At 63.2% G+C, this 56331-nt stretch carries 54 protein-coding genes (2 of these 54 running past the window's edge); 27 read left to right on the top strand and 27 right to left on the bottom strand.

Annotation, left to right across the window (positions count from 1 at the left end; translation table 11 throughout):
• Both IB272_RS16390 and IB272_RS16385 read right to left on the bottom strand, forming a co-directional pair.
• A protein-coding gene (locus IB272_RS16390) for an LLM class flavin-dependent oxidoreductase (protein ID WP_060581697.1) crosses the window boundary here: on the bottom strand, positions 1 to 364 show its start. 695 nt of this gene lie to the left of the window's left edge; the window shows 364 of its 1059 coding nt (coding positions 1–364); it begins with the start codon at positions 362 to 364; its stop codon lies beyond the left edge, outside the window.
• A gap of 106 nt (positions 365 to 470) precedes the next feature.
• The gene (locus IB272_RS16385; RefSeq protein WP_060581695.1) at positions 471 to 1169 is read right to left on the bottom strand and encodes a TetR/AcrR family transcriptional regulator C-terminal domain-containing protein; all 699 of its coding nucleotides are present in this window, start codon (positions 1167 to 1169) and stop codon (positions 471 to 473) included.
• A gap of 196 nt (positions 1170 to 1365) precedes the next feature.
• Between IB272_RS16385 and IB272_RS16380 the strand changes: the two genes are divergently transcribed.
• Positions 1366 to 1854: a RidA family protein gene (locus tag IB272_RS16380; RefSeq protein WP_060581693.1), complete on the top strand. Its 489-nt coding sequence runs from the start codon at positions 1366 to 1368 to the stop codon at positions 1852 to 1854.
• Between the two features lie 70 nt (positions 1855 to 1924).
• On the opposite strand, the gene glpK is transcribed toward IB272_RS16380, so the two are convergent.
• Positions 1925 to 3412, bottom strand: a complete 1488-nt coding sequence (glpK, locus tag IB272_RS16375; protein ID WP_060581691.1) for a glycerol kinase GlpK — start codon at positions 3410 to 3412, stop codon at positions 1925 to 1927.
• A gap of 254 nt (positions 3413 to 3666) precedes the next feature.
• On the opposite strand from glpK, the gene IB272_RS16370 reads away from it, so the two are divergent.
• From IB272_RS16370 to xdhB, 3 genes are all read left to right on the top strand, one after another.
• A complete protein-coding gene (locus tag IB272_RS16370; protein WP_034788972.1) occupies positions 3667 to 4443 on the top strand; it encodes a 3-hydroxybutyrate dehydrogenase in 777 nt (258 codons plus the stop codon).
• 155 nt (positions 4444 to 4598) lie between these two features.
• Positions 4599 to 6074: a xanthine dehydrogenase small subunit gene (gene xdhA / locus IB272_RS16365; protein WP_192444566.1), complete on the top strand. Its 1476-nt coding sequence runs from the start codon at positions 4599 to 4601 to the stop codon at positions 6072 to 6074.
• Between the two features lie 2 nt (positions 6075 to 6076).
• The gene (xdhB, locus tag IB272_RS16360; protein WP_060581689.1) at positions 6077 to 8413 is read left to right on the top strand and encodes a xanthine dehydrogenase molybdopterin binding subunit; all 2337 of its coding nucleotides are present in this window, start codon (positions 6077 to 6079) and stop codon (positions 8411 to 8413) included.
• Between the two features lie 18 nt (positions 8414 to 8431).
• Here xdhB and IB272_RS16355 read toward each other — a convergent pair whose 3' ends face one another.
• Entirely contained in the window at positions 8432 to 8680 is a 249-nt protein-coding gene (locus tag IB272_RS16355; RefSeq protein ID WP_060518807.1) for a hypothetical protein, read from the bottom strand.
• A 102-nt stretch (positions 8681 to 8782) separates the two neighbouring features.
• Here IB272_RS16355 and IB272_RS16350 point away from each other — a divergent pair, with 102 nt between their 5' ends.
• The 4 genes from IB272_RS16350 to IB272_RS16335 all read left to right on the top strand — a co-directional run bounded on the left by IB272_RS16350 (position 8783) and on the right by IB272_RS16335 (position 13573).
• A complete protein-coding gene (locus IB272_RS16350; protein WP_034788978.1) occupies positions 8783 to 9697 on the top strand; it encodes a LysR substrate-binding domain-containing protein in 915 nt (304 codons plus the stop codon).
• 72 nt (positions 9698 to 9769) lie between these two features.
• On the top strand, positions 9770 to 11008 hold the full coding sequence (gene puuD / locus IB272_RS16345) for a urate hydroxylase PuuD (protein ID WP_034788980.1): 1239 nt from the start codon (positions 9770 to 9772) through the stop codon (positions 11006 to 11008).
• Positions 11005 to 12321 carry a guanine deaminase gene (guaD, locus tag IB272_RS16340; RefSeq protein ID WP_060581687.1) on the top strand — a complete coding sequence of 439 codons (1317 nt, stop codon included), beginning with the start codon at positions 11005 to 11007 and terminating at the stop codon, positions 12319 to 12321. Before puuD ends, guaD begins: the two co-directional genes overlap by 4 nt.
• Positions 12322 to 12436: 115 nt before the next feature.
• A complete protein-coding gene (locus IB272_RS16335) occupies positions 12437 to 13573 on the top strand; it encodes an alpha-hydroxy acid oxidase (RefSeq protein ID WP_060581686.1) in 1137 nt (378 codons plus the stop codon).
• A gap of 217 nt (positions 13574 to 13790) precedes the next feature.
• Here the strand turns inward: IB272_RS16335 and uraH are convergent, their stop codons facing one another.
• The 4 genes from uraH to puuE form a co-directional block, all read right to left on the bottom strand.
• Entirely contained in the window at positions 13791 to 14153 is a 363-nt protein-coding gene (uraH, locus tag IB272_RS16330) for a hydroxyisourate hydrolase (RefSeq protein WP_043623670.1), read from the bottom strand.
• Positions 14154 to 14212: 59 nt separating this feature from the next.
• The gene (locus IB272_RS16325; protein ID WP_060581684.1) at positions 14213 to 14710 is read right to left on the bottom strand and encodes an ureidoglycolate lyase; all 498 of its coding nucleotides are present in this window, start codon (positions 14708 to 14710) and stop codon (positions 14213 to 14215) included.
• Between the two features lie 96 nt (positions 14711 to 14806).
• Positions 14807 to 15310 carry a 2-oxo-4-hydroxy-4-carboxy-5-ureidoimidazoline decarboxylase gene (uraD, locus tag IB272_RS16320; RefSeq protein WP_060518819.1) on the bottom strand — a complete coding sequence of 168 codons (504 nt, stop codon included), beginning with the start codon at positions 15308 to 15310 and terminating at the stop codon, positions 14807 to 14809.
• The gene (puuE, locus tag IB272_RS16315) at positions 15310 to 16239 is read right to left on the bottom strand and encodes an allantoinase PuuE (protein ID WP_034789000.1); all 930 of its coding nucleotides are present in this window, start codon (positions 16237 to 16239) and stop codon (positions 15310 to 15312) included. Before puuE ends, uraD begins: the two co-directional genes overlap by 1 nt.
• Before the next feature lie 193 nt (positions 16240 to 16432).
• Here puuE and IB272_RS16310 point away from each other — a divergent pair, with 193 nt between their 5' ends.
• Positions 16433 to 16894: an NUDIX domain-containing protein gene (locus IB272_RS16310; protein WP_060581792.1), complete on the top strand. Its 462-nt coding sequence runs from the start codon at positions 16433 to 16435 to the stop codon at positions 16892 to 16894.
• Here IB272_RS16310 and IB272_RS16305 read toward each other — a convergent pair.
• Positions 16891 to 17694: a DUF1045 domain-containing protein gene (locus IB272_RS16305; RefSeq protein WP_060581683.1), complete on the bottom strand. Its 804-nt coding sequence runs from the start codon at positions 17692 to 17694 to the stop codon at positions 16891 to 16893. The two genes, IB272_RS16310 and IB272_RS16305, sit on opposite strands and share 4 nt — an antisense overlap.
• Positions 17695 to 17919: 225 nt before the next feature.
• Here IB272_RS16305 and IB272_RS16300 point away from each other — a divergent pair, with 225 nt between their 5' ends.
• Positions 17920 to 18309, top strand: coding sequence for a PRC-barrel domain-containing protein (locus tag IB272_RS16300; protein ID WP_192444564.1), 390 nt, complete (start codon positions 17920 to 17922; stop codon positions 18307 to 18309).
• A gap of 58 nt (positions 18310 to 18367) precedes the next feature.
• Here the strand turns inward: IB272_RS16300 and IB272_RS16295 are convergent, their stop codons facing one another.
• Positions 18368 to 19510 carry an FAD-binding oxidoreductase gene (locus IB272_RS16295; RefSeq protein ID WP_060581681.1) on the bottom strand — a complete coding sequence of 381 codons (1143 nt, stop codon included), beginning with the start codon at positions 19508 to 19510 and terminating at the stop codon, positions 18368 to 18370.
• 39 nt (positions 19511 to 19549) lie between these two features.
• Here IB272_RS16295 and mnmD point away from each other — a divergent pair, with 39 nt between their 5' ends.
• Positions 19550 to 20266, top strand: a complete 717-nt coding sequence (gene mnmD, locus IB272_RS16290; protein WP_060581790.1) for a tRNA (5-methylaminomethyl-2-thiouridine)(34)-methyltransferase MnmD — start codon at positions 19550 to 19552, stop codon at positions 20264 to 20266.
• A gap of 166 nt (positions 20267 to 20432) precedes the next feature.
• Positions 20433 to 22019 carry a trimethylamine methyltransferase family protein gene (locus IB272_RS16285; protein WP_060581679.1) on the top strand — a complete coding sequence of 529 codons (1587 nt, stop codon included), beginning with the start codon at positions 20433 to 20435 and terminating at the stop codon, positions 22017 to 22019.
• Between the two features lie 54 nt (positions 22020 to 22073).
• On the opposite strand, the gene IB272_RS16280 is transcribed toward IB272_RS16285, so the two are convergent.
• Both IB272_RS16280 and IB272_RS16275 read right to left on the bottom strand, forming a co-directional pair.
• Positions 22074 to 22523: a host attachment protein gene (locus IB272_RS16280; RefSeq protein ID WP_060581674.1), complete on the bottom strand. Its 450-nt coding sequence runs from the start codon at positions 22521 to 22523 to the stop codon at positions 22074 to 22076.
• Positions 22524 to 22650: 127 nt separating this feature from the next.
• A complete protein-coding gene (locus tag IB272_RS16275) occupies positions 22651 to 23325 on the bottom strand; it encodes a YafY family protein (protein ID WP_034789019.1) in 675 nt (224 codons plus the stop codon).
• A gap of 143 nt (positions 23326 to 23468) precedes the next feature.
• Between IB272_RS16275 and IB272_RS16270 the strand changes: the two genes are divergently transcribed.
• From IB272_RS16270 to IB272_RS16260, 3 genes are all read left to right on the top strand, one after another.
• The gene (locus IB272_RS16270) at positions 23469 to 23768 is read left to right on the top strand and encodes a hypothetical protein (protein WP_034789021.1); all 300 of its coding nucleotides are present in this window, start codon (positions 23469 to 23471) and stop codon (positions 23766 to 23768) included.
• A 38-nt stretch (positions 23769 to 23806) separates the two neighbouring features.
• Positions 23807 to 24907, top strand: coding sequence for a DNA alkylation repair protein (locus tag IB272_RS16265; protein WP_060581673.1), 1101 nt, complete (start codon positions 23807 to 23809; stop codon positions 24905 to 24907).
• Positions 24908 to 25201: 294 nt separating this feature from the next.
• A complete protein-coding gene (locus tag IB272_RS16260; protein ID WP_060581788.1) occupies positions 25202 to 26752 on the top strand; it encodes a DEAD/DEAH box helicase in 1551 nt (516 codons plus the stop codon).
• Between the two features lie 147 nt (positions 26753 to 26899).
• On the opposite strand, the gene IB272_RS16255 is transcribed toward IB272_RS16260, so the two are convergent.
• From IB272_RS16255 to IB272_RS16245, 3 genes are all read right to left on the bottom strand, one after another.
• Positions 26900 to 27775: a DMT family transporter gene (locus IB272_RS16255; protein WP_034803471.1), complete on the bottom strand. Its 876-nt coding sequence runs from the start codon at positions 27773 to 27775 to the stop codon at positions 26900 to 26902.
• Between the two features lie 182 nt (positions 27776 to 27957).
• Positions 27958 to 28413: a GyrI-like domain-containing protein gene (locus tag IB272_RS16250; RefSeq protein ID WP_060581671.1), complete on the bottom strand. Its 456-nt coding sequence runs from the start codon at positions 28411 to 28413 to the stop codon at positions 27958 to 27960.
• 82 nt (positions 28414 to 28495) lie between these two features.
• The gene (locus IB272_RS16245) at positions 28496 to 29365 is read right to left on the bottom strand and encodes a LysR family transcriptional regulator (protein WP_034803462.1); all 870 of its coding nucleotides are present in this window, start codon (positions 29363 to 29365) and stop codon (positions 28496 to 28498) included.
• Between the two features lie 80 nt (positions 29366 to 29445).
• On the opposite strand from IB272_RS16245, the gene IB272_RS16240 reads away from it, so the two are divergent.
• The 4 genes from IB272_RS16240 (at position 29446) to IB272_RS16225 (ending at position 34072) form a co-directional block, all read left to right on the top strand.
• Positions 29446 to 30525: a YeiH family protein gene (locus IB272_RS16240; RefSeq protein ID WP_089045049.1), complete on the top strand. Its 1080-nt coding sequence runs from the start codon at positions 29446 to 29448 to the stop codon at positions 30523 to 30525.
• Positions 30526 to 30759: 234 nt separating this feature from the next.
• On the top strand, positions 30760 to 32154 hold the full coding sequence (locus IB272_RS16235; RefSeq protein ID WP_034803477.1) for a circularly permuted type 2 ATP-grasp protein: 1395 nt from the start codon (positions 30760 to 30762) through the stop codon (positions 32152 to 32154).
• 3 nt (positions 32155 to 32157) lie between these two features.
• Positions 32158 to 33096, top strand: coding sequence for an alpha-E domain-containing protein (locus tag IB272_RS16230; protein ID WP_034803460.1), 939 nt, complete (start codon positions 32158 to 32160; stop codon positions 33094 to 33096).
• A 112-nt stretch (positions 33097 to 33208) separates the two neighbouring features.
• On the top strand, positions 33209 to 34072 hold the full coding sequence (locus tag IB272_RS16225) for a transglutaminase family protein (protein ID WP_060581669.1): 864 nt from the start codon (positions 33209 to 33211) through the stop codon (positions 34070 to 34072).
• A gap of 52 nt (positions 34073 to 34124) precedes the next feature.
• Here the strand turns inward: IB272_RS16225 and IB272_RS16220 are convergent, their stop codons facing one another.
• From IB272_RS16220 to chvE, 8 genes are all read right to left on the bottom strand, one after another.
• Complete coding sequence (locus IB272_RS16220; protein WP_034803457.1) at positions 34125 to 34793, bottom strand: hypothetical protein; 669 nt, start codon at positions 34791 to 34793, stop codon at positions 34125 to 34127.
• A gap of 231 nt (positions 34794 to 35024) precedes the next feature.
• Positions 35025 to 35348, bottom strand: coding sequence for a nuclear transport factor 2 family protein (locus IB272_RS16215; protein WP_127889350.1), 324 nt, complete (start codon positions 35346 to 35348; stop codon positions 35025 to 35027).
• Between the two features lie 589 nt (positions 35349 to 35937).
• Positions 35938 to 37683 carry an L-arabinonate dehydratase gene (gene araD, locus IB272_RS16210; protein ID WP_034803454.1) on the bottom strand — a complete coding sequence of 582 codons (1746 nt, stop codon included), beginning with the start codon at positions 37681 to 37683 and terminating at the stop codon, positions 35938 to 35940.
• 55 nt (positions 37684 to 37738) lie between these two features.
• Positions 37739 to 39172: an aldehyde dehydrogenase family protein gene (locus IB272_RS16205; RefSeq protein ID WP_192444563.1), complete on the bottom strand. Its 1434-nt coding sequence runs from the start codon at positions 39170 to 39172 to the stop codon at positions 37739 to 37741.
• A gap of 66 nt (positions 39173 to 39238) precedes the next feature.
• Positions 39239 to 40234, bottom strand: a complete 996-nt coding sequence (gene araD1, locus IB272_RS16200) for an AraD1 family protein (protein ID WP_060582452.1) — start codon at positions 40232 to 40234, stop codon at positions 39239 to 39241.
• Between the two features lie 168 nt (positions 40235 to 40402).
• A complete protein-coding gene (mmsB, locus tag IB272_RS16195; protein WP_060582451.1) occupies positions 40403 to 41611 on the bottom strand; it encodes a multiple monosaccharide ABC transporter permease in 1209 nt (402 codons plus the stop codon).
• A complete protein-coding gene (gene mmsA / locus IB272_RS16190; protein ID WP_034793889.1) occupies positions 41611 to 43146 on the bottom strand; it encodes a multiple monosaccharide ABC transporter ATP-binding protein in 1536 nt (511 codons plus the stop codon). Before mmsA ends, mmsB begins: the two co-directional genes overlap by 1 nt.
• Before the next feature lie 97 nt (positions 43147 to 43243).
• Positions 43244 to 44311 carry a multiple monosaccharide ABC transporter substrate-binding protein gene (gene chvE, locus IB272_RS16185; RefSeq protein WP_034793892.1) on the bottom strand — a complete coding sequence of 356 codons (1068 nt, stop codon included), beginning with the start codon at positions 44309 to 44311 and terminating at the stop codon, positions 43244 to 43246.
• A 288-nt stretch (positions 44312 to 44599) separates the two neighbouring features.
• On the opposite strand from chvE, the gene IB272_RS16180 reads away from it, so the two are divergent.
• Together IB272_RS16180 and IB272_RS16175 are read left to right on the top strand one after the other, a co-directional pair.
• Positions 44600 to 45571 (top strand): LysR family transcriptional regulator, encoded by a 972-nt coding sequence (locus IB272_RS16180; RefSeq protein WP_034793895.1) that lies wholly within the window; start codon positions 44600 to 44602, stop codon positions 45569 to 45571.
• Between the two features lie 75 nt (positions 45572 to 45646).
• The gene (locus tag IB272_RS16175; RefSeq protein WP_060582450.1) at positions 45647 to 46096 is read left to right on the top strand and encodes a hypothetical protein; all 450 of its coding nucleotides are present in this window, start codon (positions 45647 to 45649) and stop codon (positions 46094 to 46096) included.
• A 3-nt stretch (positions 46097 to 46099) separates the two neighbouring features.
• Here the strand turns inward: IB272_RS16175 and IB272_RS16170 are convergent, their stop codons facing one another.
• On the bottom strand, positions 46100 to 46354 hold the full coding sequence (locus IB272_RS16170) for a hypothetical protein (protein WP_043611667.1): 255 nt from the start codon (positions 46352 to 46354) through the stop codon (positions 46100 to 46102).
• A gap of 336 nt (positions 46355 to 46690) precedes the next feature.
• Here IB272_RS16170 and iolG point away from each other — a divergent pair, with 336 nt between their 5' ends.
• Positions 46691 to 47683: an inositol 2-dehydrogenase gene (gene iolG / locus IB272_RS16165; RefSeq protein ID WP_060582449.1), complete on the top strand. Its 993-nt coding sequence runs from the start codon at positions 46691 to 46693 to the stop codon at positions 47681 to 47683.
• Between the two features lie 87 nt (positions 47684 to 47770).
• Here iolG and IB272_RS16160 read toward each other — a convergent pair whose 3' ends face one another.
• Positions 47771 to 50131, bottom strand: a complete 2361-nt coding sequence (locus tag IB272_RS16160; protein ID WP_113135528.1) for an EAL domain-containing protein — start codon at positions 50129 to 50131, stop codon at positions 47771 to 47773.
• 116 nt (positions 50132 to 50247) lie between these two features.
• A complete protein-coding gene (locus IB272_RS16155) occupies positions 50248 to 51474 on the bottom strand; it encodes an ROK family transcriptional regulator (protein WP_113135527.1) in 1227 nt (408 codons plus the stop codon).
• Positions 51475 to 51821: 347 nt separating this feature from the next.
• Between IB272_RS16155 and xylF the strand changes: the two genes are divergently transcribed.
• The 3 genes from xylF (at position 51822) to IB272_RS16140 (ending at position 55209) form a co-directional block, all read left to right on the top strand.
• Positions 51822 to 52859, top strand: coding sequence for a D-xylose ABC transporter substrate-binding protein (gene xylF, locus IB272_RS16150; RefSeq protein WP_034793921.1), 1038 nt, complete (start codon positions 51822 to 51824; stop codon positions 52857 to 52859).
• Positions 52860 to 53085: 226 nt separating this feature from the next.
• Complete coding sequence (locus IB272_RS16145) at positions 53086 to 54411, top strand: sugar ABC transporter permease (RefSeq protein WP_060518850.1); 1326 nt, start codon at positions 53086 to 53088, stop codon at positions 54409 to 54411.
• A 12-nt stretch (positions 54412 to 54423) separates the two neighbouring features.
• The gene (locus IB272_RS16140) at positions 54424 to 55209 is read left to right on the top strand and encodes an ATP-binding cassette domain-containing protein (protein WP_034793927.1); all 786 of its coding nucleotides are present in this window, start codon (positions 54424 to 54426) and stop codon (positions 55207 to 55209) included.
• Positions 55210 to 55268: 59 nt separating this feature from the next.
• Here the strand turns inward: IB272_RS16140 and IB272_RS16135 are convergent, their stop codons facing one another.
• Complete coding sequence (locus IB272_RS16135) at positions 55269 to 55712, bottom strand: GtrA family protein (RefSeq protein WP_060518852.1); 444 nt, start codon at positions 55710 to 55712, stop codon at positions 55269 to 55271.
• 192 nt (positions 55713 to 55904) lie between these two features.
• Between IB272_RS16135 and IB272_RS16130 the strand changes: the two genes are divergently transcribed.
• The gene (locus IB272_RS16130) at positions 55905 to 56300 is read left to right on the top strand and encodes a hypothetical protein (RefSeq protein ID WP_143556401.1); all 396 of its coding nucleotides are present in this window, start codon (positions 55905 to 55907) and stop codon (positions 56298 to 56300) included.
• Positions 56266 to 56331 carry the 5' end (the start) of a GMC family oxidoreductase gene (locus IB272_RS16125; protein WP_060582446.1) on the top strand. 1404 nt of this gene lie beyond the right edge of the window, so the window shows 66 of its 1470 coding nt (coding positions 1–66); it begins with the start codon at positions 56266 to 56268; the stop codon falls past the right edge of the window. The genes IB272_RS16130 and IB272_RS16125 overlap by 35 nt, the downstream gene beginning before the upstream one ends.

The raw sequence follows: 56331 nt of genomic DNA, 5'->3' as shown, positions 1-56331 counted from the left end.
CGAAGAGCGGGAAGGATTCGATGAACGACCCGCGACCGGCCATGATCTCGGCGCGGCCGCCCGAGATCAGATCAAGGGTCGAGAATTGCTGGAAGACGCGTACGGGATCGTCCGAGCTCAACACCGTGACGGCACTGGTCAGCCGGATATTCTTCGTTTTTGCCGCTGCGGCCGCGAGTATAACCGCCGGCGCGGAGGCCGCGTAGTCAGGCCGATGGTGTTCGCCGAGCCCGAAAACATCGAGGCCAACCTGATCTGCAAGCTCGATTTCCTCGAGAAGGTTCTTGAGGCGACGCTGGCCCTCCCTGCCCTTGTGATCCGCGTTCGGATCGACATCCGCAAATGTGTAAAGCCCGAGTTCCATGAGGTCTGTCCTTTTTCTGTTTGCACAACAGATAGTTGGCGCACACATGAGCAGCAAATGCGCATCCGGGAAACGCTGTGTTTCCCGGATGCATACGAACGAGACCTTACCCTCTCGGTAGACCGTCAAGCAGGACGTCGAGGCCCTTCCGGAACGTGCCATCCCAATCGCTGTCCAGGAGCAGGCGCGTGCGCTCGATCGTCGGATAGCGTTCGCTGAGCGCCGAGAGGCGCTTCTGTCCGGCTGCCTGGTCGGCGTGCGAAAGCGCGAAGCTCGCCCGGGTGACGGTGGCGCCGAGCACGTAGTTCCAGAGCGACCAGATCGCGACATTCATGTCCGCGTCGGCAACGCCGGCTCTCGACAGCACCTCGCTCATGGTTTCCAGGCGGCCGAGTACATTCGCGCCGAGCGCCCGGCGCGGCAGCAGCGACGCCGACCAGGGATGGCGCAGCATGATTGCGCGCCAGTCTTCGAGCATGTGAACCACATCCCTGCGCCAGTCCGCAGGCTCGATCCTTTGCGGGGGTGCGCGATAGGCAAACACCGCATCGAGCGCCAGGTCGAAGACCTCCTCCTTGTTGGCGACATGCCAATAGAGACTCATGACGCCCGCGCCGAGACGGTCGGCGAGACGGCGCATCTTCAAGCCGTCGATACCCTCGGCGTCCAGCAATTCGACCGCGGTCGCCACGATGCGCTCCAGAGACAGGGACGGCTCGCCGCCCGGCTTCCGCCCGACCGGGGCTGCCGCCTCCTCCACCCGTGGGGAGCGTTTGCCCTGCCCGCCGTTCCGTTTGACTGCCATGCGTCTACCCTACTGATTTGAGCGTCGATTTACGCCGACAACGCGCCGGATGTCGATCCTGAACGATTGACTCGTACGGCGTACGATGTAAATGAATCGTACGCCGTACGAGTCAATAGCGAGAGCGACGGCGAAAGGTCAAACCTGCAGGCCTGCAAGCGGCATCGCGCGCAGACCTCGGAGACGAGAGAACACCATGTCACGCACAATCAGACATCTCATGATCGGAGGACTCATCATCATGACCACGGGCGTTTCTACGGCGGCGACCGCGAGCGAGCAGGCGGCCAAGCTGACGATCGTCAACCCCAAGAACCTCTACGACCCGACGCCGCATGGCTATAGCACCGCGGTGATCGTGCCTGCCGGGGCACGGGTGGCCTACATTTCAGGACAGGGCGGCCAGGATAGCACCGGCGGCCTGTCTCCAGACTTCGCGGTTCAGGTCAAGCAGGCTTATGCCAATCTGGGCGCAGCGCTCGAGGGGCTCGGCGCAAGGCCGGACCAGGTCGCCAAGCTCACCATCTTCGTGGTCGACCACGACATGTCCAAGCTCGAGGTCCTGACTGGCAGCGTCAAGGAAATGTTCGGCGCGACGCTGCCGGCGCAGACACTGGTACCCGTGCCCAAGCTGGCGGTCGACGGCATGCTGTTCGAGGTGGAAGCGGTCGCTGTCATCGACTGACGGCGGCCCGGAAGGCAGAGTATGGTCGGGAGAAGCGGACGCGCGGCGAAAATCGCCGCTCGCCCGGCTCTTAGCTCAGCGTCCTTTTGACCGCGTTGCGCCAACCCTTGAACTTGGCCTTACGCGTCTTTTCGTCCATGGCGGGCTCGAAGCGGCGGTCGCGTGCCCAGGATTTGGCAAAGTCTTCCTGCTTCGGCCAGACGCCGGCGCGGCTGCCAGCAAGCCAGGCGACGCCGAGCGCAGTCGTTTCTAGGATGACGGGCCGATCGACCGGCGCGTCGAGCAGGTCGGAAAGCCGCTGCATCGTCCAGTCGGAGGCAACCATGCCGCCGTCGACGCGCAGAACCGTCTCCTTGCCGTTGTTGCGCCAGTCCTTGTGCATCGCCTCAAGCAAGTCGCGCGTCTGGTAACAGACGGCTTCGAGTGCCGCGCGGGCAAACTCCGCCGGACCGGTGTTGCGGGTCATGCCGAAGATCGCGCCGCGCGCGTCCGGATCCCAATGCGGCGCGCCGAGCCCGGTGAAGGCCGGCACGAGATAGACGTCCTGCGTCGGATCGGCGCTTGCGGCAAGCGTCCCGGTATCGGGCGCAGCCTTGATCACCTTCAGCCCGTCGCGCAGCCATTGCACCGCAGCACCCGCGACGAAGATCGAGCCTTCGAGCGCATAGGTGGTTTCGCCATCAAGCTTGTAGGCAATGGTGGTGAGCAACCGGTTCTTCGAACGCACCATGTCCTTGCCGGTGTTGAGCAGTGCGAAGCAGCCGGTGCCATAGGTGGATTTCAACATGCCCGGCTTGAAGCAGGCCTGGCCGATGGTCGCCGCCTGCTGGTCGCCGGCAACGCCGAGGATCGGGATCGCCGCGCCGAAAAGTGCGGTATCGGTAACGCCGAAATCGGCGGCGCAATCCTTGACCTCGGGCAGCATGGCGCGCGGCACCTTGAGGATCTTCAGAAGCTCGTCGTCCCAGGCATTTTCGGCGATGTTATAGAGCAGCGTGCGCGAGGCGTTGGTCGCGTCGGTCACGAAGGATTTGCCGCCGGTCAGCCGCCAGATGAGGAAGGTATCGATGGTGCCGAAGCAGAGTTCGCCCTTGGCGGCGCGGGCCTGCGCCCTGTCGATGTTGGTCAGCAGCCAGTTGAGCTTGGTACCGGAGAAATAGGGATCGAGCAGCAGGCCCGTCTTCCGGGTGAAAGTCTTTTCCAGCCCCTGCTTCTTCAGCCGATCACAATAGGAGGCGGTGCGACGGTCCTGCCAGACGATGGCGTTGTGAATGGGATTGCCGGTCTTGCGATCCCAGACGACGACGGTTTCGCGCTGGTTGGTGATGCCGATCGCCGAAAGGTCGCCGGCCTTGATGCCGGCCTTGGCGATAGCGTCCTCAACCGTCGAAAGCACCGTCTGCCAGATTTCCTCGGGATCGTGTTCGACCCACCCGGATTTCGGAAAATACTGCTTGAATTCCTTGTGGCTGGCCCCGGCGATCTGCTGCTGACCGTCGAAGATGATCGCCCGGCTCGAGGTCGTACCCTGATCGATCGCGAGAATATATCCGCCCATATGCCCCTCCCCGGCCACACGCATGTTTGTTCACCCGGCCTTGAAGGCGGGATCTCATTTCGAAAACTTCAATACGATGGCAAAACGAATGTCAAACGAAAACAAAACGCAACCGTCGACTTCGCCATTCCCCTCCTCAACTCTGCGGTCCGCAACCCAAAAACACAATTGTCAGCGCCGGCGTTTTCCGCGTAGGCTGGCGCTGTTGCGCCGCAACAAAGCAGTGCGCGGTGCCACAAAGGGAGAGAGCAGCAATGACGAAAACAGCGGTCATCACCGGTTCGACGAGCGGCATCGGGCTTGCGATCGCCAAGGCCTTCGCCAAGGGTGGCGCCAATATCGTGCTGAACGGCTTCGGTAGCCCGGACGAAATCAAGAAGGCGACGGACGACGTCAGCGCGCTGACGACAGGAACGGTCGTCTATCATGCCGCCGACATGACGAAGCCAGCCGAGATCGCCGATCTGATCACCACGGCGACGACCCGCTTCGGCGGCGTCGATATCCTCGTCAACAATGCCGGTATCCAATATGTCGAGAAGGTCGAGGATTTCCCGATCGAGCAATGGGACCGCATCATCGCGATCAACCTCTCCTCGTCCTTCCACACGATTCGCGCCGCTATTCCCGGCATGAAGGCGAAAGGCTGGGGCCGCATCATCAACATCGCCTCGGCCCATGGCCTCGTCGCCTCGCCCTTCAAGGCGGCCTATGTGGCGGCGAAGCACGGCGTTCTCGGTCTGACGAAGACCGTGGCGCTCGAAGTGGCCGAAAGCGGAATCACCGCGAACTCGATCTGCCCGGGCTACGTGCTGACGCCGCTCGTCGAAAAGCAGATCCCCGATCAAGCCCGCACCCGCGGCATCACCGAGCAGCAGGTGATCAACGACGTGATGCTGAAGGGGCAGCCGACGAAGAAGTTCATCACCGTCGAACAGGTCGCAGCCCTTGCCGTCTATCTCGCCGGCGACGACGCGGCACAGATCACCGGCACCCATGTGTCGATGGACGGCGGTTGGACGGCGCAGTAACGGCCGACATTCGTCAAGTGGTCGGCAGCGCGGACCGGATGCCCCCCGCGCTGCCCGCATGGCGTGCAAAAGTCCGCCCAGCCCTTTGCTTTTCTGCATAACCACCTAAGATCAAAGTGATTTCAGGACGTATGCAGCAGCAGGGAATGAATGGCATGCCCCAACCGACCGGTTCAATCAGCTTCATCCTCAACGACCGGGAGGTCGCTCTTTCCGACATCGCACCGACAACGACGCTGCTCGACTATCTGCGGCTGGAACGCCGGCTGACCGGCACCAAGGAAGGTTGTGCGGAGGGCGACTGCGGCGCCTGCACCGTGCTCGTCGGGCGGCTGGTCAGCGACCGGCTCGTCTATGAGAGCGTCAACGCCTGCATCCGCTTCCTCGGCTCGCTGCAGGCAACCCATGTCGTCACCGTCGAGCATCTCGCCGGTCCGGATGGCACGCTGCATCCGGTGCAGCAGGCAATGGTCGATTTTCACGGCTCGCAATGCGGCTTCTGCACGCCCGGCTTCGTCATGTCGCTCTATGGCCTCTGGCTTGGCAACGACAGCCCCAGCCGCGCCGATATCGAAAAGGCGCTGCAGGGCAATCTCTGTCGCTGCACCGGTTATGAGCCGATCGTGCGCGCGGCCGAAGCGGCGGCAGAGGCGCGCCCCTCCGACATCTTCGATCCGATCACCAGGGAGCGGGAAACGATCACCATCAGGCTGAAGGCGCTGGCACCGACGGAAACGATCACACTCCGCCAGGGCGAAAATTGTCTGATCGTGCCGGCCGACGGCAGTGGCCTGGCGGAAGCGCTCGCCGACCATCCCGGGGCAACGGTCGTTGCCGGCTCCACCGATGTCGGCCTCTGGGTGACGAAGCAGATGCGGGCGATCAACCCGGTGATCTTCATCAACGGCATCACCGAATTGCAGCAGATCGAGGAAACCGCGGACGGTCTGATTATCGGCGCCGGCGTCAGCTACACCATGGCCTATGCCGCCCTCGCCAAGACGTTTCTCGGGCTTGGTCCGCTGATCAACCGCATCGGCGGCGAACAGGTGCGCAACATGGGCACGATCGGCGGCAATATCGCTAACGGCTCACCGATCGGCGACAGTCCGCCGCCCCTGATCGTGCTTGGCGCGACGGTGACCCTGCGCTCGACCGCCGGTCGGCGGACGTTGCCGCTCGAATCCTTCTTCATCGCTTATGGCAAGCAGGATCGCCAACCCGGCGAATTCGTCGAAAGCATCTTCGTGCCGCGCCTGCCGGAGGGCGATCTCTTTGCCGCCTACAAGATCTCCAAGCGCCGCGACGAAGATATCTCCGCGCTGCTTGGCGCGTTCCGTCTATCGGTGGACGGCGGCATCGTCCGCTACGCCCGCATCGCCTTCGGCGGCATGGCCGCGACGCCCAAGCGCGCCAGCAACGTCGAGGCGGCGCTGATCGGCAAGCCATGGACCGAGGAAACGGTCCGCGCCGCGCAAGCCGCCTTCGAGACCGACTACCAGCCGCTCACCGACTGGCGGGCAACGAGCGACTACCGCATGCTTGCGGCGAAGAACCTTCTGATGCGTTTCTTCCTGGAAAGCGGCGGCGAGCCGGCGCAACTGGTTCGCTTTGCTGCGGGAGGCCGATAATCATGGACAAATCCACCTTCGAGGAACGCAAGACGATCCGCGGCGAGATGCATGTTTCCCAGCGTCACGACAGCGCCCACAAGCATGTCTCCGGCACCGCCGACTACATCGACGACATGCCCGAGCCGGCGGGCACGCTGCATGGCGCGCTTGGCATGACCGACCGGGCGCATGCGGAAATCACCGCCATGGACCTTTCGGCCGTCGCCGCCGTGCCCGGTGTCATGCTGGTGCTGACCGCCAAGGACATGCCGCATTCCAACGACATCAGCCCGAGCCACCTGCATGACGAGCCGGTGCTTGCCGATGGCCTCGTGCAGTTTCATGGCCAGCCGGCCTTCGCCGTGATTGCAGAAACCCGTGACATCGCCCGTCGGGCGGCAAGGCTCGCCAAGATCACCTATCGCGACCTGCCGCATTTCACCGACATTCTCGATGCCGTCGCCCATGGCGGGCAGTTGGTCACCCAGCCGCTCACGCTGCAGCGCGGCGATGCCGAGGCGGAGCTGGAAAAGGCGCCACGGCGGCTCAAAGGCAGCATGCGCATCGGCGGACAGGAGCATTTCTACCTCGAAGGCCATATCGCCCTTGCCATTCCCGGCGAGGACGACGAGGTCACCGTCTGGTCCTCGACCCAGCATCCGAGCGAGATCCAGCACATGGTCTCGCACGTGCTCGGCGTGCCCTCCAATGCGGTGACCGTGAACGTGCGCCGCATGGGTGGTGGCTTCGGCGGCAAGGAAACGCAAGGAAACCAGTTCGCAGCCCTTGCCGCGGTCGCGGCGAAGAAGCTCAACCGCGCCGTCAAGTTCCGCCCGGATCGCGACGAGGACATGACGGCAACCGGCAAGCGCCACGACTTCCTCGTCGATTACGACGTCGGCTTCGACGACGAGGGCCGCATCCATGCGGTCCATGCCAACTACGCGGCGCGCTGCGGCTACTCTTCGGACCTCTCCGGCCCGGTCACAGACCGTGCGCTGTTCCATGCGGACAGCTCCTATTTCTATCCGCATGTGAAGCTCACCTCACAGCCGCTGAAGACCAACACGGTCTCAAACACCGCTTATCGTGGCTTCGGCGGCCCGCAAGGCATGGTCGGCGGCGAGCGCATCATCGAGGAAATCGCCTACCAGCTCGGCAAGGATCCGCTCGAAATCCGCAAGCTGAATTTCTATGGCGACAAGGGCTCCGGCCGCGATGTCACGCCCTACCATCAGCAGGTCGAAGACAACATCATCGCGCAGATCGTCGCGGAGCTGGAAGAAAGCGCCGACTATCAGGCGCGCCGTCAGGCGATCCTCGCGTTCAATCGGGAAAGCCGCGTCATCCGCAAGGGCATCGCGCTGACGCCGGTGAAGTTCGGCATCTCCTTCACCATGACCGCCTTCAACCAGGCGGGCGCGCTTGTGCATATCTACCAGGACGGCTCGATCCACCTCAACCACGGCGGCACCGAGATGGGCCAAGGCCTCTACATCAAGGTCGCGCAGGTGATCGCCGACAGCTTCCAGGTCGACCTCGACCGCGTTCGCATCACTGCGACGACGACCGGCAAGGTGCCGAACACGTCGGCGACCGCCGCCTCATCGGGCTCTGACTTGAACGGCATGGCCGCCTTCGACGCCGCGCGCCAGATCAAGGACCGTCTCGTCGGTTTCGCCTGCGAGCGCTGGCAGACGACGCCCGAGAATGTCAGCTTCGTCGCCAACCACGTGAAGATCGGCGAGGAGCTGATCCCCTTCCCTGAATTCATCAAGCAGGCCTATATGGGCCGTATCCAGCTTTCGGCCGCCGGCTACTACAAGACGCCGAAGATCCACTGGGATCGCGCCAGCGGCCGCGGCACACCCTTCTATTACTTCGCCTATGGCGCTGCGGTTTCGGAGGTTTCGATCGACACGCTGACCGGCGAATACATGGTCGACCGGGTCGACGTGCTGCACGACGTCGGCCGTTCGCTCAATCCGGCGATCGACCTCGGTCAGATCGAGGGCGGCTTCGTGCAAGGGATGGGCTGGCTGACGACGGAAGAGCTCTGGTGGGACGACAAGGGACGGCTTCGCACCCACGCCCCCTCCACCTACAAGATCCCGCTTGCCTCCGACCGGCCGAAGATCTTCAACGTCAAGCTTGCCGAATGGTCGAGCAACGCCGAGAAGACCATTGGCCGCTCCAAGGCGGTGGGAGAGCCGCCCTTCATGCTGCCGATCTCGGTGCTGGAGGCTTTGTCCATGGCAGTCGCCAGTGTGGCCGATTACCGCGAGTGCCCGCGGCTCGACGCCCCGGCAACACCGGAGCGTGTGCTGATGGCCGTCGAGCGTCTGCGCAATCGCTGACGGCCATCACGATTTGCCTCAGATCCGCGGCAGTTCATTGATGCTGAACAGGCGGCGAGCGTTGGCCATCGCCTCCTCGTCGTCGCGGTGCGGGCTATGGACATCCATGAAACCCATGTCTCTCTTGATATGATCGGAGAGCGCGTTGACATCGAGCATCGGCTTGGGGGCAACAAGGCCGCCGAACAGGGCGGCTGTGAGCCGGGCGACCGGCTCGAATGAAAGAAACGCTTTTCTTTCAGTACGTTCGTAAGTGTCGCAAGTCATTTCAGCACCTGTTTCGTCTTGGGAAGTTGACTTGAAGGATGCCGTGGGGGAGGATCGAAATCCAATCGAACATCCGTCTGGATGCATCAAGAGAACTTATCCATGAAGATGTCGAAGCAGTTTCCGCTGAATGCGCTGCGGGTCTTCGAGGCGGTCGCAAGGCTCGGCAGCTTCACCAAGGCCGGTGAAGAGCTGGGCATGACCCAGACGGCCGTAAGCTACCAGGTCAAGTTGATAGAGGAGAATGTCGGCGAGCCGCTGTTCCTGCGGCGCCCGCGCCAGATCTCGCTGACGGAAGTCGGCCAGCGCATGGCGCCGCGCGTCACCGAAGCCTTCGAGATGCTGCAGGAAGCGGTTTCGAATGCCCGTGGCGATATCGACAGCGCGCTCCTGATCAGCTCGACGCCGACCTTCGCCTCGCAATGGCTTGCCCGCAACATCGGCAGCTTCCAGCTCGCCCATCCGAACATCGCCGTTCGGCTGACGACCAGCGACTCGCTCACCGATTTTACCCGCGAGCCGGCCGACCTTGCCATCCGCTCGGGTGCCGGCGTCTGGCCCGGCCTCGACACGCATCCGCTGATGCGGGTGGAATTCAGCCCGATGCTGAGCCCGGCGCTTGCCGAGACCATTGGCGGCGTGCACGAGCCGCGCGACCTGCTGAAGCTGCGCATCATCGATCCCGGTGACCCCTGGTGGCCGATGTGGTTCAAGGCCGCCGGCGTCAAGGATCCCGATCTCGAAGGACGGCCGCACAGCCGTCTCGGCGCGCAATCCTTCGAGGCGCGCGCCGCCATCGCCGGCCAGGGCGTGGCGATCCTGACGCCGGAATTCTACCCCGATGACGTGGCGCTCGGTCGGCTCTACCAGCCCTTCGAGCTGCGCTGCAGCGATGGCTGCGATTATTGGCTCGCCTATCCGCACGCCCGCCGCAACACACCCAAGATCAGGATTTTCCGCGACTGGATCCTCGGCGAACTTTGCGCGCCGAACTTCCTGCAAGCAAATAGCGCTTGAGGAGCGCCGAAGCCCCTTTTCCCCTGCGCGGTTTATGCGCAAAGTGAGGCAACGGAGACAAAGGGGATCTGAATGTACGAGTTCGCCATCGCCTGGGAATGGCTGGCCTTTGCCGTGCGCTGGTTGCACGTCATCACCGCCATCGCCTGGATCGGCTCATCCTTCTATTTCATCGCGCTCGACCTGGGTCTCGTGAAGCGCGATCACCTGCCCGTCGGCGCCTATGGCGAGGAATGGCAGGTGCATGGCGGCGGTTTCTATCACATCCAGAAATACCTGGTCGCACCGGCCTCGATGCCCGAGCATCTCACCTGGTTCAAATGGGAATCCTACGTGACGTGGCTTTCTGGCTTCGCCATGCTCTGTGTCGTCTACTATGGCGGCGCCGATCTGTTCCTGATCGACCGCCACGTGCTCGACATCTCGGCGACCACGGCGATCCTGATTTCGCTCGCCTCGCTCGGCATCGGCTGGCTGTTTTACGATCTGCTCTGCAAGTCGCCGATCGGCAGGAACACCTGGGGGTTGATGGCACTGCTCTATGTGGCGCTGGTCGTCATGGCCTGGGGCTATACGCAGGTCTTCACCGGCCGCGCCGCCTTTCTCCATCTTGGCGCTTTCACCGCGACGATCATGTCGGCCAATGTGTTCTTCATCATCATCCCCAACCAGAAGATCGTCGTCGCCGACCTGATCGCCGGCCGCACGCCGGATCCGAAACTCGGCGCGCAGGCCAAACAGCGCTCGCTGCACAACAACTACCTGACGCTGCCCGTCATCTTCTTCATGCTGTCGAACCACTATCCGCTGGCGTTTGCCACCGCGTTCAACTGGATCATCGCCGCACTCGTTTTCCTGATGGGCGTCACCATCCGCCACTGGTTCAACACCACCCACGCCCGCAAGGGCCGGCCGACCTGGACCTGGCTCGTCACCGCCCTCCTCTTCATCCTGATCATGTGGCTTTCGACCGTGCCGAAGGTTCTGACCGGCGGCGAAAAGGCCGAGGTTGCGCCCGCCTTCAGCCGCTTCGCCGCCAATGCCCACTTCCCTGCAGTCAAGGACACGGTCTCGACACGCTGTTCCATGTGCCATGCGGCAGAACCGGTTTATGAGGGTATCACCCAGGCGCCGAAGGGCGTGATGCTCGAAAGCGACGCGGAGATTGCCGCCCATGCGCGCGAAATCTATATCCAGGCCGGGCGCAGCCACGCGATGCCGCCCGGCAACGTGACAGACATGACGACGGACGAGCGCCAGCTTCTGACAGCCTGGTTCGAAAGCGCCGTCGAGGAAGGCAAGACACAATGACGACCACCCTCATCCGCGGCCGATTGCTGAGCTTTAACCGCGCGCCTACGTCGATCGACGACAGCGCCGCCTACAGCTACGAGAGCGACGGTGCGCTTCTGATTGAGGGTGGACAGATCGCCGCGAGCGGCTCCTATGCTGCGGTCAAGGCAAGCGCGCCTGACGGCGTCGCGGAAGTGGACCATCGCCCGCACCTGATCGTGCCCGGCTTCATCGACACGCATCTGCATTTCCCGCAGATGCAGGTCATGGCCTCCTATGCCGCCAACTTGCTTGAATGGCTGAACACCTACACCTTCCCCGAGGAGTGCCGCTTCGTCGAGACCGCCCATGCGGAGCGCATCGCGACGCGCTTCTTCGATGAGATGGTGCGCTATGGCACGACAACAGCAACCGCCTATTGCTCGGTTCACAAGGCGTCGGCCGATGCCTTCTTCGCCGAGGCGCTGCGCCGTGACATGCGCATGGTCGCCGGCAAGGTGATGATGGACCGCAACGCCCCGCAAGGCCTGCTCGACACGCCGCAGATGAGCTACGACGAAACCCGCGCGGTCATCCGCGAATGGCACGGCAAGGGCCGCAATCATGTGGCGATCACCCCGCGCTTCGCCATCACCTCAACGCCGGAGCAGATGGACGTCGCGAAGTCGCTGGTGCACGAATTCCCCGACCTGCACGTCCAGACGCACCTTTCGGAAAACCGCGACGAGATCGCCTTTACCTGCGAACTCTATCCGGAAGCCAAGGACTACACAGACGTCTACGCCCGCTACGGCCTGCTCGGACCCAAGAGCCTGTTCGGCCACTGCATCCATCTGTCTGAGCGCGAGGCGGATGTCATGAGCGAGACCGGCTCGGTCGCCGTTTTCTGCCCGACCTCCAATCTCTTTCTCGGTTCTGGCCTCTTCCCGCTGCGCGCGCTCAGCCGCCGCGAAAAGCCGGTGCGCACGTCGGTCGCCTCCGACATCGGCGGCGGTACCAGCTATTCCATGCTGAAGACGCTCGACGAGGCCTACAAGATCCTGCAGCTGCAGGGCGAGCGGCTGAACCCGTTCGACAGCTTCTTCATGATGACCCGCGGCAATGCCGAGGCGCTATCGCTGGTCGACAAGATCGGAACCTTGGAAGCCGGCACCGATGCCGATTTCATCGTGCTCGACATGGCCGCGACGCCGGCGATGGCGCTTCGGGCCGAAGTGGTCAACTCTCTGGCAGACGAACTCTTCCTGCTGCAGACCATGGGCGACGACCGGTCGATCGTCGAAACCTATGTCGCCGGCAAGCCGGCAAAATCGGCGCTTGCCGCCGCATGACCGACCAAAACCAGAGAGGTCAAGAAAATTGACCTCTCTGCGTTCTGGCTATTAACAAGCCTCTGCCAAACATGGTAATGGCTCGTTCAATCTCCGTTGGACGAAGGCCTTATCCATGACGCAAATCCTCGAAATCAGCGATCTCAAGGCGCTCGCCAAGCGCCGGGTGCCGAAACTCTTCTTCGACTACGCCGACAGCGGCGCCTGGACCGAAGGCACCTATCGCGCCAACGAGGAGGATTTCGCCAAGGTGAAGCTGCGCCAGCGCGTGCTGGTGGATATGACCGACCGGTCGCTGGAAACGACGATGATCGGCCAGAAGGTGTCGATGCCGGTGGCACTCGCCCCGACCGGCCTCACCGGCATGCAGCACGCCGACGGCGAGATGCTGGCAGCCCAGGCGGCGGAAGCCTTCGGCGTGCCCTTCACGCTCTCGACGATGAGCATCTGCTCGATCGAGGACGTCGCCTCGGTCACCACCAAGCCCTTCTGGTTCCAGCTCTACGTCATGCGCGAACGCGAATTCGTGCTAAACTTGATCGACCGGGCCAAGGCGGCGAAGTGCTCGGCGCTGGTGCTGACGCTCGACCTGCAGATCCTCGGCCAGCGTCACAAGGATCTTCGCAACGGCCTCTCGGCACCGCCGAAGATGACGCCGAAGCACCTCTGGCAGATGGCGACGCGCCCCGGCTGGTGCATGAAGATGCTCGGCACCAAGCGCCGCACCTTCCGCAACATCGTCGGCCACGCGAAAAGCGTCACCGACCTCTCGTCGCTCGGCGCCTGGACGGCGGAACAGTTCGACCCGCAGCTCTCGTGGAAGGATGTCGCCTGGATCAAGGAACGCTGGGGCGGACCGCTGATCCTCAAGGGCATTCTCGACCCCGAGGACGCCAAGATGGCAGCGGCGACCGGTGCCGACGCGATCATCGTCTCCAACCACGGCGGCCGCCAGCTCGACGGCGCCCATTCCTCGATCAGCATGCTGCCGCGCATCGTCGATGCGGTCGGCCATCAGATCGAGGTGCATATCGATGGCGGTATCCGCTCCGGCCAGGACGTGCTGAAGGCCGTCGCCATGGGCGCCAAGGGCACCTATATCGGCCGCCCCTTCCTCTACGGCCTCGGCGCCATGGGCAAGGAGGGCGTCACCAAGACGCTGGAAATCATCCGCAAGGAGATGGACATCACCATGGCCCTCTGCGGCAAGCGCGATATCAACGACGTGGATCGTTGCATTCTGGCGGAATAGGCCGCGGCACCAGCCACTCCCGCCCTCATTCCTGTGCTTGTCACAGGAATCTCTAGCAGTTCCGTTGGAACTGCGGGACCAGCACAAGTCCTTGGGCTGAAAGGTCTTTTGACCCGACGGACGTCGGGCCGCTGGATCCCCGCCACAAGGGCGAGGATGAGGGAGCTTGGAGTGACCCTTCCGGCAAAACGCGATGCGAGCGCAAGCCTCCTAAGCCTCAACTACCCCGGTAGGTCGAATAGCCGTAGGGCGAGAGAAGCAGCGGCACGTGATAATGGCTGGCCGGATCGGCGATGCCGAAGCGCAAGGGGATGCGGTCGAGGAAGGCCGGCTCCGGCAGTGTTACGCCTGACCGGCGCAGATAGTCGCCGGCATGGAACACCAGCTCGTAATTGCCGGCCATGAAGCCGATGCCTTCGACCATCGGGCCGTCGACGCGGCCGTCGCTGTTGGTATGTACGGTGCGGATCAGCTGCCGCTCTTCCCCCTCCAGCCAGTAGAGGTCGATGCGCAGCCCCTCGGCCGGTTTGCCGAGAGCGGTATCGAGAACATGGGTGGTCAGGCGGCCGGTACTGCTCATGGCTTCTCTCTTCTCACACATTGGCGCGGGATGCTGTCAGAAGCCGCGCGCACGTCCTGCTAGATAGCGCTGTCTATGACGAAGGGCTCTTCATAGAAGAACTCCTCGAGATTGTTGCCCGGCCCTTCGCGGTCGACGATGAGGAAATCGCTGACGGCGCCGACGGACATCAGCGGGTGGTGCCAGATATTGCGGCCGTAGTTGACGCCCTGCCGGCCGTTCGCCTGGAAAACGCGCGGCGTGCCCGGGCGCCCGTCCTCGTCGTCCGCCACCACGACGAGCCATGGGCGGTCATCGAGCGGCGAAAAGCTCTGGCTGCCGAGCGGGTGGCGCTCCATCATCGTCACCGAATAGGGGAAAGACCGCGGCTGGCCGCGGAAGATGTTGATGATGACATTGGCGCCGTCGCCGACGACATCGGCACGCGCAAGACCGTGGAAACGTTCCGTGTTGCCGCCGTTGATGTGGCGCATCGTTGCGGGATCGGCTTCGATGATGGTGCCGAAGGGAGCGAAGGCCTCGCGTGTCAGCGGTTCGATTTTGAGCAGGCGCGACATTATGCGGAGACCTCGCAAGACGATTTTGCGCTTGCGGATGTCCGATCCAGTTCGAGGGCCCTCCTCATGAGCGGGGACAGGCATCGAACGGTTTTGTCAGGCATTTTCGTCTCCAGGAATCATCGACTGCAGGCGCAGGCGGGCGATTTTCTCGACCTGTGCGCAAGCGGTTTCAAATTCCTCTTCGGGCGAATTGTCAATGCGGCTTTGGAAGGAGGCAAGAATTTGCCCCTTGGTCAGCCCCTTCACCGCGATGATGAAGGGGAAGCCGAATTTTTTCGTGTAGGCGTCGTTGAGCGCGGTGAAGCGCTCATGCTCCTCTGGTGTCAGTCGGTCGAGGCCGGCAGACGCCTGCTCTGCCGTCGAGTCCGCCGTCAGCTTACCGGCGATCGCCAGCTTGCCGGCAAGATCGGGGTGCGCGCGCAGCACCTGCATCTTCTCGCGCGGCAGCGCCGTGCGAAAGGCCTGGCAGAGCGCCGAATGCACCGTGCCCGCCGTCAGCCCGGTCGCCGCGGCTCGGTCGTAGGCGCGTTCGGCAACCCAGGGCGAGTGCTCGAACACGCCACCGAAACGGGCAACGAAGGCATCACGGTCGGTCATCAGAGCGCCCCTTCCGGCTTGTGGTGCTGGTACCAATGGTTGGCGATGTCAATGCGACGCGGCACCCAGACCTTGTCGTGCGACATGACGTAGTCGATGAAGCGAGCGAGCGCAGCAGCGCGGCCCGGGCGGCCGACGAGACGGCAGTGAAGGCCGATATTCATCATCTTGGCGTCGCCCTGGCGACCTTCCTCGTAGAGCACGTCGAATGTGTCCTTGAGGTAGCTGAAGAACTGGTCGCCGCTGTTGAAGCCCTGCGGCGTCGCAAAGCGCATGTCGTTGGCATCAAGCGTATAGGGAATGATCAGGTGCGGCTTGTCGGCCGAAAGACCCGGCACCCAGTAGGGCAGTTCGTCGGCGTAGCTGTCGCAGGAGTAAAGGAACCCGCCTTCCTCCAGCACCAGCTTCAGCGTATTGGCCGAAGGCTTGCCCTGGTAGATGCCGAGCGGCCGCTCGCCGGTGAGCTCCGTGTGCAGGCGGACGACTTCGCGGATATGCTCGCGTTCGACCTCTTCCGGCACGTCCTTGTATTCCAGCCAGCGCAGACCGTGGCTGGCGATTTCCCAGCCGGCTTCCTTCATGGCAGCGACCGCTTCCGGATTGCGCGCCATGGCCTGCGTCACGCCATAGACGGTCAGCGGGACGTTGCGGCTGGTGAACATGCGCCACAGCCGCCAGAAGCCGGAACGGGCACCGTATTCGTAGATCGATTCCATGTTGAGGTTACGCTGGCCAGCCCAGGGCTGCGCGCCGACAATTTCCGACAGCAGGCACTCGGACGCTGGGTCGCCATCGAGAATGCAGCTTTCGCCGCCCTCTTCGTAGTTCAGCACGAACTGCACGGCGATGCGCGCATCGCCCGGCCAGTTTGCCTTCGGCGGATTGCGGCCGTAGCCAACGAGGTCGCGCGGATACTTAGTCTCAGACATCAAATCACCCTTCGAATTTTTAGGAACGGTATCACCGCCGACCGGATTGTCGATACCGAAATGACGTGAGGCAGGGCAGCGGCAGCGCCACGGCCCTGACGGAAATTACCAGAAAAATTCGGCTGAGCCCGAGGTTGAGAGATTTTTCGAAACAGCGTTGAATGGATCGGCAAGGACAACGGCCCTCATCGAGATGAAATCCTACATTCAAGCGCTCCGCGAAAAAGTCGGTTCCGGCCTGCTTCTCTGCCCGTCAGTGGCGGCCGTCATTGTCGATTCCGATGGCCGGGTCCTCTTGCAGGAGAAAGCAAGTGGCGAAGGCTGGAGCCTGCCGGCCGGCGCGATCGAGCCGGGCGAGACGCCTGTCGATGCGGTCATCCGCGAGGTCATGGAGGAAACCGGCTATCCGGTCTCGGTCGAGCGGATACTGGGCGTCTTCGGCGGAGAAGCGTTTCGCTACACCTACCCGAACGGCGACCACGTCGAATATGTGGTTACCCTCTATCGATGCCGGATCGTCGGTTCCCAGCAGCCGATCACCGATGGCGAAACGAAGTCGCTGCGCTACTTCGCGCCGGCGGACATGCCGGATCTCGGCCTGCCCTATCCGAAAGCGCTGCTCTTTGCAGCTTCGCCCGCGTCCGTTTCCGGTTAGCGCTGCGCCATCAGCGCAGCGACGATCAGCGGCAGCGGCCGGACCGCGCCTTGCGGCGCCAGCGACGGATCGGCGGCGGCCCGCTTCGCCCGCTCTGCGCGCGTGTTCGTCGAGATCTTGCCGAGCGGGTGCTGTGAATGCACCCGCATGGGTGCGCCCGTCTCCTGCTCGACAAACAGCGCAAGGCTGCCGATCGAAAGCGGTTTTGATAGGCAGGGCTCGAACAGGTCGCGAAGCGGCGCCTCGACTCGCCGCATCGCGTCTGGCGCAAGCGGACCGGTCAGCATCATGTGGAAACGGTATTCGTCCATCACATGCGGATCGCCCCAACGGTGCAGGTTGGAGAACTGTGGCGCGGTCAGCCGATCCGGATCGGAGCGCTCGATCTCGTCTTCGCTGAGCGGCGCGCGGAAGGCGTCGAACTCCTGGACGACGTTGGCCGCAAGCAGATGCATGGCCGTGCTCGGCACCTGCGGCATCAGCCCGAAGCATCGGCCGATGCGGGCGACCTCCAGGCGATCGATTTCGAACGGAGTCTGGGCGCCGGCAAAATGCATCAGCGCCTTCAGAAGCTTCGGTTCCGTCATGTCCGGATGCAGGCGGAACGGCGACATCATCACTGCATGAAAGCCGAAGCGTCGCGGAACCGCCGTGTGATAGGCGACATCCGCGGCGCTCAAGCCCGCGACCGAAGGCAATTCGGCAGGTTCCCCGGAATAGACATTGCGCCCCAGCCAGCTTGCAGCGGTCGCGGAAAGCGGGTCGGCCATCGGCGGCGTAAAACAAATGGCATAGCGCATCGGCTGGCTCCGGGTATCCGTCAGCGCAGGATGAGCAATAGCTGCGGTTTTCCGCCCTCACCCCGACTTGTCCAATGGCCGCGTCTTAGGTGATTTGCGTGACAGATTGACGAAGTCGGCCGGGGATGCGCGCGGCAGCGGTACGAACGTCACCCCTCGTTTTTCGGAACCATCCGGCCCATCACCCGTTCCTAAAAGGTAGGAAAACAAGGATGGAGAAGAAGCGTGACCTATCACAATGCGAACCTTCAGGACGCCCGGATCAAGGAGACCCACGACCTGATCGCAAGCGACAAGGTTGAAGGCACGAGGGTCTATGGCCCCGACGACAAACACATCGGCTCGATCGAGCGCGTGATCATCGAGAAGCGCAGCGGGCGCGTCGCCTATGCGGTGCTCGGCTTCGGCGGTTTTCTCGGCCTCGGCGAAGACCACTATCCATTGCCTTGGGCAAAGCTGACCTATGACGAGAAGCTCGGCGGCTATCGCACTGATGTGACTCGCGATCAGGTCGAAAACGCGCCGAAATATCACGGCACCGAAGAATACGACTGGAACGCGGAAAACGGACGCCGTGTCTACGGTTACTACGGCGTGCCGCCCTACTGGATGTAATGCCTGACTTTCGATCTTTCGGGTCCCGCCTCGGGCGGGGCCCTTCGCATGTCCGGCCCTAAAGACGTTTCTCGCGAAGTGCGGCTATGTGATTCCGACAGAAGAAAGAATCGGGAATATCGATCGCCGGAGAACCGGCGATCTCTTCGACGACGAAACGCGCCAGGCGGTGGGCGATGCCGAAGCTCACCTTGAACCCGCCGGTCAGGACCGAGACGTTCGGATGGTCCGGATGTCGGCCTGCCATCGGCTCGCGCCCCGTCGCTTTCGGGCGCAACCCTGCCCATCGCTCCACCACCTCGGCACCCGCCAGGCGCGGCGCGAGCGCTACGGCGCGCCGAAGCAGCTCATCCAGCTGCTCGTCCGTCGACAGGGGATCGGCAAAACTGTTTTCGCTGGTGCTGCCGACCGCCACACGTCCGTCGTCATGCGCGATGATGTAAACGCCGTCGGCAAAGATCACCGGAAGCGCCGGATCGATCTCCGCCCGCAGCAGTGCCGCCTGCCCCTTGACAGCCGTGCCGCTCGTTTCCGCCAGCGGCACCGACACGTCGTCGATCAGTTGAAAACTGCCGACGCCGGCCGCGATGATGCAATGCTCGAAATCGATCCGGGTGCCATCGTCGAGTTCGACCCGGCCGCGTTCCGGCTCGATCCGGCGCACGCCCCTGCCCTCGTCTAAATAGGCGTTCGGTGCCTGCAGGAGCGCTGTGCGGAGCGCAGCAAGCATGCGACGCGGCGAAACCCGTGCGGCGAGCGTGTCGAAGACCATGCCATGCGCCGCCGCGGCAGCACCCGGCCAGCCCTCAGGCCCGTCGTCCTTCACGTGCCAGTGGAACTGCCTGTCGGCCGCGCGCCAATGGCTCCGTGCATCCTGCTCGTGCCGGAGGGCGATATCGCGCAGGTGAGGCCTGGCAAGCGGGATCAAACGACCTGTCCGCCGATAGCCGGTCGAAAGGCCTGTCTCCGCCTCGAGCGCCGCGATCTCTTCCTCGAGCGTCACAAGCGCGTCGAATTGGAACTGCTTCTTATCGTTCCAGCGATCCGGCATATGCGGCATGAGCGCGCCCAAAAGGCCACCGCTGGCGCCTGCACCGATCGCTTGTTGCTCGACGACCCGCACGGTCATGCCCCTGCGCGTGGCGCAAATGGCGGCCCACAGCCCCATGATGCCGCCGCCGACGACCAAAAGCTCGCTCATCGATTGACCTTCTCCGGCCGGCGGATTATCGCCTTGGCCATGACAGGATCCGCAGACCCGATCGAGCCCCCGGCGCACCAGAACCTTGATTGGCACGAGGGCGATATGCCCTATTCCCGGGAGTTTGGCGATCACTTTTATTGCCGCACCGACGGGCGGCTGGAGTGCGGCCACGTCTTCCTGTCGGGCAACGGCCTGCCCGATCGTTGGGTCGGTGCGGGCACCTTCCGCATCGGCGAACTCGGCTTCGGTACCGGGCTCAATTTCTGCGAGACGTGGCGCCAGTGGAAGATGACCGCGGCCGCTGGCGACCAGTTGCAGTTCGTGTCCTTCGAACGCTTTCCGATGGCGGCCGAAGAGATTTCGCGCGCCCTCAGCCATTGGCCGGAGATCGACACGGAGCGCCGGGCGCTGGCCTCGCGCTGGCCGGCCGAGCCTGATGGTGATGTCCAGATCGACTTTGGTGACGGCGTCAGCCTCACGGTCGTCTGCGGCGCGGCACTCGGCGGCGTCGCCCGCGCGGAAGACCCGTTCGAAGCCTGGTATCTCGACGGCTTCGCGCCGTCGCGCAATCCCGACATGTGGTCGGTGGACCTGATGCGGCTGGTCTTCGAAAAGACCACGCCCGGCGGCAGCTTCGCCACCTATGCCGCCGCCGGTTTCGTCCGACGCAATTTGCAGGCCGCAGGCTTTGCCGTCGAGAAGCGCAAGGGTTTTGCCGGCAAACGCGAGATGCTGCGGGGCGACCGAGCCTAGCGCTGGTCGCGATTGCGGCCTGCCTTGAACGGTTGCGCCACCCGACTGCAGAAATGCGTCAGCGCAAGCGTTTTACTCCACAAGAGAACTGAACTGTCGCAAATGGCGGGCCATCGCCGTCTCGAATCTGCGACACACTCCCCATCGGCAACACGGTGGGTCTTTCATGAACGACGATCAGTTTCCCGATGCAGCAACCGGCGACGCAGCCTCGACCCCGCTGGAGCGCCGACGCCGCCCGGGCGGGCGCAGCGCCGAGCGTGTGCGCAAGTCTCCCGGCGGGAAATACCTCAATCTTGTCAATACGCTGGCGAAATCCACCGTACTTTCGGATGATGCACTTGAATCTGTGCATGAGGCATCGCTGACGATCCTCGAAGAGATCGGCATGGACGTTATCCTGCCGGAGGCGCGCGAGCGGATGAAGGCGGCTGGCGCCGACGTGACGCCCGGCACCGACCGGGTGCGCTTCGACCGCGGCCTGATCATGGACATGATCGCCTCTGTTCCTCCGGCCTTCACCATGCACGCCCGCAACCCGGCCCGCAATGTCGCGATCGGCGGCAACAATCTCGTCTTCGCCCAGATCGCCAGCGCGCCGTTCGTCGCAGACCGGGACGGCGGCCGCCGCACCGGCAACCAGGAAGACTACCGAAAGCTGGTGAAGCTCGCGCAGTCCTATGACATCGTCCACACGACCGGCGGCTATCCGGTCGAGCCGGTCGACATCCATGCCTCGGTGCGCCACCTCGATTGTCTCTCCGACATGGTGAAGCTCACCGACAAGGTGTTCCACGTCTATTCGCTGGGCAAGCAGCGCAACACCGACGGCATCGAGATCGCCCGCATCGGCCGTGGCATCACGATGGAGCAGATGGAGCGCGAGCCGTCGCTCTTCACCATCATCAACACCTCCTCGCCGCTCCGGCTCGACGGGCCGATGCTGCAGGGCATCATCGAGATGTCCTCGCGCAACCAAGTGGTGGTCGTCACGCCCTTCACGCTCGCCGGCGCCATGGCGCCGGTGACGATCGCCGGTGCGCTCGTCCAGCAGAACGCCGAAGCGCTCTGCGGCATCGCCTTCACCCAGATGGTCAGGCGCGGCGCACCTGTGATGTATGGCGGCTTCACCTCCAACGTCGACATGAAGACCGGAGCGCCCGCCTTCGGCACGCCGGAATACATGAAGGCGGTGGTCGCCGGGGGCCAGCTCGCCCGCCGCTACAACATCCCCTACCGCACCTCGAACACCAACGCCGCCAATACGCTGGACGCTCAAGCGGCCTACGAATCCGCCATGTCGCTCTGGGCGCTGACGCAAGGGGGCGGCAATTTCGTCATGCATGCCGCCGGCTGGACCGAAGGTGGGCTTACGGCCTCCTTCGAGAAGTTCATTCTCGACGTCGACATGTTGCAGATGGTGGCAGAATACCTGACCCCGCTCGATGTCAGCGAAGATGCGCTGGGCCTCGATGCCGTGCGCGACGTCGGCCCGGGCGGCCATTACTTCGGCACGCTGCACACGCTGCAGCGCTACGAGACCGCCTTCTATTCACCGATCCTGTCGGACTGGCGCAACTTCGAGACCTGGACCGAAGCCGGGCGGCCGACGACATACGATCACGCCAACCGGATCTTCAAACAGAAGCTGAACGAATACGAGCGCCCGCCCCTCGATCCGGCGATCGAGGAGGAACTCGATGCCTTTGTCGCCAAGCGCAAGGCCGAGGGCGGCGTCCCCACCGACTTCTGACGGGACGCCTTGGGTAAACCGGAAAGCGTTACGAAGTCCGGCTGCGGCCGAGCCTTAAGGAAACACCGCGGCCCGTGCCGTTGCGATCAGTTGCTCGGTGGTTGCAGCCACGCAGTTGCGGTCGATCTCGGCGACTGTCCGCTCGCGGACATGGGCGGAAAGCTGCTTGCGGAGATCGCCAAGCGTCCGGGGTGCTGCGCAAATCACCAGGCTGTCGAAGGCATGGTTGGCGGCGTAGCTCTCCAGCCTTCCGGCCACGTCCGCAACAAAGCGCTGCTGCTCCTCGCGAACGGGATGGCTCTTGTATTCCATGGCCGAGCGGCCGTGTCCGACGGACGAATGCGACCGGCCCGGCTTGTCGGCCATGATGTCCTGAACGCGCTTCGGTTCGGTGTGAAAGGTCTCCTCCTCCGGCCGCTGGCGCTCTCCCTTCAACAGGTTCACGCCCTTGACGATGCGCGCGGTGTTGCCATCCGCGGCCAGTATCCAAGTCCGGTTCTGCACGATTGTCTCCCAGTGAAAGGTGTGGATCGCGAAGGGTCATGAAGACCCTGTAAAGGAAACGAACGAGCGGCGATCCGGTTCCATCGGAAGGTGGCGATGATGCTGATTATTTGGCCGGATGCGCCGGTCACATCCGCGCGATATAGGCTTCGAAGCTGCGTTCCGGCGTCACCTCGTAACGCTCGCGCTGGACACGAAGCGTGCTGATCCTGTCGACCCGGAAATCGCGGAAATCCGACCTCAGTTCGCACCAGCCCGTCAGCAGCCAGAAGTGGCCGAAGACGCTGAGGCCGAGCGGCCAGATGGTGCGCTCGGAATGTTCGTCCTTGAGGCTGTCATAGGCCAGGCGAAGCTTGCGGCGACCGGCGATCGCCAGGCGGATCTCGCCGAGCAGCGCCGGCGGTTCCGGCTGGAGCGAAGAGCGGAAGGCGCGAAGGGGCGCGGCTGTCAGCCGCTGCCGATGTTCGGGCGGCAGACCATGGGCGATCTTCTCCATCGCCTCGCGCGCCGCCTGGGCGAGCCTGCCGTCGCCGAGCATCTGCACGGCGCGGGCGCCGAAAGCGAGCGCTTCGAGCTGCTCGAAGGTAAAGGCAAGCGGCGGCGCATCGAACGCACCGCGCAGGAGATAGCCGACACCGCGTTCGCCGTCGATCGGCGCGCCGGAGGCGATCAGGTGCTCCATGTCGCGATAGATGGTGCGCTGGGCGACCTCCATCTTCTCGGCGATCTCGCGCGCCGTCATCACCCGGCCGCTCGCGCGCAGGAGCTGGATGATGCGAAACAGCCGGTCGGCGGGTCTCATGCCTGGCCTCCCCGCGGCAAGACTTCGTTCAAAAGGGCTACCGCGCGCCTCGCGTCTCCACAAGCACGGCACCGTCGATAATGGCCATAAGGCTGTCAGTTGCCCTGTGTTAAATCAAGCGACAACTCACAGGGAGCCTCATCATGACCAGCGATCACATCCTTGAACTCGCCGTCTGCATCGTCACCGACAGGCCGGCGGCCACAGCCACGCGCCAGCGAGCGATGCAGGCCGTTTCCCGCTATCCGGGCTTCGTCTCCTGGCGTGCGGTCGATTCCTGCGAGACCTCGGGCATGTTCGCAGACCTGGTCGAATGGGAGACACTGGAGGCTGCGCAATCGGCCGGAGAGCGCGTCCGGGTCGATCCGGAGTTCGCACCTTACGCAGCGACGATCAGCGCGGTAATGCTCGTGCAGCATTTTAGCGGCGGCCAGAGGATCTGACCGGCCCGGAATTGGACGAGCAAAGGACTGCCTGAGCGATGGCCGAACCACTGAAGAATCTGCTGCACCCCGGTGTCGTCATCGCCATCGCCGATGCGCTCGAACGCAACGCCGCCGGTTTCGACCGCAAGAGGTTCGTGGCGCTTGCGGGTGACGGGCTGGAGGCGCTGGAGCTGATGCAGCGCTCGCTGCAGATCCGCGACGCGCTGGTCGAGACGCTGCCGAAGGCGTTTCCGGAGGCGGCCGCCAACCTCCACGCCTGCCTTCCTCGCGACGGCGCCGACGGCATCAGCGGCTGGTCGCTCCTGCCCTTCAGCCAGTACGTCGCCTTGCGCGGCCTCGACGACTTCGACCTTTCGCTGTCGCTGCTGCGGGCGCTGACGCCGCATTTCACAGCCGAGTTCGGCATCCGCATCTTCATCGATCGCGACCAGGAGCGCGCCCTCGCGACGATCCGGGACTGGACGAAGGATCCCAACCATCACGTCCGGCGACTGGCGAGCGAAGGCACCCGCCCGCGCCTGCCCTGGGCGATGCGACTGCCGCAGCTCATCCGCGATCCGCAGCCGATCCTGCCGATCCTGATCGCGCTTCTCGACGACCCCGAGGAGTATGTGCGCCGCTCGGTTGCCAACAGCCTCAACGACATCGCCAAGGACCATTCGGATCTGGTGGCTGCTTTCGTCGCCGAACATATCGGCGACGCATCGCCGGAGCGCCGCCAGCTTCTGCGCCACGCCTCGCGCACGCTGCTGAAGCAGGGGCACACGGACGCGCTCGGCAATTTCGGTTTCGCTCCCCCGGCCCGCATCAATGCGCGCTTTTCGCTCGATCGTTCGGACATCGTGCTTGGCGAAAGCCTCGGCCTGCGCCTCGCCGTCAGCCATGACGCCGAGACGAGCCAGAAGGTGATGATCGACTACGCCGTGCACCATCGCAAGGCAAACGGTGCGACCTCGCCGAAAGTCTTCAAGTGGACATCCGCGACGCTTGTCCCCGGCGGCTCGATCGAGATCGAGAAACGCCATGCGATCCGGCCCATTACCACCCGTCGCTATTACCCGGGCGCGCATCGCATCGTCATCCTCGTCAACGGCCAGGAAGCGGCAGAAGCGGGCTTCGATCTCGCGCTTGAGTAGATCTCATTTCGCACCTGCGAAAAGATGGACCTTGACTTTTTCGTCCAAACCAACGACATGGTGCCCAGCGTCACCTTCCGGCCGCCGCGTGAGCGCGCCCTCGGCAGACATCGAAAGCCGAGAAGAAGGATAGCGCACATATCACCGCGATAGGCGGTACAGCACAGGCGCTTGACGACTTAATTCAACCCACAAGTTCCCAATTCACGCGGGGTTCTTGACGCCGAACGACACCGGAACAGCAACAATGCGGTTCCGGCGAATGCGTTTGGCGCCCCCAAAAGGTATATGCATTTGTCCACCTTTAAAGATCTCGGCCTCTCCGAGCACATTCTGGAAACCCTGACTGCCAACGGCTTCGAAAAGCCGACCCCGATCCAGGCTCAGGCGATCCCGCTGGTGCTGAAGGGCAACGATCTCATCGGTCTCGCCCAGACCGGCACCGGCAAGACGGCCGCCTTCGGCCTGCCGATGATCGAGAAGCTCGTTGCCGAAGGCAAGCGCCCCGATCCGCGCAACATTCGCGCCCTGGTTCTGGCGCCGACCCGCGAACTGGTCAACCAGATCGCCGCCAACCTCAAGCTGTTCGTCAAGAAGTCACCGCTGAAGATCGGCGTTGTCGTTGGCGGCGTCTCGATCAACAAGCAGACCGAACAGCTCGCCCGCGGTGTCGACATCCTGGTCGCAACCCCCGGCCGCCTGCTCGACCTCGTTGCCCGCAAGGCCGTGACGCTGACGCAGGGCCGCTACCTGGTGCTCGACGAAGCCGACCAGATGCTCGACCTCGGCTTCATCCACGACCTGCGCAAGATCTCCAAGCTGGTGCCGAAGAACCGCCAGACGCTGCTCTTCTCGGCCACCATGCCGAAGCAGATCGCCGAGCTTGCTGGCGAGTACCTGACCAACCCGGTCAAGGTCGAAGTCACGCCTCCGGGCAAAGCTGCCGACAAGGTCGAACAGTATGTTCACTTCGTTCCCGGCAAGGACCTGAAGACGACCATCCTGAAGAAGACGCTGACAGACAACCCGGACGGCCTGTCGCTGATCTTCAGCCGCACCAAGCATGGCGCCGAGAAGCTGATGAAGCATCTCGACCACGTCGGCTTCAAGGCCGCCTCGATCCACGGCAACAAGAGCCAGGGCCAGCGCGAGCGCGCGCTCAAGGCCTTCCGTGACGGCGAGATCCGCGTGCTGGTCGCGACCGACGTCGCCGCCCGCGGCATCGACATCCCCGGCGTTACTCACGTCTACAACTACGACCTGCCGGAAGTGCCGGATGCCTATGTTCACCGCATCGGCCGCACCGCGCGCGCCGGCCGCGACGGCATCGCCATCGCCTTCTGCGCGCCGGACGAAATCCGCCTGCTGCGCGACATCGAGAAGCTGATGGGCATCAACATTGCCGTTGCCAGCGGCGAGGCTCCCGCCGACCAGGCGCGTCCGGCCAAGGGCCGCGGCGGCCGAGGCAACAACGGCGCCGGCCACCGCAAGGGCAATGGCGGCGGTCACCACCAGAACGGCGGCCGTCCGCCGCGCCGTGAGCGTCCGGCCGGCGAGCCGGTTGCTGCGACCAGCGGCTTCACCGGCGACGACCTTTTGCGCGACGAGCGTCGCCCGCAGCGCCAGGAGCGCCGTGATCACGGCCATCCGCAGACCGACGGCCGTGGCGAAGGCAACCGCAACCACGAAGGCAAGAAGCACCACGGACGTCCCGGCCAGAAGCAGGGCGAACGTCGTGACCGCAACCATGGCGGCCGCAACGAAAACCGTGGTGGTGGCGAGCGTCGCGAAGGCGGCCAGGGCCAGCGTCGGGGCAATGGCGGCAATCGCGGCCACCAGGGCTGACCGAGGCGCTGCGCGTCAACCGGGCGCGCAAAAGCCAGCGTAGAATTTTGAAATGTGAACGGCGGGTTGCTTCGGCCCGCCGTTTTAGTTTTGGGCCATGCGCATGTCGCTATTGCAAAACCGCTTCACACTCTCGCGCGTCGTGCTTCACGCCTGCTTGCGGTTGGTGAGATAGACGCCAGCAACAGCAATGATGGTGCCGATGACCATCGGCAGCGTCAGCGCTTCGCCGAAGAAGAGCCACGCCTGCACGGCGGCAAGCGGCGGCACGAGATAGATCAGCGACGCTGCGCGCGACACCTGCCCTCGACGGATCAGATAAAGCAGCAGCGCGATCGCGCCCATCGAGAGCCCGAGAACCGACCAGGCAAGTGCCAGAACCACCTGGAGGTTCCAGGTGACGTGCAGGTCTTCGAGCATCAGCGCCAGCGGGATCGTCACGATCAGCGCGCCGAGATATTGCAGCGCTGCGATGGTGCGGATGTCACCGCTCTGCAGATGGCGCTTCTGGTAGAGCGTGCCATAGGTGACGGCGCCCATGCCGAGCACGTTGATGATCACAGGCAGAAAGTGGATCGGCGTCGCCCCCGTGTCGATCGCCAGCACCTTCGGCAGGACGGCAAGCGCAATGCCGAAGAAGCCGAGCACCAGCCCGAGCTTCTGCTGCGTGCTCAGCCTCTCGTCGATGACGAAGGCCGCGGCGACCGCGGTCATCAGCGGCTGCAGGCCGGCGATGATGCCGGAAATGCCGGCCGGCACGCCCTCGCCGATCGCCCACCAGACCGACCCGAGATAGAGCCCGTGCAGGAACATGCCGGACACGATCGCATGACCGGCCATTTTCCAGGACTTCGGCCATCGTGCGCCGGTGACGACGCAGAACAGGATGAAGAGCGCGATCGCCAGCGTGTAGCGCAACACGAGAAAGGTCAGCGGATCTGCGTAGACCGCAGCATATTTCGCCACCACCCAGCCGGTGGACCAGAGCAGAACGAAGATGGCGGGAGCCAGACGGGCGAGCATGGTGAGCCTATCGGAATGACGGCGGCAGGTGGAAGCAATGAACCGCCCTCGCTGAAGCGCGTCGGGCTGTTGTAACGCTTTGATCTGCCGCTGATTTCGCGCTCAAATCCCTCCGATTTAAGCACTCATGCAAGTATCCGCGCCGGTATCGATGGTCAAAGCAATTTTTCTGATGGGAAGCATCAGCCAATCGGAACCATCAGCCTGAGCGAGGATAGCGACAGCGAGACGAAACCGGGATCGTACTCCTCGCGATAGTGCAGCGGGGCGGTATCGACCGCGTGGCCTTCGGCCGCGATCCAGTCGAACATTCTCTGGTAATGGGCAAAGACGTCGCCACTATCAGGGTGATGCAGGGCCGTGACGAAGCGCATGGCCGGCAGGTCGACAAAGCCTGGGTGCACGGTCGTCTCTGCCTTGTCGGAAACATAGCCGACGAGATAGCGGAATCCATCCGGGCGATCGTTCCAGGAGATGCCGACCAAGGCTGCATGATCGCCTGGATGCAGATGCTGGTGATGCCCCTGCATTTCGGCGATCAGCCGGCGAACGGCACCATCGGCCGCCTCGCCGAAGGTGCCCTCCCAGAACGATCCGGAAATGCGCTGTGCGGGTCTCTCGACAATTTCGAACACCATGGTCGCCTCTTAAAAAAGAGATCCTGCAGCGATTGCCAGGGGTCTCCCGCATGGCAAGCCCTGGAGCAAAACGGAATTTGCCTCAAAGCAGTTCCACGAAGGCCCGCGCCGCGTGGCTGAACTGCCTCTCGCGGTGGGTCAAAAGCTCGAAGCTGCGCTCAGCCAGTTCGAACGGCAGTTCCACGAGCCGGCCGCTATCGACGAAAGGTTGTGCTGCGAGCCGGGAAACGGCCGTGACGAAAGGACCGCTTTCGACCGCCGTCAGCACCGCCTCGTTCGAGGGCAGCTCAAGCTCGATCCTGAGCCGATCGACGTCTGCTCCATGATCATTCATCGATTGCAGGAACATTGCCCGCGTGCCGGAGCCTTCCTCGCGCAGCACCCAGCGCGCAGAAAGCAGCATTTCCAGATTGACGGCAGCCCCAACGAACGCGTGCAAGGGCGCGGCATAGACGGCGATGCGATCGACGGCGACGCGGCGATGGTCGAGCTTGGCGCCATCCACGCGCCCCTCGACGAAGCCGAGCTGCGCCGTGCCCTCTTCCACCGCCTCGGCGACGACGGCCGTGTTGCGCACGGTGAGCTTCACATCGACCTGGGGATAGTCGTGGGTGAAGCGGGCAAGGCGCGACGGCAGCCAATAGCTCGCGACCGTCTGGCTGGCAGCGATCGACAGTTCGCCGCGGCGAAGCTCCGAGAGATCGCGCAGGCAGGCAGTGGCGGCGAGCGCCCGGGCGAGCACCGCCTTTGCCTCCGGCAGGAAGATCTTGCCGGCATCGGTCAGCGTCAGGCCGCGGCCGACGCGATCGAACAATCTGATGTCGTGCTGGGTTTCGAGCGCCGCGATGGCCGCGCTTGCGGCCGACTGCGTGACGTTCATCGCCTCGGCGGCTTTGGTCATGTGCAGCCGCTCGGCGACCGCGACGAAGATTTTAAGCTGATCGAGTGTCATGGAAGATCAATCGCAAAAATCGATCAGAATGACAAGAATAATCCGTTAGACTGATTCATGGATGAGCGTAGGTTGCGCCCATGTTCAGATCGCATTCCCCATTTCGCTCCCAATTTTCCTCAGTCGCCTCCCGCCTGACGTGCATTCTTCCGGGCCTTTTCCTCTGCTGTCTCGTCGCACTTGCGGCCATCGGTCTGGAATGGATCGAGCGGCGCTGGACCGGCCGCGCCTGGCTGGAAGCGCTCGTTCTCGCGATCCTTCTCGGCGCTATCGTCCGCACCCTCTGGACGCCCGGCCCCCGCTTCCTCTCCGGCATCCACTTCTCGGCGAAAGTCCTGCTGGAGACAGCGATCGTGCTGATCGGCGCGATGCTGAGCTTCGACGCGATCGCCGCGAGCGGGCCGACCCTGCTCGTCACCATCGTCGCCATGGTTCTTCTGTCGATTTCCACCGGCTACCTGATTGCGCGCATGCTCGGGCTGCCGAAACGCCTGGCGACCTTGATTGCCTGCGGCAACGCCATCTGCGGCAACTCGGCGATCGCCGCCGTCGCACCGGCCATCGGTGCCCGCGGCGAGGAGGTCGCAGCTGCAATTTCTTTTACCGCCATCCTCGGCATCGCCGTCGTCCTGTCGCTGCCCTTCGTCGGCGGTTGGCTCGGCATGACGCCCCAGGGCTACGGCGTCTTTGCCGGCATGACCGTCTATGCCGTACCCCAGGTCCTGGCCGCGGCCAGCCCCTTCAGCCCGCTCTCGATCCAGGTGGGCACGCTGGTCAAGCTCGTGCGCGTGCTGATGCTCGGCCCCGTCGTCTTCTGCTTCTCGCTAATTGGCAGCCGCGATACCGAGCCGGAATGCAAAGCGCCCGGACAACGGAAGTCGCGCCTCGCCACGATCCTCCATTTCGTTCCCTGGTTCATTCTGGGTTTCCTCGCCGTTGCGATCGCCCGCAACAGCGGCGCAATCTCCGACACACTCGCGACCGACGCCGTGACGGTCTCCACCTGGCTGACGGTCATCGCGATGGCCGCCCTCGGCCTTGAGGTCGACATCCGCGCGCTCGCCCATTGCGGGCCGCGTGCAAGTGCTGCCGCCACATTGTCGCTGCTGGTGCTCTGTGTCCTCGCGGTCCTCGCGATCGTCTGCCTGGGTCTCGGCTAGCTTCGGCGCCCGCGTCCAAATTTAGAGCAAGTGCATATTTCTTGCCCACCCGGTCGCAACCACTTTCTGCGACCGGATGCGGCTGCCCTGTCGTTGGGCAGATTTCCCCGCGAACGGGCGCTTCTGGCGTGGCCAACTTTCTTTTCAGGCGACTGAGCACGCTTCTTGCATTGCAACCAGCCTTGTACTCAAATGGTCAAAAATAAGGGGACCACGCCTTTGGCATTTGACGAAATGATGAATGCGGACAGCAGTCCGCGCCAGCCATATTCGACCTATCATGATTGGTATGCCAGCCAGGACAGAAATCGGCTCATAGCGAAATCCAAGGACGCCGAGAACATCTTCCGGAAAACCGGCATCACCTTCGCGGTCTACGGACACGCAGACAGTTCCGAAAAGCTCATCCCCTTCGATCTCATCCCCCGCATCATCTCCGGCCGCGAATGGCGCAAGCTCGCCCAGGGCATCGAACAGCGGGTCATCGCTCTCAACGCCTTTCTCGACGACATCTACCACAAGCAGGAAATCATCCGCGCCGGCCGCATCCCGCGCGAACTGATCGAGAAGAACGAAGCCTTCCTGCCGCAGATGATCGGTTTCCGCCCGCCGGGCGGCGTCTATACCCACATCGTCGGCACCGACATCGTCAGAACCGGCGAAGACCAGTTCTACGTTCTCGAAGATAACGCGCGTACCCCATCCGGCGTCAGTTACATGCTGGAAAACCGCGAAACGATGATGCAGATGTTCCCGGAACTCTTCCATCAGAACCGCGTGCGCCCGGTCGAGAACTACCCCTACCTGCTGCGGCAGAGCCTTTCGTCGCTCGCACCTCCCGGCTGCAGCGGCAAGCCGCGCGTCGCGGTGCTGACGCCCGGCATCTACAATTCGGCCTACTACGAACACGCGTTCCTCGCCGACCAGATGGGCGTCGAGCTCGTCGAAGGATCGGACCTGCGGGTGATCGACGGCAAGGTGAAGATGCGCACCACCCGCGGCTACGAGGCGATCGACGTGCTCTACCGCCGCGTCGATGACGACTTCCTCGACCCGCTAACCTTCCGACCGGATTCCGCCCTCGGTATTCCCGGCATCATGGACGTGTACCGCGCCGGCAACATCACGATTGCCAACGCGCCCGGCACCGGAATTTCCGACGACAAGGCGATCTATTCCTACATGCCCGAGATCGTCGAGTTCTATACCGGCCGCAAGCCGCTCTTGGAAAACGTCCCGACCTGGCGCTGTTCCGAGCCGCAGAGCCTCAAATACGTGCTCGAGCATCTGGAAGAGCTGGTGGTCAAGGAGGTCCACGGCTCAGGCGGCTACGGCATGCTGGTAGGCCCGACGGCGACCAGGAAAGAACGCGCCGTCTTCGCCGAGAAGCTGAAAGCCCGCCCGACCAATTACATCGCCCAGCCGACGCTTTCCCTTTCCACCGTGCCGATCCTCGTCAACAAGGGCATCGCGCCCCGGCACGTCGACCTTCGCCCCTATGTCCTCGTCTCCGACAAGGTCCAGATCATCCCCGGCGGCCTGACGCGCGTGGCGCTGAAAGCCGGTTCGCTCGTCGTGAACTCCAGCCAGGGTGGCGGGACCAAGGACACCTGGGTGCTGGAGGACTGAGAGATGCTGGGAAGAACTGCAAACGGCCTCTACTGGATGTTCCGCTATATCGAACGCGCCGAAAACAGCGCCCGGCTGATCGATGCCGGCCTGCGCATGGCGCTGACCCGCAGCGAGGCAACGGAGGGCGACTGGGACGGTGTGCTGCAAAGTGCGGGCGTGCGCGAACTTTATGACGAGGTGCACGAAACGCTGACGAGCATCGACGCGATCGACTTCCTGCTGCGCGACCGGGCCAATCCCTCAAGCGTGATGTCCTGCATCGAGGCGGGGCGCCACAATGCCCGCATGGTGCGCACGGCGCTGACGCGCGAAACCTGGGAAGCCACCAACGAGTGCTATCTCGAGATGAGGGCAATGCTGTCGAAGAAGGCGCGCCCGACGGACATGCCGGAGATCATCGACATGATCAAGCGCCGCGCCGGCCTCATCCGGGGCGCCTTCCACGGCACCATGCTTCGAAACGAGATCTTCAATTTCTCGCGCATCGGCACCTTCATCGAACGGGCCGACAACACCGCCCGCATCCTTGACGTGAAGTACTACGTGCTTCTGCCGGCGGTCGCCGCCGTCGGCTCGTCGATGGACAATGTGCAGTGGGAATCGATTCTGCGCTCGGTCTCGGCGCATCGCGCCTATGGCTGGGTCTATGACGCCGAACTTCGCCCCGCCAACATCGCCGACTTCCTGATTTCCAACGGCCGCATGCCGCGCTCGCTTGCCTATTGCTACGAGAAGATCGCCAGCAACCTCGGCTATCTCGAGCGGGAGTATGGCGAACGCCATGCCGCCCACGAGACGGCCGACCGGACGCTTGCGTCGCTGCGCAGCCAGTCGATCAAGGACATCATGGATCAGGGGCTGCATGAGTATCTCGAAGAGTTCATCAGCCACAACAACCGCCTGGGACAGGAAATCTCCGACGGCTACCGATTCTACTAGAGCAGTTCCAGCGAAAGTGTGACGCCGTTTCGCGTTTGGAATGCGTAAAAACAAGGAGATAGAGCGCTTTCACAACTCCGTTGACCGGAAGCGTTCTAGATCGGAGGATGGCATGCACCTGAAGATCAGCCACACGACCGAATATCACTATGACGAGCCCGTGCAGTATGCCCTTCAGCGCTTGCGGCTGACGCCGCTCACCCAGGTGGGCCAGACCGTGCTCGGCTGGGAGACCCTCGTCGATGGCGCTGCGATCGAAGTGAACTACGACGACCACTTCGGCAACCGTGTTCACCTCGTCAGCATCGACGGCGACCGCGAAACGATCCATATCACGGCCTCCGGCGAGGTCCACACGGAGGACCGCGCCGGCGTCTTCGGCCCGCACCAGTCCTATGTGCCGCTGTGGCTCTTTGCACGCGAAACACCGCTTACCAAGGCCGGAAAGCTCATCCGCGAGCTCGCAAAATCCGCCGAAGGTGACACCGCCCTTGCCCGCATGCATGCGCTGATGGAGACGATCCACGAGGCGGTGACGTACAAACCCGGCGAGACCCATGCGGAAACGACGGCCGAGGATGCGCTGGAAAGCGGCCAGGGCGTCTGCCAGGACCATACCCATATCCTGATCGCAGCGGCGCGCTCGCTCGATCTACCGGCGCGCTACATCTCGGGCTACCTGATGATGGAGGGGCACCCCGAACAGACGGCCAGCCACGCCTGGGCCGAGGTGCATCTCAACGGGCTCGGCTGGGTCGGCTTCGATGCAGCCAACAAGATCTGCCCAGATGATCGCTATGTCCGCATCGCCTCCGGCCTCTGCTACCGCGACGCCGCCCCCATCTCCGGGCTGATCCACGGCGAGGCGAAGGAGACGCTGAAGGTGTCGGTCACGGTCGAACAGCAGCAGCAAAGCCAAAACCAAAGCCAGAATCAAAGCCAGGCCCGGGGCCAGAGCCAAAATCAGAGTCAGTAGGGCCTGAGGCGGGGCGGCGAGGACGCCCCGCCGAAGCTGCAGGGTGTTGCAACTACCGCGAGGCGCTCGCCTGCAGGATGCGGCAGAGCGAAACCAGCCCGCTGTCATAACCGCCGCCAACGACATCGCGACAGCGTTTGATCAGCTTGACCCGCTCGCCGACGGGCAGTGCATTGAACGCGGCCATCGAAGCGCCTGGTGAAACCGAGCCTCCCGAACCGCCTCCGGTTCCACCGCCAACGCTGCCGCCACCCCCGGAGCTCCCGCCGCCGGACCCCGTTCCAACTCCCACGCCGAGCCCAAGCCCGACGCCGTTGCCGCCGCCTGCATTGGCCTTGAGACCAGCAGTCAGGCCATTCCGTCCACCGACCGTGGCATTGACCGAAGTGTTGAGCCCTTTTCCGCCGCCAAGGCCGACATCGGCATCCGCGTTGATGCCATTGGCGCCGCCGGCGCTCGCCTGCACATCGGCGTTGACGCCTTGCGCACCGCCGATCGAGGCGTTTGCGTTGGCATTGACGCCGTTTGCGCCGCCGAGCGATGCGTCGACATCGGCCTTAAGGCCGTTCGAGCCACCAAGTCCGACATTGGCGTTCAGCCCGCTCGGGCCACCGACGGACACGCCGACGCCAAGACCGTTCGCACTCTGTGAAAATGCCGGCTGGGACAGCGCCACCGTCGCAAGAAGACCGAGCGACAACGCAAATACATTCCTCCGCATGATCGTCCTCCTAACAAGGTCAGGGTCGGAATGGCCCCGACAAAGGGGATACGTCGCAGGGTTGCTGCCGGTTGCAGCGGATCAGCCGAAAAGCGAGGGTTTTGCCCGGTGTGGATAACACAGGGCGAAGATGCGGCCGAAGGCGTGTCTTTTCGAAACGATGGCCTTGGCACCCAAACAGGATCGCCGCACTGAAAGTGGTGCGGTGATCGTTCTGAGGCTCTTAGCGGATCAAAGGACGTCTGATGAGACGCGCGCCGTTGTAAGGCTGGCCAATGGCCCGAAAAAGCCGATGATGCGCGTAATGCGCGTCGCGTTGGGATCGAGGAATGCGATGTCCAGACCCTCGGGGAAAGATGATCCGTCGGGCATCACAAATCGCCAGGCGAAGCGTGCGATCCCATGATGAACATCCACGTCGCTTGTCCGAGTAATACGCGCGCCCGGGTGCCCAGCCTGAATACCTGCAATGTGCGCGAGCAGTTCTTCTGCACCGGCGGCATGAACCGTCGGGTCCGTGTACGTTGCGCCATCGGCCCAGATCGGCACCAGCAACGCCCGCCTCTGCTCGGCGTCCTCCGACGACCAGGCAGCGCAATACGAATCGATAAGATCTGTTAACGGCACGCTTCTTCACTCCCTTAGATCATAGGTTCCGACACGCTCCGACGGCCAAGCCGAGGCGCATGCTCCTTCTCGCCGCAAGATAGCTGACGGCTGTTCGGCTGCTGCATTTATCCTTCGATCGTCTCCGATCAATGGAGCACTGCCGCGGCCGCCCACCTGCAGGCACGCAACGTCGCGGGAGAAAACTATGACGTCGACGCTGCGAGGCCAATACGCACCGCGCGGTCAGTGGTTACCCAGAGGTAAGGGAAGATGAACAGGCCCGCCGACTAGGGCTGATTGCAGCGATGAAGACGGTCGCGGGTCAGTGCGAGCATAAAAGTTACAGGTCCCGTCCCGCGACGATGCTTGCGGGTGCGCCAAGCCTGCTCAGCTCGCAGCGGCCTCCTCGACGCTGGCACCTGGGACCGTCGCACCGCAATTACGGTGCGACGGCGGCCTTTGCGCGTCTGTTATGACGCAAGCTGTGTTGAGCGCCAAAGACAAGAGCGAACTGTCCGCTCTCGCGCCGACAGCGTCAGTGGCTGTCGCGGTTCATCGGAATTTCCGCGCCGCGCGGACCGACGAGGAAGTCGAGATCCGCGCCCGTGTCGGCCTGCATCACGCTCTTGACGTAGAGGCCGGCATAACCACCCTTGAGCGGCATCACCGGCGACACCCAGGCAGCGCGACGACGGGCCAGTTCTTCGTCGGAGACATCGAGATGGATGGTGCGGGCCGGCACGTCGACGGCGATCATGTCGCCGTTTTGAACCAGTGCCAGCGGGCCGCCATCGGCCGCTTCCGGCGCCGTGTGCAGGATGACCGTACCGTAGGCCGTGCCGGACATGCGCGCATCGGAGATGCGGATCATGTCGGTAATGCCCTTTTTCAGCACCTTCGGGGGCAGGCCCATGTTGCCGACCTCGGCCATGCCCGGGTAACCCTTCGGGCCGCAATATTTCAGCACCATCACGCAGGTCTCGTCGATGTCGAGATCATCGCGATTGATGCGGGCGTGGTAGTCCTCGATGCTCTCGAACACCACCGCCCGGCCCTTGTGCTGCATCAGGTGCGGCGATGCGGCGGACGGCTTCAGCACGCAGCCCTTGGGCGCAAGATTGCCGCGCAGCACCGCGATGCCGCCGGACTTGGTCAGCGCTTTGTCGCGCGGCACGATGACGTCGTCATTGTAGTTGACGACATCCTTGACGTCGTTCCAGATCGTGTCACCGGTGACGGTCACAGCATCCTTGTGAAGGAGGCCCATTTCGCCCACGGCCTTGATCACGACCGGCAGGCCGCCGGCATAATAGAACTCCTCCATCAGGTACTTGCCCGACGGCTGCAGGTTGACGATCGTCGGCACGTCGCGGCCGAGGCGATCCCAATCGTCGAGACTGAGGTCGACACCGACACGGCCGGCAAGCGCCAAGAGGTGCAGCACGGCGTTGGTCGAGCCGCCGACAGCGCCGTTGACGCGAATGGCGTTCTCGAAGGCCTGCTTCGTCAGGATATCCGAAGGCTTCAGATCCTCCTTGACCATGTCGACAATGCGGCGGCCGGAGAGCTGGGAGATCACCCGGCGGCGGGCATCGACGGCAGGGATCGCCGCATTGCCGGGCAGGGTCATGCCGAGCGCTTCGGCCATCGAGGCCATGGTCGAGGCCGTGCCCATGGTCATGCAGCTGCCGGCCGAGCGGGCCATGCCCTGCTCCGCATCCATGAATTCGGCGAGCGACATCTCGCCGGACTTCACCATTTCCGAAAACTGCCAGATCGCCGTGCCCGAGCCGACATCCTTGCCGCGCCACTTGCCGTTCAGCATCGGGCCGCCAGAAACGAGGATGACAGGGATGTCGACGCTGGCAGCCCCCATCAGCAGGCTCGGCGTGGTCTTGTCGCAACCGCCGAGCAGCACGACGCCATCGACCGGATTGCCGCGGATCGCCTCTTCGACGTCCATGGCCGCGAGATTGCGGAACATCATCGCCGTGGGCCGCAGCGTGCTTTCGCCAACGGAAAACACCGGGAATTCGACCGGAAAGCCACCGGCCTCGTAGACGCCGCGCTTCACCCGCTCTGCGAGATCACGCAGATGCGCGTTGCACGGCGTCAGCTCCGACCAGGTGTTACAGATGCCGATGATCGGCCGGCCATCGAAGGTGTCGGCGGGCAGGCCCTGGTTCTTCATCCAGGAGCGGTGCATGATGGCATTCTTGCCGGTACCGCCGAACCAATCCTGCGAACGCAGCTTGCGCGGCCATTCAGCTTTCTTCTTCATCTCTTCCTTCCTTATGCGGCCCGCACCGTTCACGCGGGCCCGATGACGGCGTGCTTCAGGCGAGCGTGTAGGCCGTCTTGACGGTGGTGTAGAACTCGGCGGCGTAGCGCCCCTGCTCGCGCGAGCCGTGGGACGAACCCTTGCGGCCGCCGAAGGGCACGTGGAAATCGACGCCCGCCGTCGGCAGGTTGACCATCACCATGCCGGCCTCGGCATTGCGCTTGAAATGGGTCGCGTGCTTCAGGCTGGTGGTGGCGATGCCCGAGGACAGACCGAAGGGCGTGTCGTTGGCGACCGTGAGCGCTTCGTCGTAGTCCTTGACGCGGATGACGGACGCGACCGGGCCGAAGATCTCTTCCCGAGAAATGCGCATCGCGTTCGTCGCTTCGGTAAACAGCGCCGGCTGCAGGTAGAAGCCGGGCGTGTCGCGCTTCAGAAGCTCGCCGCCGAAGGCAAGCTTTGCGCCTTCCTGTCGGCCGATGGCGATATAGTCGGTGTCCTGGTTGAGCTGGCTCTCATCGACCACCGGACCGATCTGGGTGCCGGCCTTCAAGGCGTCGTCGATCACAAGCCCCTTCATCCGTTCGCCCATGGCCGCCACGAAGCGATCATGAATGCCCTCGGTGACGATGAGCCGGGAAGATGCCGTGCAACGCTGGCCGGTCGAGAAGAAGGCGGAGTTGACCGCCGCCTCGACCGCGACCGCAAGATCGGCGTCGTCAAGCACGACGAACGGGTTCTTGCCGCCCATCTCCAGCTGGTATTTGCGATTGTGTTCAACGGAGGCGAGCGCCACGCGTTTGCCCGTGCCGGTCGAGCCGGTGAAGGTGATGGCGTGAATGTCCGGACTGTCGAGCATCGCCTGGCCGACGACCGAGCCCTTGCCCATGACGAGGTTCAAGACGCCCTTCGGCAGGCCGGCACGGTTAAGAATGTCGACGATCGCCCAGGAACTGCCGGGCACCAGTTCGGCCGGCTTGAAGACGACGGTGTTGCCGTAGCAAAGCGCCGGCGCGATCTTCCAGGCGGGAATGGCGATCGGGAAGTTCCAGGGCGTGATGATGCCGACGACACCGACCGGCTCGCGGGTGATCTCGACGCCGATATTGGGTCTTGCCGACGGCAGCACCTCGCCCGCCAACCGCAGGCACTCGCCGGCGAAGAAGTCGAAGATCTGGCCGGCTCGCACCGTCTCGCCGATGCCTTCGGCCAATGTCTTGCCTTCCTCGCGCGACAAGAGCATTCCGAGTTCGTCCTTGCGCGCAAGGATCTCGTCGGCGGTCTTCCTCAGGATCGCGTGGCGCTCGAGAATACCGGAGCGCGACCAGGCCGGAAACGCCGCCTTGGCGGCAGCGATCGCTGCGCGCGCATCCTCGGCTGACGCGCGGGCGTATTCGCCGACCACGTCGTTGGTATCGGACGGGTTGATGTTGGCAACGCCGTCACCGCCGACCCATTCGCCGGCTATCAGGTTCTGGTGCAAAGTCATGGCCTCAGGCCTCCTTCATAGATGCGCATCACCGTCCCTCGCGAACGGTCGCGCTTAGGAGATGTGTCAGAGCTGGCGGATCGCGACCTCTTCGTCAGCTGCGATCGCGAGAGCGTTGCGGAGCGGAAGGCCGAAACCATCGGCCTCGATCTCAAACACGTCACCTTCCTCGGTGCGGATGCCATCACCGAAGGACAGCGTCGCCGTGCCGAACATGTGCACGTGGATGTCGCCCGGCTGGCGGAACAAGCCATACTTGAAATGGTGATGCTCGAGATTGGCGAAGCTGTGCGACATGTTGGCTTCGCCCGACAGGAACGGCTTTTCCCACAGCACCTTGCCACCACGCAGGATACGCGACATGCCGCGAATGTCCTCCGGTGCGACACCGATGCGGATCTCCGGACCGAAGCTCGCCTGGCGCAGCTTCGAATGCGCGAGCCAGAGATAGTTGACCCGCTCGGTCTTGTGATCGGAGAATTCGTTGGCAACCGCAAAACCGATGCGGAACGGAACGCCCTCGTCGGAGATCACATAAATGCCGGCCATTTCCGGCTCTTCGCCACCATCCTCGGCAAAGGCGGGCGAAACGAGTGCCGACCCCGGCGCGACGGCGGAGGTGCCGTTGCCTTTGTAGAACCATTCCGGCTGCACGCCTGTTTCGCCAGCCCTCGGCTTGCCGCCTTCGAGCCCCATGCGGAACATCTTCATCGAGTCGGTCAGGGTTTCCTCGGCCGCCTCGCTCGTCTTCTTGTGCATGGCGTCGCGGGTCGCAGCCGAGCCGAGATGGGTGAGACCCGTGCCGGTCAGGTGCAGGTGTGCCGGATCGGGATGAGTGATCGGCGGCAGGAAGCGCCCCTCCGCATAGGCCTTTTCGAGGTCGACGGCGGCGCCGAGCCCCTTGGCCTCGATCGTCTGCTTCAGGCTCCGTCCGGCATTGGCCGCTTCCATCGCCAGCGCATAGACGCTTGTCGCGCCGTTCACCGCATGCGCCGCCTCACCCGGCAGCCGTACCGCCACCGTGATCGACCCGTCTTCGTTCCTGATCTGCGAAATCAGCACGATGCTATCCTTCCTATCGTCTTGGGTCGCTGTGTTCGCCTCTTCAAGGCAAAAGCGTCCCCGTGGGTGGCTTTCGCCACCCAATTCCGGCGGACCAATCCGCCGATCCTGGCAGCTGTGGCTGCCGGTGAATGTTACTGGTTCGCGTCGGGTCTTATGGCTTTCCGCTCAACCCTTGTTCTTGTTGTAGACATCGAAGAACACGGCAGCGAGCAGCACGAGGCCCTTGATCAACTGCTGGTAATCGATGCCGATGCCCATGATCGACATGCCGTTGTTCATCACGCCCATGATGAAGGCGCCGATGACGGCCCCGATGATCTTGCCTACACCGCCCGACGCCGAGGCACCGCCGATAAAGCAGGCCGCGATGACGTCGAGTTCGAAACCGACGCCGGCCTTCGGCGTTGCCGAATTGAGGCGCGCGGTGATGATCATGCCGGCGAGTGCCGCAAGCACGCCCATGTTGACGAAGGTGTAGAAGGTCAGCCGCTCGGTGTTGATGCCCGAAAGCTTGGTCGCCTTGACGTTGCCGCCCATGGCATAGATGCGGCGACCGATCGTCGAGCGCGTGGTGACGAAGGTATAGAGCGCAATCAGCACGGCCATGGCGATCAGCACGTTCGGCAGGCCGCGATAGGTCGCAAGCTGAAAGCCGATGAACAGCGCCACGGCAGCGATGACAGCCATCTGCACCGCGAAGAAAATGAACGGCTCGTTCTCCGTGCCGTGCTGCTCGTTGATCTTGCGGTCACGAATGCCTGCGTAGATCGCGTAGCCGACGAGCGCGATGACGGCGACGAGCGCCACCATGTTCTGAATGGTCTCGGGCGCCGGATTGAGGAAATAGAGGAAATCCGGAACGAAGCCGGTCGACAGCAGCTGGAATTCCTTCGGGAACGGACCGATCGGGCGGCCGCCGAGCACCACATAGGTGAGCCCGCGGAACACCAGCATGCCGGCCAGCGTCACGATGAAGGACGGGATCTTCTGGTAGGCGACCCAATAGCCCTGGGCCGCCCCCATGATGCCGCCAACGATCAGACAGGCGGGAATGACGATGATGGCGGGCAAGCCCCATTTCACCAGCATGATCGCCGAGATCGCGCCGATGAAGGCGACGATCGAGCCGACCGACAGGTCGATATGCCCGGCAACGATGATCAGCAGCATGCCGAGCGCCATGATGACGATGAAGGAGTTCTGCAGCACCAGGTTGGTGATGTTGACCGGCTTGAACAGCACGCCGTTGGTGACGAACTGGAAGAACAGCATGATCACCACGAGCGCGACGAGCAGGCCGTATTCGCGGATGTTGTTCTTGAGATAGTCCCCGATCGAGGGCTTGTTGTTTTGGGTGCTCGTATCGGCGACCATTAGTGTTTCTCCCCTGAACGCATGATGGCACGCATGATGGATTCCTGGCTCGCTTCCGCCTTCGAAAGCTCCGCGACGATGCGGCCCTCGTTCATGACGTAGATGCGATCGCAGGTTCCAAGCAGCTCCGGCATTTCCGATGAGATCATCAGGATGCCCTTACCCTCGGCGGCAAGCTGGTTGATGATGGTGTAGATCTCATACTTCGCGCCGATATCGATACCGCGTGTCGGCTCGTCGAGAATGAGAACTTCCGGATTGGTGAACAGCCATTTGGACAAGACGACCTTCTGCTGGTTGCCGCCCGAAAGGTTGACCGTTTCCTGATAGATCGAGTGCGAACGGATGCGCAGCTTCGAGCGATAGTCAGATGCGACCTTCGCTTCCTTGCGATCGTCGATGACGCCGTTCGCGGCCACCGCCTTCAGATTGGAGAGCGTTGTGTTCTCCTTGATGTTGTTGATCAAGACGAGCCCGAGCTGCTTGCGGTCTTCGGTGACATAGGCGAGCCCCGCATCGATCGCACGCGGAATGGTGCTGACGTCGACGGGCTTGCCGCGCATCGTCACGTCGCCGGTGATCTTGTGGCCCCAGGACTTGCCGAAGAGGCTCATCGCCGTTTCGGTGCGCCCTGCCCCCATCAACCCGGCGATGCCGACGACCTCGCCGGCGCGCACAGTGAAATTGACGTCGTGCAGGAACTGCCGGTCGCGGTGCTGCTGGTGGAAGACGTTCCAGTTCTTCACTTCGAGCAGCGTCTCGCCGATCTTCGGTTCGCGCGGCGGATAACGGTCTTCCATCGCGCGGCCGACCATGCCCTTGATGATCCGGTCTTCGCCAATGTCTTCGCTGTGACAATCGAGCGTTTCGACCGTGCCGCCGTCGCGCAGGATGGTGATCTGGTCGGCAACCTTCCGGATCTCGTTCAGCTTGTGCGAAATGATGATCGAGGTCATGCCCTGGGTGCGAAACTCCATCAGCAGCTTCAAAAGCGCATCGGAATCGGTTTCGTTGAGCGAGGCGGTCGGCTCGTCAAGGATCAACAGCCGCACCTTCTTCGAAAGCGCCTTGGCGATCTCGACCAGTTGCTGCTTGCCGACACCGATGTCGGTGATCAACGTCGCCGGGGATTCGCTCAAGCCAACCTTCTTCAGCAGTTCCTGCGTACGGGCAAAGGTCTGCGGCCAGTGAATCACACCGTTGCTGGCGATCTCGTTGCCGAGGAAGATGTTCTCGGCGATCGACAGCAGCGGCACCAGCGCCAGTTCCTGGTGGATGATGATGATGCCGAGGTCTTCGCTGTCGGAAATCGTCGAGAAGCGGCGGGCTTCGCCGCCATAGTGGATTTCGCCATCATAGGTGCCGGCGGGATAGACGCCGCTCAGCACCTTCATCAGCGTCGACTTGCCGGCGCCGTTTTCGCCGACGAGTGCGTGGATCTCGCCTTCGCGGACCTTGAAGCTGACATTGTCCAGCGCCTTGACGCCCGGGAACGTCTTGGTGATGCCCCGCATTTCAAGAATGATATTGTCCATGTTCAGTCATTCCAGCGGCAGTCTTCAAGAGAGTACCGGCTCCGTCATCTGGATAAAAGGGCCCGCGCGCATGCACGGGCCCTCACGCTCAAAAAGATCAGTTGTTGATCTGGTCTTCGGTGTAGTAGCCCGAGCTGACGAGCACGTCCTTGATGTTGGACTTGTCGACGGCAACCGGCTTCAGCAGGTAGGACGGAACCACCTTGACGCCGTTGTCATAGGTCTTGGTGTCGTTCACTTCCGGCTCCTTGCCTTCCATGATCGCGTTGACCATGCCGACGGTGACCTTGGCGAGTTCGCGCGTGTCCTTGAAGATCGACGAATACTGTTCGCCGGCAAGGATCGACTTGACCGACGGTAGTTCGGCGTCCTGGCCGGTGACGGCAGGCATTGCCATGTCGCCCGAACCGTAGCCGACGCCCTTCAGCGCCGAAATGATGCCGATCGACAGGCCGTCATAGGGCGACAGAACGCCATCGACCTTGGCGTCGGTGTAGTTCGACGACAGCAGGTTTTCCATGCGGGCCTGGGCCACGGCACCGTCCCAACGCAGCGTGCCGACCTGGTCCATGCCCTTCTGGCCGGACTTGACGACGATCTTCTTGCTGTCGATCAGCGGCTGCAGGACCGACATCGCGCCGTCGTAGAAGAAGAAGGCGTTGTTATCGTCCGGCGAACCACCGAAGAGCTCGATGTTCTTCGGCTCGGTTGCGCCGTCGAGCTTGAGGCCCTGGACCAGCGACGTTGCCTGCTGCACGCCGACCTGGAAGTTGTCGAAGGTGGCGTAGTAGTCGACATTACCCGAGTCGCGGATCAGGCGGTCATAGGCGATGACCTTGACGCCGGCGTCGTGGGCCTTCTGCAGGATGTCGGAGAGCGTGGTGCCGTCGATGGCGCCGATGACGAGAACCTTGGCGCCCTTGGTCACCATGTTCTCGATCTGAGCGAGCTGGTTCGGGATGTCGTCGTCAGCAAACTGCAGGTCCGGCGTGTAACCAGCTTCCTTGAACAGCTTCTCCATGGTCTCGCCGTCGGAAATCCAGCGGGTCGACGTCTTCGTCGGCATGGAAATGCCGACCGTGCCCTTGTCCTGCGCAAATGCCGGTGCAGCGAAGGACGCGATCGAAATCGCGGCGGCTGCGAGAAGCGAAGTCATCAATTTCATCAGTTCTCTCCCAAAAAAGTTGAAGCCGGCAGGCGAGAGCCTTTCCGTCTATGCGCAGCAATCCGCCGCCCGAGATCTTCGTCTCCGGCAGCGGATCAAGGTGAAGGAGAGGCCTCCCCGCCTCGCATGCTCCTACATGCGCTGGCACATAAGCAAAAACTGGAATGAAACCATATAACTGTCAAATACAATTTTGCTTTGAATACATACCAAAAGTGATATATCGAGCGCAAACAGTGTGATTTTTGAAAATCCCTGAAAACCAAAGAAAAAAACGCAGAGGTTGAAATGCGCGATCAGAAACCGAGCACCGCCGGCGAACTCTTCGATTCGACGCTTTTCCGCTCGGGCCTGAAGATCAGCCACCTCCGGCTGATTCTCGCGATCGACGATCACCGCCGCATCAGCGCCGCCGCTGACGCCCTCGGCATCTCGCAACCGGCGGCGTCGCGCATGCTCTCGGAAATCGAGACCATGCTGAAGGCACCGGTCTGCGAACGCGTTGCCCGCGGTGTCCTGTTGACGCCCTATGGCGAAGCGCTGGCGCGACGCGCGCGCAGCATCTTTCTGGAACTCCGGGAGGCATCGCGCGAGATCAACGAGTTGAAGACCGGCAGCGGCGGCTCGGTTTCGCTCGGCTCGGTCACGGGCCCGGCGCTCAATCTCGCCGTGCCCGCCATCCGTCAGGTGATGACCGCCTATCCCGGCATCGAGATCAACGTCCAGATCGAAAACAGCAACGTGCTCGCAAGGGAACTGCTCGCCGCCCGCCACGATTTCATCATCGGCCGCATCCCCGACGACCAGCCGCCGCGGCTCTTCAACATGGTGGAGATCGGCTACGAGGAGGTATGCCTGATCGTGCGCGACGGCCATCCGTTGCTCGACAAGCCCATGGTCGTCGCCGAGGACTTGCCCTCCTATGACTGGGTATTCCAGCCGCCCGGCACCCTTCTGAGACGCGCGGTCGAAGACAGTTTCGTGGCGGCCGGGGTGAGACTGCCGGCGACGGTGATCAACACCTCCTCGATCATCCTGACGCTGTCGATGGTGCGCAACACCAACGCAATTGCACCTGTGGCACTCGACGTCGCCAACCTGATTGCCGGCAACGGTACGCCGGCCGGCGAAATCCGCATCCTGAAGACCGAAATCCCGATCCGAATCAAACCCTATGGGCTGATCACTGCCGAGGGACGCGCGCTGCCGCCGAGCGCCAAGCTGCTCTACGACCTGATCCTCAAGCAGGGCCGCGCCTGATCAGCCCGGGCATGATCGCTCTGATCAGCCCGGGATAATCTCCGCCTGCGATGGTGCGCCGCGATCGGAGACGTCATGTTTGGAATGTCAGTCTTTCAGTCGGTGCTCGAGCGGCTGAAATCGGAAGAGGATATCGAACCGGCACCGGCCGAAGCGACGCGCGTCGCCACGCCTTACGCCCCGGCATTCGACAACGCCTTTGCTGCCGAAAGCGCCCGCTCGGCTGCCTTCGGCGCCGTCGAGCGCGCCTATCTCGATGCGTCCTTCGTGGAGCCGCCACCTCCACCGGTCATGCCGGACTATCTCAGCCGTACGACCCTTGCCGACGTGGCCGAGGAACTGGCCCTTGTCGACAGCGAAACACAAATGACGCTTGCGGCAAAGCGCCGGGCCTTCGCGGCCCTGAACCATCCGGACCGTCTGCCGGCCGCGTTTCGCGCCAATGCCACCGTGCGCATGAAACTCGCCAACATGCTGATCGACGAAGCCGCAAAGCAGATGCGCGCCATCACCCCGGCGCCGTGAACCTCAGCCGGCAGCGTCGCTCCCGTCGCCCTTGCCTTGCCCCTCGTCCCCAGCTTTCTCGACGCCCTTCTCGCTCGGCTTGTAGAAAACCAAGAGAGCCGCTGAGGCATAGGCGGTGACCGCGAGGAAAATCATCCCCCACATCGTTTGCTCGCCCAGGAATTCGACCACTGTCCAGACGCCGCAGAAGCCCACGATCAGCAGACGGATCCACAGTGGGCGGTAGAAGGGATGGTCCGGATCGATGAATTTGAGCATTCTGTCCTCTGGTGGCCTTGTCGCGTGCGTCCCATTTAGGGGAAATTCGTCGCTGACGGCAAGGCCATGGCCTCCGACTCCCCTTGACGGACGCAATAAAAATGGAATAAAAATTCCGAAATAATCTACATCGGCGACTTCATTCCAAATAAGAAGCGGCCGAGTAGAAACGGAGGTATCAAGGGAGAGGTGCTGAGCGCAGCGTTCCAACGCGCGGTCTTTCGTGGCAATTCTCCAAACCATTCGCGGAAGCAGCGTTCCGCGGCGCCTTTGCGCGATGAGCGCTTATCATCACGCCCCTTCCCGGTCGCGAACCGGAATTCGAGAGAAACAGAGATGACAGTCAGATTTGGTCTTCTGGGCGCCGGCCGCATCGGCAAGGTTCATGCGAAAGCCGTCAGCGGCAATCCCGACGCTGTGCTTGTTGCCGTCGCCGATGCCTTCCCCGCCGCCGCCGATGCCATCGCCAAGCAGTATGGCTGCGAGGTCCGCACCATCGAAGCGATCGAAGCGGCGAAGGACATCGACGCCGTCGTCATCTGCACGCCGACTGATACCCATGCCGACCTGATCGAACGCTTCGCCCGCGCCGGCAAGGCGATCTTCTGCGAGAAGCCCGTCGATCTCGACGCCGAGCGCGTGAAGGCCTGCCTCAAGGTCGTGAGCGAGACCAAGGCCAAGCTGATGGTCGGCTTCAACCGCCGCTTCGACCCGCATTTCATGGCCGTGAAGAAGGCGATCGACGCCGGCAAGATCGGCGATGTCGAAATGGTGACGATCACCTCGCGCGATCCGGGCGCCCCGCCGGTCGACTATATCAAGCGTTCGGGCGGCATCTTCCGCGACATGACCATCCACGACTTCGACATGGCCCGCTTCCTACTCGGCGAAGAGCCGGTCTCGGTGACGGCAACCGCTGCCGTTCTCGTCGACAAGGCGATCGGCGAAGCCGGCGACTACGACAGCGTTTCGGTCATCCTGCAGACGGCGTCCGGCAAGCAGGCGATCATCTCCAACTCCCGACGCGCCACCTACGGCTACGACCAGCGCATCGAAGTCCACGGCTCGAAGGGCGTGGCTTCCGCCGAGAACCAGCGCCCGGTCTCGATCGAGATCGCCAATGGCGACGGCTACACCCGCCCGCCGCTGCATGATTTCTTCATGACCCGCTATACCGAAGCCTATGCCAACGAGATCGAGAGCTTCATCGCCGCGATCGAAAGGGGTGCGGAAATCACGCCGTCCGGCAAGGATGGTCTCGCCGCTCTCGCGCTTGCCGATGCGGCTGTAAAGTCCGTCGTCGAAAAGCGCCAGATCAGCGTCGCCTGAGCCTTCAACCGACGACCGATCAAGGAAAAAGGCCGGGCGCCATGTGCCCGGCCTTTTTCGTATCCGCACTGCCCGGCCGCGGCCGTTTCAACCGTCGGCGCGCGCTGGCACCTTCTCCCGGCGCGCGGTTTCCTGGCCGGTGCTGGGCGCCGCACCCGGCCGACCGGAGAGAAAGCCCTGTATCTGCAGGCAGCCCTCCTCCGCGAGGATTTGTCTTTGCCGTTCGGTTTCGACGCCCTCGGTCACGACCGCGAGCCTAAGGCTGTGGCCAAGCGCGATGATCGCCCGGACGATCGCCTGCGCCGAAGGGTCCTTTTCCAGCGCCGCGGTGAAGCTGCAGTCGATCTTCAGCTTGTCGAAGGGGAACGTCTGAAGGTTGCTCAGCGACGAATGGCCGGTGCCGAAATCGTCCATGACAATCCGCACACCAAGGACCCGTAGCCGCACCAACACTGCCAGCACGTCCTCGCGATTGTGCATCAGCGCCGCCTCGGTGATCTCAAGTTCGAGCCGCCAGGGATTAAGGCCGGTGCGGCGCAGGATGTTCGCAACCTGGTCGAAGAGGTTGGGCAAAAGGAACTGGACCGGCGAAATGTTGACGGAAATCGGCAGGGGCTCGTTCCACTTCGCCGCTTCCGTGCAGGCCTGCTCCAGCACCCATTCGCCGATCTGGATGATCGAGCCGCTCTCCTCGGCAATCGGGATAAAGACATCCGGGCCGATCAACCCGCGCTGCGGATGCTCCCAGCGCAGCAGCGCTTCGTAGCCGATGATCCGGTCGCTCTGGACTTCGACCAGTGGCTGGTATTCGAGGAAGAATTGTCGGCGGAGCACCGCATGGCGCAGGTCGTTTTCGATCTGGCGGCGGGTGCGTACCGCCTCGTCCATCTCCCGGTCGAAGAAGCAGGCGATGCCCTTGCCGCTCTGCTTGGCGCGGTAGAGCGCCGTGTCGGCATTGTTGCGCAACTGATCCGCCGTCTGCCCGTCTGCCGGAAAGATCGCAGCCCCGATGCTGACGCCGACGGCGGTCGGGTCACGATTGGTGTCCATCTCGGCAGCAAACAGCGCCAGGATCCGGTCCGTCAACTGCCGCGCCGCCTCCGGCTCCCTGCCGCCCACCTGGATGATCGCAAACTCGTCGCCGCCGAGCCGGGCGATCGTATCCTGCTCGCCGACGGCTGCGCGCAGGATGTCGGCGACCTTCATCAGGATGCGATCGCCCTCGCCATGGCCGAAGATATCGTTGACCGCCTTGAAGCGGTCGAGATCGAGGCAGAGGATCGCCAGTTCTTCGTTTCTCGCAGCAGCCGCCGCCAGCGTCTGGCCCAGCCTGCGGTCGAAGAAGGCGCGGTTCGGCAAGTCCGTCAGCGCGTCATGATGGGCGAGATGTTCGATCGTGCGCTCGGCTTCCTTACGCGCCCGCAGGTCACGCACGAAGATCACGTCGCATTCCCGGCCGCGATACTCGATCGTCCGGCACATGAACTCCACGGGAATGGTGCGCCCTTCTGCGTTCAAGAGGTCGATTTCGCCCGGACCGTCGCCGTGTCTGTGGGCGTCCAACCCCTCCTCGCCGAAGACGAAGATGTCTGCCGGGTGCCGTCCGGAAAGCTCCGAAAGCTTGCGACCTGTCAGGCCCGCGAAGCGCTCGTTGGCGTCCACGATTACGCCATCGAAGACGATCGCCATGCCTTCGAGCGATGCATTGGCGAGTCCGCGCAGATCTGTCAGATGCCGGTCGAGGAAGAGCGCGCCGAAGGCGAGCACGATCAATGTGGTCGAAGCGGCAATGACGCCGCCTGCAAGCCAGGCGGGATGGATGGTATCGGCAACGGCGACATTGGCCTCGGGCACCAGCGTGATGCCGCTCATCGAGGTGAAGTGCAGCGCGCAGATGCCGACGACCAGCAGGAGCGACGCGACGACCAGGCGCCGCACGCCGCGCAAGAGCTGAAAGGCGTAGAGCGCGGCACCGGCCAGCACCGTCCCGGCGAGTACGGCGGAGACGGTGAATTGGGGATCGTAGGCAATATGTCCCTGGATCTCGATTGCCCGCATGCCGGTAAAGTGCATCGCCGCAATGCCGGCGCCGAGCAGCAGGCCACCGCAGGTCATCGAGAGATGCGAGCGCCCGCCAAGACCGATCGCAAAGGCCATCCAGGACGCTGCGATCGCCACGGCCACCGACAGGAGCGTGCCCCAGGCGCCATAGGCGACGGGAACGCCGCCGTCATAGGCGAGCATGGCGATGAAATGGGTGGACCAGACGCCGATACCGCAGGCAAAACCGCTGGCCGCGATCCACAAACCGCGTTGGCTGCCTTCGCTTCGTTGCGCGCGCAACAGGAGCAGCATCGTCGCGACGCTGCCTGCCAGGCAGACGATCGCGGCAACCAGGATGAGGCGCCAGTCATGATCGTCGCGTATGCATGCAATCACTGAAAACATAATCGTCTCCCGCGTCAGGGTCACCTTGACAAGGAGTCGCTAAATAACTGTAAATTGTATCACTGGAATTGTTCGCCTTCGGTACAACCCCAAAAATGGTTGCCCGAAAATTCGCCTCAACCGTGCATCGCCGATCCGCCGACGCTGGCGATGTCGCCATCGATCACACCCAGCGCCCGCGCCAGGTGCCCCTCGAAAACCAGGCGCTGCTCGTCGGCAACGACCGTGATTTCCGGCGGCCCCTGAAGACGGATCTGCATCGATTGGGCAAGCCCCTCCTCGATCCCGGGCAGCATCAGATCGAAGTATCGGATGCCGGGTCCGGTGACATGGACCGGCATGCGCTCGTAGAGGCTCAACATGCGCGAGATGCCGTTGCCGAGCGCGATGCCGGCCTGGCGAAAGGCATAGCCGGCCATGCGGTGGCCCTGTCGTGCGCTGGCGGCAATCTTGTCGAGCTCCGTCACCGGAACGAACTTGGCGGGGATCGTGTCTGCCGGCACCTCGAACGCCGCGCGCAGGATGCCGTAGAAGCCGGCCGCCGCCTCGATGCAGCCATAGGCGCCGCAGCGGCAAAGGCCCGCGGACGGCGCGTGCAGCATGTGGCCGAAATTCGGCGCGCTGACATCCATATCGCCGCTCTGGCTCTTGCGGGCAACACCAAGGCCGATGCTGTGGCCGAGCGAGATCGCCGCAAGCGCCCTGAAGCCGCTCTCCGGCTTGCGCTCTGCCTGGGCGGCGAGGGCCTGCGCGACCAGAAGGGTTTCGTTGCTGAGCATGACCTTCGCCCGCCAGTCCGGCGCGAGCAGCGCGGCGAAATCCAGTTCCTCCCGCCCGAACACCGGCGACCACAAGAGCCGCGCGGACGCGCCGTCGACCAGGCCCTTGCTGCTGATAGAGACGGCCAGTACCTGGTTCCGCTCCAGTCTCGACCGCTGCAACAGGCGCTCGAGCGCATCGACGAATGCGCGGGCGAAAGGGGCCGTACCGCGCTCGTCGTGGTTTCTGCTTTCGTCGAAACGGTCGAGCAACGTGCCGCCGTAGTCGACCAGCGAATATTGCACGATGTCGGACGAGATCCGAACGACGATCAGATGACCGTGATCGCGGCGTGGCGTGAACAGCACCCGCGGCCGCCCGCGCCCGCCCTGGATCTGCTGCTCTGCCTTGGCGAGCGCACCAGCCTTTTCCAGTTCCGCCGTGATCGCCGAAACGGTCGCGGAGGCAAGCCCGGTCTCGGCAGAGATTTCCGTATGGGAGAGATTGCCGGCGCGCCTGAGCGCCGCAAGGACCAAGGCGCTGTTTTGCTGACGCACGAGCTCAGTGCTGGACTTGGTCAGCATGAGACGTCCCTGTCAGTGGCGGATCCTTCGAACACATGCCCCTCCCAAAGCATCTGTTGAACGGCAAGACAAGGAGCAGAACGCCTTGTCGACAGCCTTGTGGCACCGATTTTTAGGGCGGTCGAGAAACATCGGACGCGACCGCTCGCGGAGCACCTTGTTGATGCCGCAACCACCGCTTTCGCACCGTGTTGACAGCCTCAAAAATCCATGACATTCATTTTCTCGACTGTCGAGAAAATAATTCCGCACAATGTAGCGGCACGATCTACGACAGCGTCTTAAGGCTGGCGGAGGATGGTGCGGGAGGTTCGCACGCTTGGCCGGCCCTCACTCGGGAGGATGAAATGAAAACCGTTTTGAAGCTGATGGCAGGGGTTGCCGTCATCGTTTCCCTGCATTCCGTTGCCCAGGCGAAGGACCTGGTCGTCGGCGTATCCTGGTCCAACTTCCAGGAAGAGCGCTGGAAAACCGACGAAGCCGCCATCAAGGCAGCCCTCGAAGCCTCGGGCGACAAGTACATCTCCGCTGACGCCCAGTCGTCCGCCGCCAAGCAGCTGACCGACATCGAGTCGCTGATCGCTCAGGGCGCCAACGCACTGATCGTGCTCGCCCAGGACAGCGACGCCATCGGCCCGGCGATCGAAAAGGCCGCTGCCGAAGGCATTCCGGTCGTCGGCTATGACCGCCTGATCGAAAACCCGGCCGCCTTCTACATCACCTTCGACAACAAGGAAGTGGGCCGCATGCAGGCCCGCGAAGTGTTCAAGGTCAAGCCGGAAGGCAACTATGTCTTCATCAAGGGCTCGTCCTCCGACCCGAACGCCGACTTCCTCTTCTCCGGACAGATGGAAGTGCTGAAGGAAGCCGTCGACGCCGGCAAGATCAAGAATGTCGGCGAAGCCTATACCGACGGCTGGAAGCCTGAAAACGCCCAGAAGAACATGGAGCAGTTCCTGACCGCCAACGACAACAAGGTCGATGCGGTCGTCGCTTCCAACGACGGCACCGCGGGCGGTGCGGTCGCAGCCCTCGACGCCCAGGGCCTGGCCGGCTCCGTTCCGGTCTCCGGCCAGGACGCCGACAAGGCGGCCCTGAACCGTGTTGCTCTCGGCACGCAGACCGTCTCGGTCTGGAAAGACAGCCGTGAACTCGGCAAGCGCGCCGCAGAAGTCGCCGTCGAACTTGCCGGCGGCAAGAAGATGGAAGAAGTCTCTGGCGTCACCACCTTCAACGGCGGCCCGAAGGGCGTGGCCATGCAGTCGGTCTTCCTGGCTCCCCTGCCGATCACCAAGGACAACCTGAACGTCGTCATCGACGCGGGCTGGATCTCCAAGGCTGAAGCCTGCCAGGGCGTCAAGGGCGACGTCGCGGCCTGCAAATAAGCCGCACCAGCAGAACTGAGCGCTGACAAAAGACAAGCGCCGCAACGCAACCCGTTGCGGCGCTTGCGCAAGGTGCGGACGCGGCGGACAATACCGCTACCGCGACCGCACAATCAGCACGAAGGCTCGGTTTCTGCCGTCGTACCGGACTTGTCGCGTCCACTTGGGGCTCTTGGTGCCACTGACGCGATGACATCAACAACATAAGTGGGGGGAAGGCACGTCCATGGCCGACATCACACAAGGCAACACAAAGGGCGCACAGACAAATCGCGCCCGTACAGCGGACGAGAACCCGGTAAAACGTTTCTTCCGCGCCACCGAGATCGACACCCGGCTGCTCGGCATGGTCGGCGCGCTCGTCATCATCTGGGTCGGCTTCCAGATCATGACCGGCGGGCTGTTCCTGACGCCGCGCAACCTGTGGAACCTGACGGTTCAGACCTCCTCCGTCGCCGTGATGGCGACCGGCATGGTGCTGATCATCGTCACCCGCAACATCGACCTCTCCGTCGGCTCCGTGCTCGGCTTCTGCGGCATGGTCATGGGGGTCATGCAGGCGAAGTTCCTGCCGCAATATCTCGGCCTCGAACACCCGGCCATCTGGATCATCACCCTTCTGAGCGGCATCGCCGTCGGTGCCGCCATTGGCGCGCTGCAGGGCTCGATCGTCGCCTTCCTCAACGTGCCCGCCTTCATCGTCACGCTGGGCGGCCTGCTCGTCTGGCGCGGCGCCACCTGGTTCGTCACCAGCGGCCAGACGGTCGCGCCGATGAACGCCACCTTCCGCCTGATGGGCGGCGGCACTGAAGGCTCGATCGGCGCAACGGCAAGCTGGATCGTCGGCATCCTTGCCTGCATCGCCATCGTCGCCGCCATCCTCAATTCGCGCAAGCAGCGCAAGCGCTTCCGCTTCCCGCTCCGTCCGATCTGGGCGGAGTACTTCCTGGCGATCCTCGGCTGTATCCTGGTTCTCGGCGCGATCGCCGTTGCCAACAGCTACTACTGGCCGACCAACATCGCCCGCAAATATGCCGACGCCAACGGCATCGCCTGGCCGGACGGCGGTCTGCTGATCTCCCACGGCATTGCCATTCCGGTGCTGATGGCGATCGCCGTCGGCATCGTCATGACCTTCATCGCCACCCGCCTGCGTTTCGGCCGCTACGTCTTTGCGCTCGGCGGCAACCCGGAAGCGGCCGAACTCGCCGGCATCAAGACCCGCTGGGTTACCGTCAAGATCTTCACGCTGATGGGCATCCTCTGCGCCATCGCCGCGGCGATCTCGACCGCCCGCCTCAATGCGGCAACCAACGCGCAAGGCGAACTCGACGAGCTCTACACGATTGCTGCAGCAGTCATCGGCGGCACCTCGCTTGCCGGCGGCGTCGGCACGATCGCCGGCGCCATGATCGGCGCGCTCGTCATGCAATCCCTACAGTCGGGCATGGTGCTCTTGGGGATCGACAGTCCGTTCCAGCGCATCGTCGTCGGCGTAGTCCTCGTCGTCGCCGTCTGGCTCGACACCGTCTACCGCGCCCGCGCCAAGTAAGGAGTACGATCCATGAAAGACCAACGCACTCCGCTTGTGGAAATGAAGAACATTTCCATCTCCTTCGGCGGCATTCACGCCGTGGACAACGCCTCCGTCGACCTCTACCCCGGAGAGGTCGTGGCGCTGCTCGGCCACAACGGTGCCGGCAAGTCGACGCTGATCAAGATCCTCTCTGGCGCCTACAAGCGCGATGCCGGCGAGATCCTGATCAATGGCGAGGCCGCCGACATCAACAACCCGCGCGACGCCAAGAAATACGGCATCGAGACGATCTACCAGACGCTCGCCGTCGCCGACAATGTCGACGCCGCCGCCAACCTCTATCTCGGCCGGGAGCTGCGCACCCCCTGGGGCACGCTCGACGACGTGGCGATGGAGGCCAAGGCCCGCGAAGTCATGGGGCGCCTCAACCCCAACTTCCAGCGCTTCAAGGAGCCGGTGAAGGCGCTTTCGGGCGGCCAGCGGCAATCGGTGGCGATCGCGCGCGCGATCCTCTTCGACGCCCGCATCCTGATCATGGACGAGCCAACGGCAGCCCTTGGGCCGCAGGAAACCGCCCAGGTCGGCGATCTCATCAAGCAGCTGAAGCGCGAAGGCATCGGCATCTTCCTGATCAGCCACGACATCCACGACGTCTTCGACCTCGCCGACCGCGTGTCTGTCATGAAGAATGGCCAGGTCGTCGGCCAGGCCCGCACCGAGGACGTCACCAAGGACGAGGTGCTCGGCATGATCATCATGGGCAAGGTGCCGCCAAAGGCGATCCCCGGCCCAGGCGCCATGCAGGTGGCGTAAGCCCAGCGTCGCACTAGACCACCCTCTCAATGACGCCGCGCCCCCCGGGCGCGGCGTTTCTATTTGCCCGATGGGGCTCGCCCCGCAGCACGGGCCGGCTCTGTGCCGCGCCCTTCCCCCGCGCTGCCGGCGCGAAAGATCAGCGTCCGGCTCAGCGCATAGTTCACCGAAAAGACCAGGAGCAGCGCCAGCGCCTGGGCAACGACATAGTGCATGACGGCCGATAGCAGCGTGAAGGCGACCGCGTTTATTCCGGCGCCGAAGGTCGACACCGCCAAGAACTTCGGCAACGCCTTCAGGTGCGGTTCGTCGGATCGGAAGGTGAAACGCCGCTGCAGGAAATAGTTGACGACGACGGCAAAGTAGAAAGCGATGGTGGACGCATAGACCGGTTCGAGCCGCGCCGTCTCGACCAGGACGGCGAGCGTGGCCACCTGCAGGCTCGCCGCGATGCAGCCGCAGGCGAAATAGCGAACAAAGCTCATATCCAGAAGGCGTCTCATCCGGTGCCTTTCGCATCGAGCGACATCCAGCGGCTGGCGCATAGATGGTCGCCGCCTGGTCGAAAACAACGTTTTAGTAGCTTTTGCTTATAAGAGCAGCTAGAAATACAGGCAGTAAAGAGCAGACAACCGTATTCATCAAAGCAGCGCCAGGCTCCTTTCGAGGGGCCGGCTTGATAACGGGGCTCGGCCATGTCGCAGCACTTTCAACAGGCCATCCTGGCGCTCGGCGAGGCGATTGCCCATGAACGCGGCGCTACCGATGACAGCCGGGGCGCCCTGGGCGTACGTGCGGCAGAGTTTCTGCTGAAAGTTCATCGTCAGATGCCCGACTATCTGCGCCCGCCCTTCCATAGTCTCGTGCTTCTTTTCAATGCCTGGCCGCTGCTGCGCAGAGGCAAGTTCTTTCATCAGCTTTCGCTCGACGACCGACTGGCCGAACTCGACAAATGGCGGCAATCCCGCCTCGAGTTCCGTCGGCGCTTCGTCGAGTTCCATATGTCATTGGCATTATTCTGTATTTACTCAGACCTTTACGGCCAGGATTACCAGTATGAACCTGCAACCGGAGCACCTGCTAGCCCCTGAGAGGCTTGCCCCCGACATCATCGTCATCGGC

The organism is Ensifer sp. ENS08 (genome assembly GCF_014852195.1).
GTDB lineage: Bacteria > Pseudomonadota > Alphaproteobacteria > Rhizobiales > Rhizobiaceae > Ensifer > Ensifer adhaerens.
This window is presented reverse-complemented; position numbering and strand designations above follow the sequence as displayed.

Excerpts from the sequence above, each read along its gene's own strand:
- uraD (WP_060518819.1), bottom strand. The coding sequence starts at position 15,310 with ATGACCGACCGTGATGCCTTCGTTGCCCGTTTCGGTGGCGTGTTCGAG.
- IB272_RS16205 (WP_192444563.1), bottom strand. The coding sequence starts at position 39,172 with ATGACTTTGCACCAGAACCTGATAGCCGGCGAATGGGTCGGCGGTGAC.
- IB272_RS16385 (WP_060581695.1), bottom strand. The coding sequence starts at position 1,169 with ATGGCAGTCAAACGGAACGGCGGGCAGGGCAAACGCTCCCCACGGGTG.
- IB272_RS16335 (WP_060581686.1), top strand. The coding sequence starts at position 12,437 with ATGACGCAAATCCTCGAAATCAGCGATCTCAAGGCGCTCGCCAAGCGC.
- xdhA (WP_192444566.1), top strand. The coding sequence starts at position 4,599 with ATGCCCCAACCGACCGGTTCAATCAGCTTCATCCTCAACGACCGGGAG.
- IB272_RS16305 (WP_060581683.1), bottom strand. The coding sequence starts at position 17,694 with ATGCGCTATGCCATTTGTTTTACGCCGCCGATGGCCGACCCGCTTTCC.
- IB272_RS16170 (WP_043611667.1), bottom strand. The coding sequence starts at position 46,354 with ATGCTCAAATTCATCGATCCGGACCATCCCTTCTACCGCCCACTGTGG.
- IB272_RS16270 (WP_034789021.1), top strand. The coding sequence starts at position 23,469 with ATGACCAGCGATCACATCCTTGAACTCGCCGTCTGCATCGTCACCGAC.
- IB272_RS16160 (WP_113135528.1), bottom strand. The coding sequence starts at position 50,131 with ATGTTTTCAGTGATTGCATGCATACGCGACGATCATGACTGGCGCCTC.
- iolG (WP_060582449.1), top strand. The coding sequence starts at position 46,691 with ATGACAGTCAGATTTGGTCTTCTGGGCGCCGGCCGCATCGGCAAGGTT.
- IB272_RS16250 (WP_060581671.1), bottom strand. The coding sequence starts at position 28,413 with ATGGTGTTCGAAATTGTCGAGAGACCCGCACAGCGCATTTCCGGATCG.
- IB272_RS16145 (WP_060518850.1), top strand. The coding sequence starts at position 53,086 with ATGGCCGACATCACACAAGGCAACACAAAGGGCGCACAGACAAATCGC.
- IB272_RS16225 (WP_060581669.1), top strand. The coding sequence starts at position 33,209 with ATGCACCTGAAGATCAGCCACACGACCGAATATCACTATGACGAGCCC.
- xylF (WP_034793921.1), top strand. The coding sequence starts at position 51,822 with ATGAAAACCGTTTTGAAGCTGATGGCAGGGGTTGCCGTCATCGTTTCC.
- IB272_RS16245 (WP_034803462.1), bottom strand. The coding sequence starts at position 29,365 with ATGACACTCGATCAGCTTAAAATCTTCGTCGCGGTCGCCGAGCGGCTG.
- xdhB (WP_060581689.1), top strand. The coding sequence starts at position 6,077 with ATGGACAAATCCACCTTCGAGGAACGCAAGACGATCCGCGGCGAGATG.
- IB272_RS16180 (WP_034793895.1), top strand. The coding sequence starts at position 44,600 with ATGCGCGATCAGAAACCGAGCACCGCCGGCGAACTCTTCGATTCGACG.
- IB272_RS16355 (WP_060518807.1), bottom strand. The coding sequence starts at position 8,680 with ATGACTTGCGACACTTACGAACGTACTGAAAGAAAAGCGTTTCTTTCA.
- glpK (WP_060581691.1), bottom strand. The coding sequence starts at position 3,412 with ATGGGCGGATATATTCTCGCGATCGATCAGGGTACGACCTCGAGCCGG.
- mmsA (WP_034793889.1), bottom strand. The coding sequence starts at position 43,146 with ATGGACAATATCATTCTTGAAATGCGGGGCATCACCAAGACGTTCCCG.
- mmsB (WP_060582451.1), bottom strand. The coding sequence starts at position 41,611 with ATGGTCGCCGATACGAGCACCCAAAACAACAAGCCCTCGATCGGGGAC.
- araD (WP_034803454.1), bottom strand. The coding sequence starts at position 37,683 with ATGAAGAAGAAAGCTGAATGGCCGCGCAAGCTGCGTTCGCAGGATTGG.
- IB272_RS16140 (WP_034793927.1), top strand. The coding sequence starts at position 54,424 with ATGAAAGACCAACGCACTCCGCTTGTGGAAATGAAGAACATTTCCATC.
- IB272_RS16285 (WP_060581679.1), top strand. The coding sequence starts at position 20,433 with ATGAACGACGATCAGTTTCCCGATGCAGCAACCGGCGACGCAGCCTCG.
- IB272_RS16275 (WP_034789019.1), bottom strand. The coding sequence starts at position 23,325 with ATGAGACCCGCCGACCGGCTGTTTCGCATCATCCAGCTCCTGCGCGCG.
- IB272_RS16255 (WP_034803471.1), bottom strand. The coding sequence starts at position 27,775 with ATGCTCGCCCGTCTGGCTCCCGCCATCTTCGTTCTGCTCTGGTCCACC.
- IB272_RS16370 (WP_034788972.1), top strand. The coding sequence starts at position 3,667 with ATGACGAAAACAGCGGTCATCACCGGTTCGACGAGCGGCATCGGGCTT.
- IB272_RS16325 (WP_060581684.1), bottom strand. The coding sequence starts at position 14,710 with ATGTCGCGCCTGCTCAAAATCGAACCGCTGACACGCGAGGCCTTCGCT.
- uraH (WP_043623670.1), bottom strand. The coding sequence starts at position 14,153 with ATGAGCAGTACCGGCCGCCTGACCACCCATGTTCTCGATACCGCTCTC.
- chvE (WP_034793892.1), bottom strand. The coding sequence starts at position 44,311 with ATGAAATTGATGACTTCGCTTCTCGCAGCCGCCGCGATTTCGATCGCG.
- puuD (WP_034788980.1), top strand. The coding sequence starts at position 9,770 with ATGTACGAGTTCGCCATCGCCTGGGAATGGCTGGCCTTTGCCGTGCGC.
- IB272_RS16240 (WP_089045049.1), top strand. The coding sequence starts at position 29,446 with ATGTTCAGATCGCATTCCCCATTTCGCTCCCAATTTTCCTCAGTCGCC.
- IB272_RS16235 (WP_034803477.1), top strand. The coding sequence starts at position 30,760 with ATGATGAATGCGGACAGCAGTCCGCGCCAGCCATATTCGACCTATCAT.
- IB272_RS16220 (WP_034803457.1), bottom strand. The coding sequence starts at position 34,793 with ATGCGGAGGAATGTATTTGCGTTGTCGCTCGGTCTTCTTGCGACGGTG.
- IB272_RS16155 (WP_113135527.1), bottom strand. The coding sequence starts at position 51,474 with ATGCTGACCAAGTCCAGCACTGAGCTCGTGCGTCAGCAAAACAGCGCC.
- IB272_RS16350 (WP_034788978.1), top strand. The coding sequence starts at position 8,783 with ATGAAGATGTCGAAGCAGTTTCCGCTGAATGCGCTGCGGGTCTTCGAG.
- IB272_RS16310 (WP_060581792.1), top strand. The coding sequence starts at position 16,433 with ATGAAATCCTACATTCAAGCGCTCCGCGAAAAAGTCGGTTCCGGCCTG.
- IB272_RS16380 (WP_060581693.1), top strand. The coding sequence starts at position 1,366 with ATGTCACGCACAATCAGACATCTCATGATCGGAGGACTCATCATCATG.
- IB272_RS16230 (WP_034803460.1), top strand. The coding sequence starts at position 32,158 with ATGCTGGGAAGAACTGCAAACGGCCTCTACTGGATGTTCCGCTATATC.
- IB272_RS16265 (WP_060581673.1), top strand. The coding sequence starts at position 23,807 with ATGGCCGAACCACTGAAGAATCTGCTGCACCCCGGTGTCGTCATCGCC.
- IB272_RS16175 (WP_060582450.1), top strand. The coding sequence starts at position 45,647 with ATGTTTGGAATGTCAGTCTTTCAGTCGGTGCTCGAGCGGCTGAAATCG.
- puuE (WP_034789000.1), bottom strand. The coding sequence starts at position 16,239 with ATGTCTGAGACTAAGTATCCGCGCGACCTCGTTGGCTACGGCCGCAAT.
- guaD (WP_060581687.1), top strand. The coding sequence starts at position 11,005 with ATGACGACCACCCTCATCCGCGGCCGATTGCTGAGCTTTAACCGCGCG.
- IB272_RS16130 (WP_143556401.1), top strand. The coding sequence starts at position 55,905 with ATGTCGCAGCACTTTCAACAGGCCATCCTGGCGCTCGGCGAGGCGATT.
- IB272_RS16295 (WP_060581681.1), bottom strand. The coding sequence starts at position 19,510 with ATGAGCGAGCTTTTGGTCGTCGGCGGCGGCATCATGGGGCTGTGGGCC.
- mnmD (WP_060581790.1), top strand. The coding sequence starts at position 19,550 with ATGACAGGATCCGCAGACCCGATCGAGCCCCCGGCGCACCAGAACCTT.
- IB272_RS16135 (WP_060518852.1), bottom strand. The coding sequence starts at position 55,712 with ATGAGACGCCTTCTGGATATGAGCTTTGTTCGCTATTTCGCCTGCGGC.